This window comes from Streptosporangium nondiastaticum (assembly GCF_003011965.1).
Taxonomy (GTDB): domain Bacteria; phylum Actinomycetota; class Actinomycetes; order Streptomycetales; family Streptomycetaceae; genus Streptomyces; species Streptomyces nondiastaticus.
The window spans coordinates 1-57671 of record NZ_PXWG01000027.1; the positions used below are offsets into that span (position 1 = coordinate 1).

The following is a 57671-nucleotide window of genomic DNA, read 5'->3' on the forward strand; positions in this document are numbered from 1 at the left end:
GACCTGCGCCGCGTACGCGACCTGGCCGCGGCCATGCCGCCCGCCGCGCGCGCCGTGCCGCTCCCGGGCCCCGGCCCCCTGCTGCTCCCCGAGCCGGAGCAGCTCGTCCGCGCCTTCCTGGACGCGGTCGCCGACGGGCTGCCGCGCTCCCCCGCCGCGGCCCTCGCCGCAGGCGGTCCCGCCTTCGCCGCGGCCGAACCGCGCCGCCTGCCCGAGCAGCGCCCGTGGGCGGAGAGCGTCGCCGCCGGGCACGATGCGGGCGTACGGGTGTCCCTGCGCGTCGAGGCACTGGGCCCCCTCGGCGACGACGAGCACGCGGCCCCGCGCTTCCGGGCCGTCCTGCAGCTCCACAGCCTCTCCGACCCGGCCCTCGTGGCCGACGCCGCCGCGGTGTGGGCAGGCGAGTCGCCGGCAGGCGCGGCGCTCGGCCGGGACGCGCGCATGAAGGCGCTGCTCGCGCTGCGCCGGGCCGCCCACGCCTGGCCCGCGCTCACGCCCCTGCTGTCCGCCGCGGTCCCCGACGCCGTCGAACTCGCCGACGAGGAGGTGGGAGAGCTGCTGGGCGGCGCCTCCGCGGCGCTGGACGCCGCCGGGGTCGAGGTGCACTGGCCGAAGGAGCTCGTCCGCACGTTCACCGCACGCGCCGTCGTCGGCCCCCCGGACGGCGACGACGACGCCCCCGGGCCCGGCCACGAGCGGTCCGGCATGCCGTCCCTGCTGTCGGCCGACGCCCTGCTCACCTTCCGCTGGCGCTTCGCCGTCGGCGGCCTGGAGCTGACCCAGGACGAGCTGGACCGGCTCGCGGAGGCCGGCCGGCCCGCCGTACGGCTGCGCGACCAGTGGGTGCTCGTCGACCCCGAAGCGGTGCGCCGCGCCCACGGCCGCCAGGACCGCAAGCTCACTCCGGTCGAAGCGCTGGGCGCCGCCCTGACGGGCAGGGCTCCCACCGAGGAGGGCGACGAGGACGGCCCTCAGGTCGACGTCCGGCCGACCGGCTGGCTGGCGGCGCTGCGCGACCGCATCGCCGACCCCGAGCACGACCGCGAGCCCGTTCCCCCGCCCGCCGCGCTCGCCGCCACCCTGCGCGACTACCAGCTGCGCGGCCTGGACTGGCTGCACCGGATGACCTCGCTCGGGCTGGGCGGCTGCCTCGCCGACGACATGGGGCTCGGCAAGACCATCACCCTCATCGCCCTCCACCTGCACCGGCAGACGCTCCCCGACGCGGCCGGCCCCACGCTGGTCGTCTGTCCCGCGTCCCTGATGGGCAACTGGCAGCGGGAGGTCGAGCGGTTCGCCCCCGGCACGCCTGTACGCCGCTTCCACGGCGCGTCACGGTCTCTGGAGGGGCTGTCCGGCGGGGAGTTCGTGCTCACCACGTACGGCACGATGCGGCTCGACGCGCAGCAGCTGGCAGGCACGTCCTGGGGCCTGGTGGTCGCGGACGAGGCCCAGCACGTCAAGAACCCGTACTCCGACACCGCGAAACAGCTGCGCACGATCGGCGCGAAGGCGCGCGTGGCGCTCTCCGGCACGCCGGTGGAGAACAACCTCTCCGAGCTGTGGGCGATCCTCGACTGGACGACTCCCGGGCTGCTCGGCCCGCTGAGCCGGTTCCGCAAGCGCTACGCCCGGGCCGTCGAGGGCGGCGCGGACCCGGCCGCGGCCGAGCGCCTCGCGGCCCTGGTCCGCCCGTTCCTGCTGCGCCGCCGCAAGTCCGACCCCGGCATCGCGCCGGAGCTGCCGCCGAAGACCGAGACGGACCGCGCGGTGGCGCTCACCAAGGAGCAGGCCGGTCTGTACGAGGCCGTGGTGCGGGAGCTGCTCGCCGAGGTCGAGGCCGCGGACGGCTTCGAGCGGCGCGGCCTGATCGTCAAGCTGCTGACCGGCCTGAAGCAGATCTGCAACCACCCGGCGCAGTTCCTCAAGGAGAAGTCCCCGCGGATCGCCGGGCGCTCGGGCAAGGTCGAGCTCCTGGACGAGCTGCTGGACACGATCCTCGCCGAGCGGGCGAGCGTGCTGGTCTTCACGCAGTACGTGGCGACCGCCCGCCTCCTGGAGCAGCACCTGGGGGCGCGCGGCGTCCGCACGCAACTGCTGCACGGCGGCACGCCCGTCCCGCGCCGCGAGGAGATGGTGCGCCGCTTCCAGGACGGCGAGGTCCCCGTCTTCCTGCTGTCCTTGAAGGCCGCCGGCACGGGCCTCAACCTCACCCGGGCGGAGCACGTCGTGCACTTCGACCGGTGGTGGAACCCGGCGGTGGAGGCGCAGGCGACCGACCGCGCGTACCGGATCGGTCAGACGCAGCCGGTGCAGGTGCACCGGTTCGTCACCGAGGGCACGGTCGAGGACCGGATCGCCGAGATGCTCGTCCGCAAGCAGGCCCTGGCGGACGCCGTCCTGGGCAGCGCCGAGGCCGCCGTGACCGAACTGACCGATGCCGAGCTGGCGGATCTCGTCGCACTGAGGGGGAACGGACGTTGACCGGACAGGAAGTCACCGGCCGGGCGGAGCGCACCTTCGAGGCGCTGCCGCCCGAGAGCGTACGGAGCTCGGCACGGACCTGGTGGGGCCGGGCCTGGCTCAAGGCGCTGGAGGACACGGCGCTGGACGGCCGGCAGGTGAAGGCGGGGCGCAGGCACGCGCGCGCGGGCGCGGTGGGCGCTGTTTCGGTGCGGCCCGGCCGCATCACGGCCGTCGTACGGGACCTGGGCGGCACCCCGTACCGTGCCGACGTGGCGGTGCAGGAGTTCGGTGCCGCCGACTGGGAGCGCCTCCTGGAGCTGGTGGCGGGTCAGGCCGGGTACATCGCGGCGCTGCTCGACCGCGACATACCGCCGCACCTCGCCGAGGACGCGCTGGCGGCGGGAGTGGAACTGCTGCCGGGCATCGGAGACCTGGAGCCGGAGTGCTCGTGCGGGGCCTGGGACCACTGCGCGCACACGGCGGCGCTGTGCCATCTGATGGCGCTGCTGCTCGACCGGGACCCGTTCGTGCTGCTGCTGATGCGCGGGCGCGGTGAGCGCGAGCTGCTGGACGAGCTGCAGGAGCGCAACGCCGCGGCCAAGCCGGACCGGCCGCCGGGGCACGGCGCCGGGCCCCGTTCCGGGGTGCCTGCCGCGGAGGTGTTCGCCGCGGCCTCCTCCGTGCTCCCGCTGCCGGATCCGCCGCTCCCGGTGGAGGCTCCCGGCCGTTCTCCGGTCCTCGGCGGCGACGTGGCGCCCGCGCCCGGACTGGACGCGGAGGCGCTGGAGTTCCTGGTGGCGGCCGCGGCCGCGCAGGCCCGGCAGCTGCTGGCCGAGGCGCTGGCCCCGGGTCACGAGCGCGCTCCGGCCGCGCGGGAGCTCACGCTGTGGGAGGACGCCGTACGGCTCGCGGCGGCCGGCCCGGACGAGCGGATCGCCGGACGGCTCGCGGCGGGCTGCGGCCGGGAGCGGTCCGGACTCGACCGGGCGGTGCGTGCGTGGCGGCACGGCGGGCCCGCCTCGCTCGCCGTGCTGGACGAGGAGTGGACCCCGGAGCCGGAGGACCTCGCGCGCGCCCGCGCCGGGCTGGCGGCCGCGTGGCCGGAAGAACAGGCTCCGCCGCTGCGGGCCGCGCGCAACCGCTGGACCGTGGTCGGCGGGGACGCGCAGCTGCGCTACGGAAGGGACGGCCGCTGGTGGCCGTACCGGAAGGAGGGCGGCCGCTGGCAGCCCGCAGGGCCCTGTGAGAGCGATCCGGCGGCCGCGCTCTCCGCGCTCCTCACGGACACAGCCCCCGGTGGCCGATGATTCAAAGGCTCAGAGGAATAAAAAGGAACCTTTCATAGGCAACCCCGAGGATTCTGCCGATCAGCGACAGATTATGGTGATCTACAGTTCAATCACCTTCTGGTCACGGAAAGGCCCTTTGGGATGGTTTTCGCCCTGCTCCGCCGGTTCACGCGTTTCTCCGCTCCGGAGACCACGCCGATTCCGTTCGGAGCGGGGGCCCTCGACTGCACCGTGGCGGACACGGCGCAGTCGCCGCTGCACAGAGCCGAGGTCTCCGTGCGGGACGCCGCCGGGCAGGAAGTGGTGCACGGTCAGACCGACCCGCACGGCCGGTTCGCGACCACCCTCGCGCCCGGCGAGTACAGCCTCGCGCTGTCGGCCGACGGGTTCCGGCCCGTCCTGCGCACCGTCACCTGCGCGGAGGGCGCCGCCACCTCCCTCGGCACGGTCGCGATGGAGACGGCCCCGGCGCCCGCCATGCCCGCGCCGGGCGCCTGGCGCATCGACCCGGACCACACGGCGGTGCGCTTCATCGCCCGGCACATCGGACTCGCCGAGGTGCACGGGCGCTTCAACCGTTTCGAGGGCACCCTGTGGATCGCCGAGGACGTCGAGCGCTCCCGCCTGGACGTCGTGATCGACACGGCCAGCATCGACACGGGCGTCGCCCAGCGCGACGAGCACCTGCGCTCGGCGGAGTTCCTCGACGTCGCCCACTACCCGTACATGCAGTTCACCAGCGAGCGGTTCGTCCACCGGGGCGGGTCGCGGTGGACCGTGCAGGGCGTGCTCAACCTGCACGGCGTCAGCCGGAACATCGCGCTGGACACCCGCTATTTGGGGATCGGCACCGGCATCATGGGCGAGACCCGCACGGCCTGTTCGGCCTCGACCGAACTGCACCGCGAGGACTTCACCCTGGACTGGCGCTCCATGCTCCGGCGCGGAATCGCCATGATCGGCGCCACCATCAGGGTCGAGCTCGACATCCAGGCCGTCCCGCAGCAGGCTCCCGCCGTCTGACGGCCCGTGCGCGGCCGGCGGTCAGCGCCCGCCGGTGCCGCCGGAGACCGGGAGCAGGCCTGTGGGGAAGCCGCTCGGCAACGCGGTGGGCCAGGACGTGGGCAGGCCGCTCGGGAAGCCGCTGGGCAGTCCGGACGGCATCGCCGTGGGCCACTGGGACGGGAACCCGCTGGGGAGCGTCAGCGACGGCGACGCGGACCCGCCGGGCGACGAGCCGTCACCCGGCCCGCCCTGCTTGCCGTCCTTGCCGCCGACGACGAGGACGGCGCCCAGCCCGAGCCCCGCGACCGCCACCAGAGCGGTCGCGAGGAGGGCGGCCCGGCGCCCGCCGCCGCCCCGGCGAGGAGGCGGCGGAGGCGCGCCCCACGGCGGTTGGGCGGGCCCGAAGCCGCCCGGGGGCGGGCCCGGCGGCGGCCCGTACGGCGGTCCAGGTGGAGTGGCCATGCGGCCAGCCTCCCTCCGGGCACGCACACACCGGACGGCGGTGACGGTACCGCCACATAATCCGCCCCGGACCGGGACATTCCACCTTCAGGTCACCCGCGGACGCGCCGAAGGTCAGGCGAGCCGGCCGGGCGCGTGCTCAGCCTGCCGCGCGCAGGAACGCTTCGAGGCCCGCGAGGTCGTCCGTGTTGAGGTAGTCCACCCCGGCGGAGAACAACGCACGCCACACCGCCTCGCGCGCCGGACCCGGCTGGTCCGGCGTGGCCCAGAACCGTACGGTCCGGCCCTCGGCGTGCGCGGCGGAGACGATCTGCCGGAGGCGGGCCTTCTCCCGGGCCGGCATCGGGCCGTTGCCCTGCCAGCCGAAGATGCTGTTCCAGTTGTCGCTCACCAGGGGGATGAAGGACGCGGGGGCACCGGCGCCGAGGTCGGCGAGCCGGCCGTCGTAGAACGCGTGGCGCAGCCGCTCCTCCGCCATGGGCCCCCGGGCGCTCCGGTCCCCCGAGATCACGGCGGTGACGGCTCCCCGGCGTATCCGGCCGTCGGCGCAGGAGGTGAACAGCGTGCCGTACCGGCGCAGCCGCCGCGAGAGCTCCCGGTACGTCGCGGCGCCGTCGGTCTTGATGTCGACGAGCAGCTTCAGCGAGAGGTTGTACCCCTTGTAGACCCGGCCGTGACCGGCTCTGACGCGGCGCTGCAACGGGTCGAGGTACAGCGCTTCGAGGGTGCGGGACGGGTCGAGGCCGGACGCGTCGTGGGCGACGAGGAGCTCGCCGTCCACGAGCCAGATGTCCGCCTCGACGCTGCCGAACCCGTGGGCGAGCGCATCGGCCAGGGGGTGGGGGTGCTCGTAGTCGTTGTGCGCGTGCGCCCGGCGCAGCGGCGGCTTGCCCGGCGCGCCGGACGCGTCGCGCCCCACGGCGGCCGGGGCGGCGAGGGCCGGCGGGGCGAAGGATCCCGTGAGCGCGGCTCCGATGGCGGCTCCGAAGGCGGTGACGGCCGCGCGGCGCGAACGAGGGCTCATGGGGCTCATGGCAGCTCTCCCAGTTCTCCAGGAACTCCCGGGTCGGTGTGGGCCGGTGCGCGGCGGCGGTCCGTCCGCACGGGCCGTACGTGTGAGTATCCGGGCCCTCCGGGTCCCTGGGCAGGGATGTGCCGGGAGTTGCCCGCGCCGACGCCGACGCGTTCCCTGACGTTCTTTCGCACGGCCCGTCGCTTTCGCACGGCCCGTCGTTCTTTCGCGTGGCCTGTCGCTCTTTCGGGGCATGGTGAACCGTTCTGCTCCGTGCCAGAGTTGACGGGACCTCTGGGGTGACTGTGAAGAGACGCAGAAGACGTGTGCGCTCGGTACTGACGGTTCTGGTGGCGTGGACCTCGCTGGTCGGCGGGGGCACCGCCCTGGCGGATGCGGGTGACCGGCCCGCGCTGCGACTGGGGGCCCCGGCCCCCGTCGCACCCGGTGTGGACTACCGGGAATTCTCCCTGTCGGCCTCTCACGGCCCGGCGTACGGGCACGTGCTGAGGGTCGATCTGAGCGAGCCGGGCGTCTCGCTCGACCTCTTGCACCCGGGCTCGGTCGCCGCGCGGGCGACGGTGTCGCGGATGACGGCCGCCCGCGGCGCGGTGGCCGGGGTCAACGGCGACTTCTTCAACATCACGGAGACCCAGCACCCGGGCGTCGAGGCCACGGGCGCGCCGGTCGGCCCGTCCATCGCGGGCGGCCGCCGGCTCAGTGCCGCGGTGCCCGACGGCCAGCGCTTCGGGCCGGTGCTGCCCCCGGGCGCCACCACGCGGGACGTCATCGGCCTCGGCACCGACGACAGGGGCCGGCTGGACCGGCTCACGCTGAAGGGCACCGTGACCGCCAAGGGCAGGAAGCTGCCGCTGCGCGGCCTCAACCAGTACGCCCTCCCGGTCGGCGGGATCGGCGCGTACAACTCCTCCTGGGGCTCGGCGTCACGGCTCCGGGCGACCTGCGGCACGGACGCCGACAGGGCCGCCCCCTGCACGGACGACACCTACGAGCTGACGGTCCGGCACGGCAAGGTGGCGGGCGCGGCGCACAAGCCGGGCCACGGCGCGATCCCCTCGGGCACGCTGGTGCTCGTCGGGCGCGAGGCGGGAGCGCGCGAGCTGCGCCGGCTGAAGGACGGTGACGCGGTGCACGTCGAGGAGCGGCTGCAGCCCGCCGGGCAGGGAGCGTTGCGCTTCGCGGTCGGCGGCTTCCCCGTGCTGCGCGACGGCCGGCTGCTGTCCGGGCTGGACACCACGACCTCCGCGGTGCGGACCTCCGCCGGCGTGGGCGGGGACGGCCGGCTGTTCTACCTGCTGGCGCTCGACGGCGGCGCCGGCTACCGCACGGGGCTCACCGTCGCCGAGCTCGCCGACCTGATGCGCGATCTGGGCGCCGACGACGCCGTGAACCTGGACGGGGGCGGCTCCAGCACGCTGGCCACCCGCGATCCGGACAACGGGCGGACAACGGTCCGGAATCATCCGTCGGGCGGCGCGGAACGGCCGGTGGCCAACGGCATCGGCGTTTTCCTCCGAACGTAACATCATCGATCAATCCACCCTTTTGAGTGACTGCGCCCGCCGATATCCCGCTGCTAGCTTCGAAGGCGGTCAAGGGGAATTCTTCGGCACGCCCGCAGCCCGTCCGTCGGGGCCGCGGGCTGTCCATAACGGATGGGTGGGCATTCCGATATGACGACGTCAGTGGAGACCGGCACCGACGGCAATAACGGCCCCGGCCGGCTGAGCCTGGGCACCGAGGCCGCACGGAATCTGGCGACCACGACAAAGTCCGTACCGCAGATGCAGGGAATCACCTCGCGGTGGCTCCTGCGGATGCTGTCATGGGTGCACGTCCCGGGCGGCACGTACCGGGTCAACCGGCGCCTGACACACACGCTGGGCGACGGCCGGGTCGAGTTCGTCTCGACGGGCGCCGACGTCCGGGTCATCCCGGCCGAGCTGGGCGAGCTCCCGCTGCTGCGCGGCTTCGGCGACCCGGCGGTGCTCGAAGCGCTCGCGGGCCGCTTCACCCAGCAGGAGTTCCGGCCGGGCGACGTCCTGGTGGAGGCCGGGCAGCCGGCCGACCAGGTGGTGCTGGTCGCCCACGGAAAGCTCAGCAAGGTCCGCGAGGGCGAGTACGGGGATCCGGCCGTCCTCGGCGTCATCGCCGACGGCGGCTACTTCGGCGACAAGGCCCTGGCCGCCGCCTCCGAGAGCAACTGGGACTTCACCGTCAAGGCCGTCACCGCCTGCACCGTCCTGACCCTGCCGCGGCAGGCGTTCCAGGAGGTCCTGGAGGGGTCCCAGGAGCTGCGCTCCCACCTGGAGGCCTTCCGCGAGGCCTCCGCCCGCCCCCGGAACGAAGAGGGGGAGTCCGCCATCGACGTGGCCGCCGGCCACGCGGGCGAGCCGGTGCTGCCCGGCGTCTTCGCGGACTACGAGCTCTCCCCGCGCGAGTACGAACTGAGCGTCGCCCAGACCGTCCTGCGCGTCCACACCCGCGTCGCCGACCTCTACAACGAGCCCATGAACCAGCTCGAACAGCAGCTGCGGCTGACCATCGAGGCCCTGCGCGAGCGCCAGGAGCACGAGATGATCAACAACCGGCAGTTCGGCCTGCTGCACAATGCCGACCTCAAGCAGCGCATCCACACCCGCAGCGGCCCGCCCACCCCCGACGACCTCGACGAGCTGCTGGCCACGGTCTGGAAGGACCCCGGCTTCCTGCTGGCGCACCCGCGCACGATCGCGGCGATCGCCCGCGAATTCAACCGGCGCGGAGTGTATCCGGACAATGCCACCGTCGGCGGCCACTCGATTCCCGCCTGGCGGGGAATTCCCATCTTCCCGTGCAACAAGATCCCGATCAGCGAGAACGGCACCAGCTCCGTTCTCCTGATGCGCACCGGAGAGGAATCCCGGGGTGTCGTCGGGCTGCACCGCACGGGAATTCCCGATGAATACCAGCCGAGCCTCTCCGTGCGTTTCATGGGCATCAGCGACCAGGCCATCATGTCCTATCTGGTGAGCGCCTACTACTCCACCGCCGTTCTGGTGCCGGACGCCCTCGGAATTCTGGAGAACGTCGAGATCGGGCACTGATCCCGCCGCCGTACCACGCTCCGCGCACCACGTTCGCGCACCTGCGGACCCGCGAGCCCGCGGATCCGCGCCGAGTACCGCACACAGATGGGTGACAACCAGCTATGACCACGTCAGTCGAGTCCGGAGAGGCCGCACCGTCCGGGGAGGCCCAGCTCAGCCTCGGCACGTCAGCGGCACGCCAGCTCGCCACGACGACCAAGTCCGTACCGCAGATGCAGGGGATCTCGTCCCGCTGGCTGCTGCGCGTGCTGCCGTGGGTGCAGGTGTCGGCCGGCACCTACCGGGTGAACAGGCGGCTCACGTACACCGTCGGGGACGGCCGGGTCGAGTTCATCTCGACCGGCTCGGAGGTCCGGGTCATCCCGCCGGAGCTCGGGGAACTGCCCCTGCTGCGGGACTTCGGCGACAACGACACGCTGGAGGCGCTGGCGAACGGCTTCATCCAGCGCACGTACGCCGCCGGTGACACGCTCGTCGAGGCCGGCACGCCGGCCGACCAGATCTTCCTCATCGCCCACGGCAAGCTCAACAAGACGGGCACCGGCAAGTACGGCGACGAGACCGTGCTCGGCGTGCTGGCCGACGGTGACTACTTCGGCGAGCAGGTGCCCCTGGAGCCCGACGGCACCTGGGGATTCAGCGTCCGTGCCGTGACCCGCTGCACGGTGCTCGCCCTCCCGCTGCAGACCTTCCAGGAGCTGGCCGAGCGCTCCGAGGCGCTGCGCGCGCACGTCGCGGCGTTCACCTCCCGCCCCGCCAAGCCGACGAACAAGCGCGGCGAGGCCGACATCGCGGTGACGTCCGGCCACGTCGGCGAGCCGGCCATCGCCGGCACCTTCGTGGACTACGAGCTCTCCCCGCGCGAGTACGAACTGAGCGTCGCCCAGACCGTCCTGCGCGTCCACACCCGCGTCGCCGACCTCTACAACGACCCGATGAGCCAGCTCGAACAGCAGCTGCGGCTGACGGTCGAGGCGCTGCGCGAGCGCCAGGAGCACGAGATCGTCAACAACCGCGAGTTCGGCCTGCTGCACAACGCCGACATCAGCCAGCGCATTCACACCCGCAGCGGCCCGCCCACCCCCGACGACCTCGACGAGCTGCTCGCGCGCCGCCGCAAGACCAAGTACATCCTCGCCCACCCCCGGACCATCGCGGCGTTCGGCCGGGAGTGCACCGCCCGGGGCCTCTACCCGCAGTCCATCGACGTCCTGGGCTCCTCCGTGCGCTCCTGGCGCGGTGTGCCGCTGCTGCCCTGCAACAAGATCCCGATCAGCGAGTCGGGGACGAGCTCGATCCTCGCGATGCGGACGGGCGAGGAGAGCCAGGGTGTCGTGGGCCTGCACCAGACGGGCATCCCGGACGAGTTCCAGCCGAGCCTCAACGTCCGGTTCATGGGCATCAACGAGCAGGCGGTCTCCTCGTATCTGGTGAGCGCCTACTTCTCCGCGGCGATCCTCGTGCCGGACGCGCTGGGCGTCCTGGAGGACGTCGAGATCGGCCGCTAGGGCGCGCCGGAGGATGACGCCTCGGGCCGGGTCCCCCCGACGGCGGGGCCCGGCCCGGGCGGCGCGGACCCGGTCAGGGGCGTACGCCGCTCACGATGCGGGCCGTGGTGGACAGGCCGTCGGAGATCGTCGGCGCGATGCTCGTGCTCGCCAGGAGGAAGCCGAGCAGAACGCAGACCAGGGCGTTCGACACCTTCAGCGAGCCGCTCCGCATGAACACGACCACCAGGACGAGCAACAACAGGACCACGGAGAGCGAAATGGCCATGGCGAACCTCCTGGGTGGTGCGGTTGTCCGCCAGTCTGGCCCACCGAGCGCCCCGGCCCGGCGCGCCGCGTGTACTCCATTCAGGTACGAGCGTCGCCCTCCGGGCCGCCGCGCTCGGCAGGCAGGCCGCCCGCAGGGTGCCTAGGCTGGCGGAATGAGCCGCACAGCCGCCGACAGCAGGCCTTCCGCGGAGCGGCCCGCCCCGGCTCCCAAGGGCCGTGAGGGCGGGGAGCGCGAGTCCGCGTGGCGGCGGCTCCTGCACCGGGTCCCCAACGGCTTCGCGGTCTTCTTCGGCGCCCTCGGCCTGTTCTGCGCGATCACCTCGCTGATCGTGCCGCTGCGGCGGGCGGTGGGGCCGCTGACGGAGGCGCTCGACACGCTGACCGTCCCCACGGCGCCCAACCTCGCGTACGCGGTCTTCCTGCTGCTGCTCGCGACGGCGATGGCCGCCCGCAAGCGGGTCACCCTGTGGTTCGTCCTGGCCTATCTGACGCTGCTGCTGATCGCCGACGCCCTGCTGCTGGCGGTGGGCTACTGGGACACGATCCCCTCGCTGGTGCTGTGCGTGGCGGCGATGACGCTGCTGGTCCTGGCCCGCCGGGAGTTCTACGCGGCGTCGCGCCGGGGGGCGTTCCTGCGGGCGCTGCTGGTGCTGGCGGCGGGGCTCGCCGTGGCGATCCTGGTGGGCTGGGGCCTGGTGTCGCTGTTCCCGGGCTCGCTGGAGCGCGGGGCGGGGAACCGGCTGCTGTTCGTCGCCAACAAGGTGTGCGGCGGGCTGGTGAGCGGCCGGCACTTCACCGGCCATCCCCCGCACTGGCTGTACTTCCTGCTCGGGCTGTTCGGCGCGCTGGCACTGCTGAACGCCGCCATGGCGCTGTTCCGCTCGCAGCGCCTGGAGGCCGCGCTGCACGACGACGAGGAGCCGCGGATCCGCGCCCTCCTGGCCCGCTACGGCGGCCAGGACTCGCTCGGCTACTTCGCGACGCGCCGGGACAAGGCCGTGATCTTCTCCCCCAGCGGCAAGGCGGCGGTGACCTACCGGGTCGAGGCGGGCGTCTGCCTGGCGTCCGGCGACCCGCTGGGCGACCCGGAGGCGTGGACTCCGGCGATCGACGCCTGGCTGGAGGTCGCGGGCCGCTACGGCTGGCAGCCGGCCGTGATGGGCGCCAGTGAGGCGGGCGCGAAGGCGTACGCCCGCTCGGGGCTGGGCGCGCTCCAGCTGGGGGACGAGGCGATCCTGCAGGTCGCCTCGTTCGACCTGGACGGACGCGAGATGCGGGTGACGCGGCAGGCCGTGCACCGGGTGGAGCGCACCGGCGCCACCGTACGGATCCGGCGGCACTCGGCGCTCACCGACGAGGAGATGGGCGAGGTCATCCACCGGGCGGACGCCTGGCGGGACACCGAGACCGAGCGGGGCTTCTCGATGGCGCTGGGCCGGCTCGGCGACCCGGCCGACGGCGACTGCCTGCTGGTGGAGGCCTTCGACAGCGAGGGGACGATGATCGCCCTGCTGTCGTTCGTGCCCTGGGGCCGGGACGGGGTCTCGCTGGACGTGATGCGCCGCGACCGGGCGGCGCCCAACGGCGTCATGGAGTTCATGGTCGCGCAGCTGTGCGCGCAGGCCGGGCGGTTCGGCGTCAAGCACATCTCGCTCAACTTCGCCGTGTTCCGCTCCGCGTTCGAGGAGGGGGCGCGGATCGGGGCGGGGCCGGTGCTGCGGCTGTGGCGCAAGCTGCTGCTGTTCTTCTCGCGGTGGTGGCAGCTGGAGGCCCTCTACCGCTCGAACGTGAAGTACAACCCCGAGTGGCACCCGCGGTTCCTCTGCTACGCCGACGCGGGTGCGCTGGCGCGGATCGGGCTGGCGGCGGGCATCGCCGAGGGCTTCGTCGCGGTGCCGAGCCTCGGTCAGCTGTGGAGCCGGGGGCGGGCCAGGGGCGTCACCAGCCCGGCGTCCACGGCGGGCCTGCCGCCGCTCTCCGAGCTGGGCCTGGAGGCCGGCGCCGAGGAGGCGGGGGCGGACGGGCTCGCGGGGCTGCCGGAGCAGGTGCGGGTGCGGCGGCGGAAGCTGGAGCTGCTGCGGGCGGCGGGCGTGGACCCGTATCCGGTCGACGCCCGCCGCACGCACACGCTCGCCGCGATCCGTGCCGCCCACGCGGGGCTCCCGCCGTCGTCCCGCACGGGCGAGCGGGTGACCGTGGCCGGCCGCGTGCTGCTGGTCCGCAACCACGGCGGGGTCGCGTTCGCCGTGCTGCGCGACTGGTCGGGCGACCTGCAGCTGACGTTCGCCCGCGAGGACTGCGGCCGCGAGGGGCTGCGGCGCTTCGCCACGCACATCGACCTCGGCGACCACGTCGAGGCGGAGGGCGAGATCGGCACCACCGACCGCGGCGAGCTCACCGTCTTCGTGAGCAGCGCCCGGATGACCGCCAAGTGCCTGCGCCCGCTGCCCGACAAGCGGCACGGCCTGAGCGATCCCGAGGCGCGGGTGCGGATGCGCTACGTGGACCTGGCCGTCTCGCCGGAGGCCCGGCGGACGGTGCGGGCCCGCAGCACGGCCGTGCAGGCGCTGCGCCAGGGGCTGCTCGACCGCGGGTTCCTGGAGGTCGAGACGCCGATGCTGCAGCAGATCCACGGCGGCGCGAACGCCCGGCCCTTCACCACGCACATCAATGCGTACGACCTCGACCTGTATCTGCGGATCGCTCCGGAGCTGTATCTGAAGCGGCTGTGCGTGGGCGGGATGGAAAAAGTCTTCGAAATGGGCCGCACCTTTCGCAACGAAGGGGTTTCGTACAAGCACAATCCGGAATTCACGATGCTGGAGGCGTACCAGGCGTTCGCGGACTACGACGTGATGCTCGACCTGACGCGCGAGCTGATCCAGGCCGCGGCGGAAGCCGCCCACGGGTCGGTGGTGGCCCTGCGCCGGGACGCCGGCGGGAAGCTCGTCGAGCACGACATCTCCGGGCCGTGGCCGGTGAAGACCGTCTACGGCGCGGTCTCGGAGGTCCTCGGCGAGGAGGTCGACGCGGACACGCCGGTGGGGGTGCTGCGGCGGCACTGCGACGCGGCGGGGGTGCCGCACCGGCCGGAGGACGGGCGCGGGGACATCGTGCTGGAGATGTACGAGCGGCTGGTCGAGGAGCGCACGGAGCTGCCCGTTTTCTACAAGGACTTCCCCACCGACGTCTCACCGCTGACGCGGCCGCACCGGGTCGATCCGCGGCTCGCGGAGCGCTGGGACCTGGTCGCGTTCGGCACGGAACTGGGCACGGCGTACTCGGAGCTGATCGATCCGATCGAGCAGCGGCGCCGACTGACCGCGCAGTCGCTGCTGGCGGCGGGCGGCGATCCGGAGGCGATGGAGCTGGACGAGGACTTCCTGCGGGCGCTGGAGTACGCGATGCCGCCGACGGGCGGGCTGGGGATCGGGGTGGACCGGCTGGTGATGTTCCTGACGGGGCTGTCGATCCGGGAGACGCTGCCGTTCCCCCTGGTGCGGAGGCGGTGACAGCCCGGCATCACTAAAAGACTTCCTTTGGGAATGGGATAGAATTCTTTATTTGCCTTATAGATCGGCCGTTGTTAGCTTGCCGATATGACCTCGGCACAGCGCACCAGCATTCCGTGGGCTCCGATGGCGGCGACCGCGCTGCTGTGGGGTTCCGCCTTCACCGCCATCCAGGTGGCGCTGCCGGACTACTCCCCGGCCGCGATAGCCCTCCTGCGCATGGCCATCACCGTCGTCCTCCTCCTGCCGTGCCTGTTCCTCGGGCGGATCGGCCGGCTGCGGCGCGCCGACGCGCTGCGCATGGCGGCCTTCGGCCTCACCGGGATGACGGCCTACCAGGTGCTGCTGTGCGCCGGCGAGCAGAGCGTGGACGCGGGCACCGCGGCCATGCTGATCGCCGCCTCCCCGGTCTTCACCACCGTGCTCGGCATGGCCTTCCTCGGCGACAGGCCCGGCCGGCGGGGCCTCGCCGGCCTCGCCGTGGCGCTCACCGGTGCGCTCACCGTCGCCGTCACCTCGGGCGGCGGGAGCGGTTCGCTCATGGGCGCGCTCATGGTGCTGGGCGCCGCCGCCACACAGGCGACGTCGTTCGCGCTGCAGAAGCCGCTGCTGAAGAAGTACTCGGGCGCGGAATGCGTCTTCTACGGCAGCCTGTTCGGCATGCTGCCGCTGCTGGCGACGGCTCCCGGGGCGGTCGGGCAGATCGCGGCGGCCGACGGGCACCGCACGCTGGCCGTGCTGTGGCTGGGCGTCGGCTGCACGGCGATGGCCTTCTGGACCTGGTCGCGGACGCTGCGGGCCACGACGGCGTCGACGGCGTCGCTGGTGCTGTACGCGGTGCCGGTCGCCGCGCTGCTGCTGGACGCACTGTTCCTCGGGAACCTGCCGTCGCTCAACGCGGCCGGGGGCGGGCTGCTGGTGCTGGCCGGTGTTGCCGTGGCCACGGTGCGGAGGGCTTCTCCGCAGCCGGCGGAGCCGGTGGTCGAGCGGGAGCTCGTCGGCAGCGAGCGCTAGGTTCGGGGCTCCGCCCCGGACCCCGGTCCTCAGACGCCGGACGGGCTCTTCTCGGCCCTGAGTTCGTCCCAGTGCACCGTCTCGTCGCACCAGCGGTCGAGCAGCACCCTGTCGTGTCCCACGGCCAGCAGCCCCGCGCCGCTCCCGGCCCGGTAGTCCTCCACGACCGCCACGAGAGCGGCCGTCGTCGACGCGTCCAGCATCGCCGTCATCTCGTCGCAGATCAGCCAGCGCGGGCGCAGGACGAGGGCCCTGGCCAGGCAGGCGCGCTGCAGCTGGCCGTCGCTGACCTCGTGCGGCCGCCGCCTGAGGAGTTCCCCGGAGAGCCCGACGCGCTCGGCCAGTGCGGCCACCGCCGCTGCCGCCTCGGCCCGCCGGCCGGTCGCCCGCAGCGGTTCCGCGATCAGGTCGGTGAGCCGCATGCGCGGGTCCGCGGCGAGCCGGGGCTGCTGGAAGACCACGCCGAAGGCCGTGCGCTGCTCGCGCGTGGCGCGGTGACGCGCGCCCCGGACGGGGTCGCCGTCGACGACGACCGTGCCGGAGTCCGGCCGGTGCAGCAGGGCGGCCACCCGGGCCAGGGTGGACTTGCCGCAGCCGCTCGGGCCGAGCAGGCCGACGGACCGGCCCGGCGCGATCGTCAGGGAGACGCCGCGGACGACGGGCCTGCGCGGGTCGTACCCCGCGGTGATGCCGCTCAGCTCAAGCACGCGAGGTCTCCTCCGGGTGGTGGCAGGCGACGCCGTCGGCGGTCGCCGGGAGCGTCCCGCAGCGGTCGCTCGCCCGCGTGCAGCGGGCGGCGAAGGCGCAGCCGGGCGGCAGGTCGCCGAGTTCGGGGGGCACGCCGGGGATCGGGGTGAAGGCGCGCTCGGGGAGGGCGTCGAGCAGGGCGCGGGCGTAGGGGTGGCGGGGCCCCGGCTCGCCGAAGAAGGCGGGAGCGGCGGAGATTTCCACAATGCGGCCCGCGTACATGACGGCGACGCGGTCGGCGATGCGCCGGGCCGCCGCGAGGTCGTGGGTGATCATCAGCAGGGCGCGGCCGGCGTCGGCGTGCCGCCGTAGTTCGTCCACCGTGCGGTCGACGAGCTCGCGGTCGAGGCCGGTCGTGGGCTCGTCGGCGAGCAGGAGGGGGGCGTCGCCGACGAGGGCGAGGGCGGTGGCCGCGCGCTGTGCGAGGCCGCCGGAGAGCTGGTGGGGATGGCGGTCCAGGTGGGTGGCGGGGAAGGCCGCCCGCTCGGCGGCGGCTTCGGCCGCCGCCCGCAGTCCGGCCTTGCGGACGCCCGTCAGCTCCCGGACGGTCTCCTCCAGCTGGGAGCGCACGGTGCGGACGGGGGTCAGGTGCGCGGAGGGGCTCTGCGGCACGAGGCCGATGCGGCGGCCGCGTACGGTGCGGGCGAGGGTGCGCTCGCCGGCGGTGAGCAGGTCCAGGTCGCCGAGGAGGGCCCGGCCGTCGGTGCGGGCGTTTCCGGGCAGGAGGCCGAGGAGCGCCGAGGCCAGGACGGACTTGCCGCAGCCGCTCTCGCCGATGAGGGCCAGGCATTCGCCCGGGCCCAGCTCGAACGAGGCGTCGGTGACGGCGGCGATCCGCCGCCCGCCGCGCATCCGGAACCGTACGGAGAGGTTCTGTACGGACAGGACGGGGCCGGGCGGCACAGGGCCGGACGGTACGGGAGCGGACCGTGCGGGGCCGGAGGTTGCGGGGCCGGACCGGGCGGGGCCGGAAGTCGCGGGGCTCACAGCGTCAGCTCCGATCGGCGCCTGGGGTTGAGCCGTTCGCGCCACGCGCCCGCCAGCCCGGCCACGGCCAGGGTGGGGACGATGATGAACAGCCCGGGGAAGAGCGTCGGCCACCAGTCGCCGGCCAGCAGGGAGCCACGGGCGCTCTGGACCATGTTGCCGAGGCTCGCCTGGTGCGTGGGCAGGCCCAGGCCCAGGAAGGACAGGGCGGACTCGTGCCAGATGGCGTGCGGGATCATCAGCACCGCCGCGAGCCCTGCCTGCGGCAGGACGGCCGGGAGCAGATGGCGGACGGTCACCCGCCACCGTGACGCGCCGCCGGACACCGCGGCGTCGACGTACGAGCGCGAGCGCAGGGACAGCACCTCGGCCCGTACGATCCGGGCCGTCGACAGCCAGTGCGTGACGACGACGGAGGCGACCACGGGCCAGACGCCCGGGCGGAACATCGTGACGACGAAGATGCCGAGCAGCAGGTGCGGCACGGACGAGAAGAGGTCGACGATCCGCATCAGGACGCGGTCCGCCCAGCCGCCGAGCGCACCCGCCGCCGCGCCGACGGCCGTGCCGATGACGGTGGCGGCGAGAGCCGCGGCGACGCCGACGAAGAGGGAGACGCGAAGCCCGTAGACGCTGCGCAGCAGCAGGTCGCGGCCCACTTCGTCGGTGCCGAAGGGGTGCGCCCAGGAGGGCGCCTGAAGCTTGGCGGCCAGGTCGACGGCCTGTTCGTCGAGGGGGACGGCGAACGGCACGGCCAGCACGGCGAGGACGACGGCTGCCGTGACGGCGGCGGAGACACCGGTGCGCACGCGGTCAGCCATCGAAGCCCACCCTCGGGTCCGCCAGGCCGTACAACAGGTCGGACAGCAGGTTGCCCACGAGCACGGCGGCCGTCGCGAGCACGGTCAGGGCGGCGAGCAGCGGGAAGTCGACCTTGGTCGCGGCCTCCACGGTCGCGGAGGCGATGCCGGGCCAGCTGAAGACGGTCTCCACCAGCAGGGCGCCCGTGATGAGTTCGGGGACGCGGGAGCCGGTGAGGGTGAGTACGGGCAGCAGGCCGGAGCGCAGGGCGTGGCCGAGCAGGACGGTGCGTTCGCGCAGGCCGCGGGCGCGGGCGCCGCGCACGGGGTCCTCCGCGAGGGCGTCACCGACGCCCTGGCGCACGTACAGCACGAACCACGGCAGCTGGGAGACGGCGAGGACCGCCGCGGGCAGGACGACGTGGGAGGCGATCTGGCCGGGCGTGGCGGTGTCGCTGCCGGTGTCGGTGAGGCCGCCGGCGGGCAGGGCGTCGAGCTTGAGGGCGAAGAGCCAGATGGCGAGGAGGCCGAGCCAGAACGGCGGGGCCGCTTCGAGCGCGTACGCGAGCGAGGTCACGGCCCGGTCGAACAAGCCGCCGCGGCGGCGCGCCGCGAGGACGCCGAGCGCCGTTCCGGCGGTGACGGCCAGGGCGAAGGCGATGCCGCACAGCAGGACGGACCAGCCGATGCGTTCGCCGATGACCTGGGCGACGGGCTGGCGGAGCGAGGCGGAGACGCCGAGGTCGCCGGTGAGGGCCGAGGTCAGCCAGTCCCACCAGCGGGCGGTGAAGGGCCGGTCGGCGCCGAGGTTGTCGCGCAGCTGGTCGAGGACGTCCTGGCGGGCGCCGAGCCCGGCGCTGCCCGCGTACGCCTTCGCCGGGTCGAAGGGCGAGGCGGCGGCGAGGGCGAAGACCCCGAAGGTGACGGCGGCGAGGACGGGGACGGCGGCGAGCAGCCGCCGTCCCGCCATGCGCGCCATGGGCCCCCACGGGAGCCCGGTGGTGCTGCGGGTCACTGCTCGGGCTGCCAGTCCTCGACGTTCCACCAGGGGCCGGCGCCGAGGCCGTGGTCGTGCGGCTCGACCTGGGTGGAGAGGTCCTTCCACTCGTCGTTCATGACGTAGAGGTGGTCGACGTGGGTGAGGAAGGTGTAGCCGGGGTTGTCGGCGAGGCCCTGCTGGACCTTGTCGTAGGCGGCCTTGCGGGCGGCCTTGTCACCGCTGCGCCGGCCCTCCTCCAGGGCCTTGTCGACGTCGGGGTTGCTGTAGGCGGCCATGTTGTTGAAGCCGTTGAGGGCCAAGGAGGAGTGCAGCAGGTTGTAGAGGTCGAAGTCGGGGTCGGCGGGGTTGCCGCCGCCGGCGAGGACCGCGTCGTCCTTCATGCGCGGCTCGATGACCTCCCAGGTGCCGCTCTGCACCTTGACCTCGATGCCGGCCTTCTTGGCGTCCGAGGCGAAGGCGAGGGCGTGCTCCTCGCGGAGCTTGTCACCGGCGGGGAACCAGAGGGTGAAGGAGGCGCGCTGCCCGTCCTTCTCCCGGATGCCGTCGCCGCCGGGCCGCCAGCCGGCGTCGTCGAGGAGCCTCTTCGCCTTGTCCGGGTCGTACGGGCGCTCGGTGCCCTTGGCGAACCAGTCGCTGTCGGTGGGCACGGGCCCGTACCCGGCGCGGCCGGCGCCTTCGAGGAGCTTGTCGACCATGGCCTTGCGGTCGACGGCGAGGTCGAGGGCGCGGCGCACAGCGAGGTCGCCGGTGACCTTGTCGGCGGCGGGGAGGGTCACGCCGCGGAAGTCGGTGGTGCGGGCGGTCATGGTCACCTTGGACTTGTCGCCCTTGAAGCCCTTGGCGAGGTTGGGCGGCAGGATGGCGCCGTCGAGGTCGCCGGAGCGCAGCCGGGTGGCGCGCACGTCGTCGTCCTTGATGATCGCCATCGTGAGCTTCTTGACCTTCGGCTCGCCGCCCCAGTAGCCGGGGTTGGCCTTGAAGGTCAGCTTCTCGCCCTTGCTCCAGCCGGTCAGGACGTACGGTCCCGTGCCGATGGGGGCGGTGTTGAAGGAGCCGGAGTTGACGTCCTGCCCCTTGGCCGCGTGCTCGGGGACGATGGGCAGCACGGTGCGCTCGGCGAAGGGCGCGTACGGGTACTTGAGCGCGAAGACGACGGTGTCGTCACCGGCGGCGGTGACCTTGTCGATGGCGTCGAGCTCCCCCTTGGCGGCGTTGTTGGTCTTCTCGTCCAGGATGGTGCGGTAGGTGAAGACCACGTCCCGGGCGGTGAACGGCTTGCCGTCGCTGAACTTCACGCCTTTGCGGAGGGCGAAGGTGTACGTACGGCCGTCGTCGGTGACCTTCGGCAGCTCGGCGGCGAGGGCCGGCCGGAGCTTCATCGAGGCGTCGCGGCGGAGCAGCCCGTCGAAGATCTTGGAGTTGCCGTCCTTGCCGTAGCCGAGGAGCGGGCTGAGCGTCTCGGGTTCGTTGGCCAGGCCGACGACCAGGGAGTCCTTGTCACCCTTGGCGCCGCCGCCCCCGCCCGGTGTCGAACAGGCCGCCGCGCCTGCCGCGAGAACGCCTGCCATGGCCGTGGCGGCCACTCCCCGTACGGACCGGGCCGTCATGCCCCACACCTCTGCTCGATTGCTTGTGCTTAGTCACTTGCTTTTGCGAACCAGTCGCAATTAAACAGTATGCAAAGTTACGGTCATGAGGTGGGGTCGGAGGAGCCCAGGTCAGGGGCGTGGGGCGGGGCGGATAGGGGAGGGCAGGGAGCCAATCCGGGAGCCACCGGCTGTTGACCGCCCTGCCCGAGGGACATCCGGATCAGGCTGAACCGTCGCCGAAGATCTCGTCCATGGCCTCCGCGCCGGACGTAATCACGGGACGCAATTGCTTCCGGTACACCTTCTCCGTCGTGGCGGTGCCGTCATGGCCGAGGACGCGGGCGATCTCCTCGATCGGCATGCCGTGGTCCGACAGCAGGGACACGAAGCTCGTCCGCAGTTCTCGCGTCGTCCATGCCTTGGGGTTCTCGAACCCCGCTTCTCCCAACAAGGTCCTGAAGTGACGGAGCACGTCCACCGCGTCGCGCTGCTCTCCCGCGTCTCCGGGGAAGACAAGCCTGTCGTCACTCCACGTCGAGTCGTCCCCATGGGCCTGCATCTGCTGTTGCTTGTAGGCCTGCATCACCGCCTCGACCTGGCGGGGCATGCGGAGGGATCGGCGGCTCTTCCTCGTCTTCGTCTCCCCGTGCCGGCGAACCGATCGCCAGACTTCGACATAGGGCCAGGACCCGTCAGCGCCGGCGAAGTGCACGTGCCGCCAGGTGAGCGGCCGTTCTTCTTCTGTACGCACGCCGACGAGCAGTGCCAGGACGACGTAGGCGTGAATCCAGCTGCCCTTGCAGGCTCTGAGAACCATCTCTGCTTGTTCGAGGCTGAGCGACTTGCTCGGGCGACCCGGGCGCCCGTCGGGCAGTTCGACGAGTTCCGCCACGTTCCGCCGCACGCGCTTCCTGCGTTGTGCATGGCTGATGGAGCGGCGAAGGATCGAGAGCACGATCTTCAGTGACTGGTCCGCGAGGATCTCCGCCTTCACGTCGAGCCACTCGTCCAAGTCGTCGGCCTCCAGGTCGCGCAGCTTGGCGCTACCCAGGTCCGCAATGACGTGGTTGTTCGCGAGGCTGCGGTACGTCGTGAGGGTTCCTTCTGCGCGCCCCTTCAGGCCTGACGTGAACCATGCCTCCACCGCCTGACCGACGGTGTACCGCGCGGACGACTTGACGCCGGCGTCAAGCTCCTTCTTGAGTTCCTTGAGTTTGTCCCGGACTTCCGTCTTGGTCTTGCCTGTGATCTTGGGGCGGTGGCGCTTACCGGTCGCCGTGTACCCGAGGGAAATCGCGCCTATGCAGCGGCCCTTGGACTTGTCCCAGTAGATCGAGTTTTCTCCGTTGCCTGCCTTGCGGGCTTTTCCGAGCCGATCGGTCATGCGCGGCTCTCAGCGACGGACGTCTCGGCCTTGAGCAGTTCGACGTAATCGTCGATGTACTCCGCGGGTACCAGGCGCCGGCGGCCACGGCGGACGGTGCGGAGTCTGCCGAGACGTATCTCTTCGTAGGTGGTGCTGCGGCCGATGCCGAGGATCTCCGCCGCTGCTTCAACGCTGTGCAGGCGGCGGCGCGGTGCGCGAGTGGCGATCACGCTGGGGTGGTTGGGCACGGGTCAGCTCCTGGCGGTGAGGGTGGGGGCGCAGCCGGGGTGGGTGGTCTCGCCGGTGGCGACGAGGAAGTCAGCGAGTGGGGTGTCGCACTCGGTGCACCGCGGGGTGGGGGTGGGGTCACCAGAGAGAAGGTACGAAATAGCGTTCCCAGCGGTCCCAGCGTCCCCCCTCTCACGTTTATGCAGGTCAGAGGGGGTGGCGTGGGGGGACGCTGTGCGGGGGTCAGCGTCCCCCTCGGCGGGGTGGGGGGATGCTGAGGCCCCTTCGCTAGCGTCCCCCCTGTTTCCGCAGGTCACGGACGGTTTGGAGGCTTGGGGGGACGCTGGGAACGCTGTTTCGCACCTTCTCTCTGGTGATGCGGTGAGGCAGTAGAGGCGCTGCTTCTTCGGCTTGGGTCCGCGCTGGGAGTCGTCGACCTCGATGCCGATCGTCCGTAGCGCGGGGGCGAGGCGTTTGAGCTGGCCGCCGGCGCGGGTGGAGTCCTTGGGCCACTTCTTGGGGAGCTTGTCGGGGGTCTCGACCGCTTCGAGCAGTTGGCTCGCCGTGAGGGTCACGCCGTCGGGGCCGGCTTTGTCGACGAGGTCGACGACGGCCTGGGCGAAGGGTTCGCCGTCGAGGACGTCGGCGACTGCGCCGGCGGCTGTGGCGCGGTAGGAGTCGAGGGTGTGCCAGCCGGTGACGTTGTCGACGGCGGCCAGGACGCGGGCGAAGTCGGCCATGCGGGGCCGTTCGGTGAGAGTGACCTTCGGCAGGGCTTTGAGGACCTGGGCGAGGAGGTCGAAGAGGCTGGCCAGGATCGCGGAGTGCGCGTCGGCGTACGCGCGGTTGAGTTCGGCTTCCTCGCGGCGTTTGTGGTCGGGGATGAGCTGCAGCTCGATGGTCAGCAACCGCTCGGCCAGGTCGCCCGCGAGGGCGCCGGCGTCGATCGTGGTCATCGCCAGGACGCGGCGGAATTCGAGCACGACGACGTCGTCGTCGGTGTACAGGGCGCGGTCGACGATGCCGTCGCCGGTAACAGCGCGGCACAGTGCGTCGGAGAGCCAGTCCGGGACGATCGAGACGTTGTCGAGGCAGATGGCCCAGGAGTTGAAGGCCTGCACGGCCCAGGACTTCAGGTCACGCGGTGCGGTGCGTTTGGGGGCGCCGGAGGGATCGACGATGCCGATGACCATGGCGGCGCTCCAGGACTTGCCGGTGCCCTGTTCGCCGCGGAAGGTCAGGATCGGGTGGGGCAGGTCCGGGATGAAGGCGGCGACGAGCCAGGCGACCAGGAGGCGGAAGCCGTCGTCGGTGATGTTGAGCAGCTCGCGGAGCTGGGCCAGGCCGTCGCCGTCGCGGACGGGTTCGGGCAGGGGCTTCATGGCGCCGGATCGGCGGAAGACGACGGGGGATGCGCCCAGGCGCTGCCAGCCGTCGGGGCCGATAGCGACGCAACGGCCGTCGGTGGTGCCGAGGTCGACGATGATGCGGTCGTCGTGGCGGGCGACGCGTAATTGGGGCGTGCGGGGGTTGGCCATAGCGGCGACTCCTTCCAGAACGGTCATGGCGTCGGCGAGCGCCGACTGTGAGGGAACAGTGCCGTGATGGGTGTCGGCGAAGATGCGAGCGAGCTGCGAGCGCAGGCCCGCTTTGCCGCGGAGCGGTAGCGCGATGTTGGGGCCGCCGACGGGGATGCCATAGGGGCGGCCATCGTCGGACATGAACAGCTCGTAGCGTTCGCGGGCGAGGGCGGCCAGCAGTGAGGCTTGTGAGGGACCTTTCTTGTCGGGGTCGACGCCGTTGTTTTCCAGGAGTTTCCGGGCCAGGTCGGCGCTGCTGGTCCGGGTGGTGCCGTTGACGTGCGTGGTCACCGGCTGCTCCGGCCGCCGCGGCGTGCGGCAGAGGCGACGGTGGCGCGGGCTTCAGCCTCGGTCAGGCCGACGTGGCAGGCAGCCTCGATGAGGGCGGCGGCCAGTTGCGGGCCGTCGACCGACTCGCGGGCCCGGCAGGCGGCCCAGTACAGACGGCTGTTGCGCTCCCCCGGCGGCGCGTCGAGTACGAACTCCACCAGGGCGACGGCTCGCCTCCCGGACATGGGCACCGCGGCCGGCGATGCGCTGTGGTGGCCTCCGGCCGGGCGGAGGAGTTGCAGTAACGGCGGTGGAACCGAAGCGACGGGCAATTGGGCCGTGGTGGGGTCAAAGACGTAAGTGCCGCGCAGCGTGCGGGAGCCGGGGCCGACGAGGTAGCCGCCGGTGCCGCGGATGTCAATTCCGGGGGCCAGGCGGCCCACCGAGTTCGGGATGACCGCGCCGTCGGGGGCGGAGAGCCACAGGTGGCGGCCGCCACTCGGGGTGAGCACGGTCGGCGTGGGCGGAACTTCGAAGCCGTGAGCGTTGGCGAGCTGCTGGAGTGCGGCCGGTCCGTCGTCGCCGTTCTTCACGTCCAGGTCCAGCCCGATGAGGTGGTGTGGAGGCCGACCGCAGGCAATGCCGTAGCCGGTGGCCCAGGGGGCTGCGTCGAACAGGACTCGGATCGCCTCAGGGTCGGTGGTGGCGTCGTGGACGCCGTGTCCGATGCGGCCGCATTCGCCGCGGCAGCGGCGCGTGGTCCGCGGTTCGTCACGGTGCGGGGAACGAACGGCTGGGATCTTCGTGCGGGACAGGGGTATCACTGCCAGCCCTCGGGCGGCGGCAGCCACGGCGAGTTTCGCGGAGGCGGCCGGAGGGTGGTCGGGGCCTGTCGGGTGCATGTGGTCGTTCTCCTGGAGTGCGGGGGCCAGGGGTGTCAGGGGTGTCAGGCCGGAGGTGTCAGACGCGTCTGACGCGTCAGGGTCGTCAGGCGGCCTGGTCGTCGCGGACGATGCGGTACTCGCCGGGCTCCCCGGTCTCGGCGAGGCGGCCGGCCAGGATGAAGTCGGCGACCTGGCCGGAGACCCACGAGCGGCCGCGGCCGTGGCGGTCGCAGTGCTCCATGAAGTCCTTGGGACCGACGGTCGTGCGGCCTTCCGCCTCGAACTCGTCGAGGATCTCTTCCATCACCTGGCGGGCCCGGGCGGGCGAGATGCGCTCGCGGCGCCGACCCTGCGCGGGCTCGGCGAACTGCACGACGTGCGTGGCCGCGGGGAGCTCCCGTTCCGGGTCGATGTCGGCTTCGTCGGCCTGGCCGTCCTCGTCGTCCTCGTCGTGCAAGGCAGCGCCGATCGCGTGCTGCTCGTACTCGTCCGTGTAGCCGTCTTCCTCGTCCTGGTCGTAGGGCTCGTGGTCGTGGTCGGTCACGGTGGTCTCCCTGGGCTGGGCGTCAGTGGTGCCGGGCAGGGGGTAGCGAGTGCGCTGGGTGAAGTGGCGGCCGGCGGCGCGGGCCGCGGCTTCGGCGGTGACGGGGTCGAGTGCGGGGCGGGTCTCGGCGAAGGTCAGGACGACCCAGTCGAGGTGTTCGCGTGGGGTGAGGTAGGAGCGGGCAGGGGTGGCCCAGAAGGTCTCGGGGATGCCGTTGGCGACGAGGTAGCAGTAGCCGGGCTTCTTGTCCTTCCACAGGTGCGGGGCAGCGCCGGCGTCGAGAACGTCGTCGTCGAGTGCGAAGCCCGCGTCTCGGTCGTTGCGAACGCCGTAGCACCAGGAGGAGCCGAGGGAGGCCCGGGTGTCGGTGGAGACCTGGTTGGCCGAGGCGCGTTGCAGGGAGACGACCAAGGTCACGCCGGCGGAGCGGGCTTCCTGGGCGATGCCGGTGAAGACGTCCTCGTCGGTTTCGCGGATGGTCTTGGCGGCTTCCTCGAACCAGCCGATGAGGTAGGGCATGCCTGGTGAGCCGTCGGCCTGGGTCTCGGCGCACTCAGGGACCCACTGCTTGTAGCCGTACTTGGCCAGCCATGCCGTACGGGCGGGGATGACGGCCTTGATGGCTTCGATCATGGCTTTGGTGGACTTCATGTCCAGCGCGGCCCAGTCGATGGCGGGCAGGAGCGGTCCGAGGGTCTGTTCGGCTTTGGCCGGGTCGGAGGCCCAGACGATGGCGTCGCGGCGCGAGAGGACTTCGGCCAGGGCCGTCATGCCTCCCTCGGACTTGCCCGAGCCGGTCATCCCCATGATCAGCAGGTGCATGGCGTTGCGGGCGGTGGCCGGGTCGCCAGGGAAATAGAGGACGGCGACGGTGCCGTCCTCGTAGATGCCGACGGCGACCGGGTCGGCGATGCTGCCGCCGGGGTGCGAGGGGCCGGGGTAGGGGACGGTGTTCTTCAACAGGTCGAGGGGAACGACCGTGAGCTGGGCGCGGGAGGCGCTGTCGGGGTCGGGGGTGACGCGGATGGCGGTCTTGGGCACGTCCAGGGCGCTGGCGAGCAGCGGCGCGGCCTTGGTGACGTCGTCGGTGGTCAGTTCGCCGCGCGGGAGCTGCAGGTCGAAGGTGGCTTTGTTCGGGGCCACGTCGGTGCGGGTGATATGGGTCTTGGCCAGGCCGACCTTCTCCAGCAGCCCGCCGTCGCCACCCGCTCCGGGTGCGTCGGGGTTGCGGCGCAGGATCTGGCGGATGTTCCAGGAGAGGGCGACGGCCGGGGCGCCCATGAAGTACAGGCCACCCAGGGGCCCGGCGCCGGGTCCGGCGATGGCGGCCGCGGTGAACCAGCCGGTTCCCGCGGCCACGGTGATGGCGGAGTGGAGGCGACGCTGTGCGGTGGTACTCCTGCCTGCCCACCAGGTGACGCCGGTCAGGGCGACGGAGGTGAGAGTCAGTCCGGCGGTGGCGGCGGCGTTGTCGGCCCAGTAGTAGTGCGCGGGCAGGGAGACCAGGCCGGTCCCGGCCCCCACCAGCCACGGGGGCAGGTGCGGCTTGACCCGGTGCAACAGGTACTCGACCACTCCGCCGCCACCGTGCGCGGAGCGCAGGTGTTCTTCGTGGAGTTGCTCGGGTGCGGGCTGGGACACGGCTCATACCTCCTTCACGTGCAGGTCAGCCGTTGAAGTCGAAGCGCTGGCCGGGACGCTGACGGCTGCGGTAGGGGGCGAGTTCAGGGTCGAACTCGCGCTGGAAGGCGGCGTAGGTGGCGGCCAGGTTCTTGGCGGTGTCGCGGGTGTCCTCCGCGGCCTTCTTCATCCGCTTCGCCACCCGCCGGGCCCGGGCCCGGGATCCGAACGCGCGTCCCTCGGGATCGGGCACCTCCTTCAGGACGGCTTCGAGGACCTCCGAGGCGGAGGCGAGTTCGAAGGAGAGCTGGAGGAACAGTCCGCGGCCGTTCTCGCAGTAGTTGCGGATGTCGACGTTGGAGAAGAACTCGGGGTCAGCGAGCGGGCTGTGGACGCCTCCGCGTCCGCGGCCCTGGTCTCGGAAGAATCCGGTGCCAGCGTCCCCGACTCCCCCGTGACGACCGCCGTTGCGGCTGCCGGAGCCGTTGCCGCCGACGTGGAAGTGGTACGAGCGGTTGGTGGTGCGCTGCTGCCGGGAGCCCCTGCCGTTCGTCCCGGGGCCGGTGCCGGAGGCGCGGCTTCCCGTGGAACGGCTGCCGGTTGAGCGGTTGCCTGCGCCGGAGGCGGGGCCGGGTCCGTAGGGCGGGGTCGTCATGAGTCGTACTCCTTCTCAACGGGCTGGGTGATGTCGCTCGGCTCGTGCACAGGGGCGGTGGCCGTGGAGCGGCGCAGGGAACGCCGGACGAGGGGAATGGCGATGGCGAGGGCCAGCCACAGCAGCGGGAGCGGGCCGGTGGTCGGCCCGGCAGCCACAGCGGCCGCGGCCCATGCCCCGGCCGTGAGGACCACAGCCGCCAGGCCGTAGCGCCAGGTGCGCACACGGGGGTCGGGGCTGGGCCGCCGCCGCTGGACCCAGGCCAGCCAGATGGGCAGGGCAGCAGCACCCACGGCGAGCGGTAGCCAGGTCCACGGCGCGGCCGCGTGCACGACCGCGGCGGCGACGAAGCCGGCCACGGCGGCGAGGAGGGGCAGTGCGGCGCGGCGGCGCTTCCAGGCGGCGCGGCCGAGGGCGGCGGCCAGGCGCTGCCCGAGGGTCGGCTGCTCGGGAACCACGAGGACGATCGGGGTCTGCCGTCGGCCCCAGGTGTGGCGCTGCCGCGGGATGCGGACGGTGGTCGTGTCGCGCTTGTACCGCGGGCCGGTCACGGGATCACCTTCCGGGAGTTCCGGGGCGGGACGGCGGTGCCAGGGCGGCCGATGCGGCGGCCGTTGACGGTGCGGTAGACGTCGTGCCGGCAGGCCGGCTGCCAGCGGTGGCCGAGGCGCTTGGCCCGGTACATCGCCTCATCCGCGCCGCGCAGCAGTCCGGAGAGGTCGGTGCCGGGACGGTCGGTCACCCGGCAAATGCCGATCGCGGCGCTGGGGTGGACGACAGCGCTGCCGGTGTCGACCGGTGCGGACAGGTGCCTCCACAGTCCGTAGAGCTGTTCGTCGTGGAGGTCGGTGTCCGGGGCGAGGCGGACGACGGCAGCGAACTCGTCGCCGCCGAGGCGGGCGGCGAATCCGCGTCGGTCGGCGCACCAGGCGGCGAGGCGGTGTCCGACGGCGGCGAGGGCCTGGTCGCCCGCGTGGTGGCCGTAGGTGTCATTGACGCCTTTGAAGTCGTCGAGGTCGAGGAGGAGAACGGCGACGTGCGGGTGGCTGATGGCGCGCAGCGCGCGGGTGGTGAAGGCGCTCCTGCTCATCAGGCCGGTCAGGGGGTCGGTGCGGGCAGTGCGTAATCGGCGGGCGAGGTAGAGGGCGTGGGCGGCCCAGCCGGCCACCGGGGCGGCCAACGGCAGGGCTTGAAGGAGGGGCGTCACGATGCTTTCTCCTCTTCGCGGTCATCGGCGGCCTGCTCGGGTGCAGCGCCGAGGACGTGGGGGTCGCCGAGTTCGGGCACGGCGGGCGGGGGTGCCTCGTCGGTGGCGGGCGGGGGCGGTAGTTCACGTACGGGAGCGAGCCGCGGTAGGCATTGGGCGGTGTCGCGGATGCGGGCGGCGCGGCCGGTGCCGATGCCGTAGGTCTTCATCAGCCAGGTCGCCGAGGCCTCTCCGCCGTCCGCCATGCGCTCGCGGGCAGCGGCGATGAGTTCCTCGTCGCTCTTGCCGGACGGCAGGGCCCGTCGTGGCCTGCGCGCGGCCACTGTCCGGCGGTCCCTCCGCGGCTTCGGCGGGCGGGCGTCGGCCGCGGACCGGTCATGAACAGGGGCCGGGGGTGCCGGTACCCCTTCCGCCGCAGGCTGCTCCTCCGCCTCGGCAGGGGGTGTACCGAGCGGGGGACTACCGTCGGCGGCGGGGTGCTGGGTCGTACCGTCAGGGGTGCTGTCGGCAGGGGTCTGGTGGCGGAGGTGGGCCATGTGCACGAGCAGCCCCAGGACGACGGGCGGAATCGCCGACGCCGCGACAATCAGCGGCCAGGACACCGGGATCACCCCGGCCGCGGCGGCATGGTCAACCGCATTGCCGGCGACCGACAGGGCAATGCCACCGATCGCGTTGGCCTTCGCCCAGGTGCGAGCCGTACGGCTGCGGGTGGAGCGGCCCAGCCACACGCGGACCGCGGTCAGCGCGTACGCGTCCACGGTCACCGGCAGCAGCCAGGACAGCCACGGCCACCAGCTGGTGCGCAAGGCGAGGTCCTGCAGGGCGGCGTAGGAGGACGCGGCAGCGGCCAGGCCGACCGCGCCCATGCCCACCGCGAGCGGCCAGTCATGGCGCACAGCTGTGGCGTTGTCGCGGGGGTCGGTCGGGGCGGTCACCGGACGGCCTCCGACAGGGCGCTGAGCGTGGTGGTGGCGACGGTGGTGACGGCCTTCTTGGTGCCTTCGGCGAAGCCGGTGCCGGTGAGGAACAGGCCGATCAGCAGCCCGACGATCAGGGTCGACCAGCGGTGACCGACCCACACGCACAAGGCGATGCCGATGGCGGCCAGCAGTACGGTGATCGACACCGTTACCGCGGGTGCCGCCGCGACGGGCGCGGTGGCCAGGGTGGGCATCACGGCAGGGGCCTCCGATCCAGGAGAGAAGGAAGAAGGGGGCGGGGTCCCGCCCGGCGCGGGCTCGATGGCCAGCGCGCCGGGCGGGGAGCAGCGGGTGCTACGGGGTGTGGCCGTTCTCGTGGCGGGCGATGACCAGGGAGATCAGGCCGGGGTCGGTGGCGTAGCCGATGTAGGTGCCGTCGGTGGTCCACACGTGCCAGCAGCCGCGCAGGTGCAGGTGGCTGGTGGTGCCCACGGCCAGGTAGCGGCCGCTGCGGATCACGGGGTCCATCACCGTGCTTCCGGTGGGCGGGGGCAGGATGGCCACGGTGATCAGCCTTCCTCGCGCTCGCCGGATGGGGTGCAGTCGCTCACGCACGCGGTGACGATCTCAGCGTCGGCGAGGACCAGGGCGAGGCTGTAGTCGCTGTCAATGACGCTCTCGATGTACTTGCCGCACGAGCACGGGCGCAGCAGGACCACGACGTCGTACGAGCTCGCCCAGGGGTCGTCCAGGGCGGTCGTGCGCCGCTCGTACGTCACGAACATGCCCTCGCCCAGGTGCGCGACGGCCATGGGCCGTGCGTCCTCCTGGCCGCCGGGGTAGCCCTGCCAGGCCTCCGGGGACAGGCCGAGGCCGAGAGTCTGCGGGAAGAGGCGTTCCATGCAGACGGGCGCGCGGGTTGCGATGTCCTGCCGCTCGTGTTCCTCCCGTTCACGGCGGGCCTGTGCCCGGGCCTGGTCTGTGCGGGTGCGGAAGTCGACGGCCAGTTCCCGCAGGTGTGCGACCGGGCCGGTGGTGTCGGGCATGGCTGTGTCCTTCCGGGGGCGAGTGATGGCCTCGTGCCAGTCGTCCAGCGCGGGTGTGGGGCTGGTGCGGAGGCGGCAGGGCATGTGGAAGCCGAGGAAGTCATCGGCAGTGACGACGACGGCCCGGTGGGCGCCTCGGTGGCTGAAGGTCGCCTGCTCCCCCACGGCGGCCCAGCGCTGGAACATGTGCAGCGTGAAGCACACCGGTTCATCGGCCGCGGGCTGTTCGAGAGCCTTGGCGGCGATCTCGCGCCAGTCGGGGAAGTCATCTTTGCCGGTGAGCGAAACCGTGTGGCTCGCGTGGCGGCCGCGCAGGCGTACCTCGGGCACGCCCTCGTCCCCGTATTCGGCGTAGGTCAGGAAGACGGTGTCGCGCGGGTCGGTGTCGTTCAGGAAGCGGCCCAGCGAGAGGGCGTCGGCCGCCGCGATGTGCGCGCGCCACGTCGGTGCGGGACGGCTGGCTTCGGCGCGGCCGATGGCGAGGGTGTGGCGTTCGGTGGCTACGGCGTAGAGGTGGGTGCCGTCGAGGTCGAGGAGCAACCCGCCCCAGGGCCAGTCGGTGGTCATGTGCGGCAGGGCCCTGGCCACGGCCGTGCGCAGCCCCGTGACCCCGACGTCGGACAGTTCGATCGTCATCCCTGGTGTCCTTCCGTGTCGTTGGTGGTGTGGGGGATGCACGGCCAGGCGGGCTCGACGTACGCCGTGGAGTCAGTGCGGCGCAGGTACCGCTGCAGGCTGACCGCCTGCTTCGCGGCCTGCTCGGTCTGCAGCGCGTGGAGGGCGCGGAGGTCCATGGCGCCGAGACGGGGGAAGACGTGGCCGATGCGCCAGGCCAGGCGTGCGGCAGCGAGGGCGTCGGCGACCGGGGTGTGCGGGCCGTCGTGGCGGACCTGCCAGTGCCGGCACAGGTCGGGCAGCTTGCGGGAGCCGGACCGGAAGCCGTCGAGCTGTCGGTCGATGACCAGCGGGTCTATGACCGGCGCCAGCTGACCGTTGGAGAGGCGGTCGGCCAGGGGCACCAGGTCGTGGCGGCGGCATTCGCGGTCGAGGAGGGTCAGATCGAAGCGGGCGTTGAAGACCACCAGCGGGTGCCCGGCGCCCATCAGCGACGCGAGCATCGCGGTGATCTCCTCGACCGCCGCCGCGGCCGGTGCTCCTTCGGCGCGGGCGCGTTCGGTGGTGATGCCGTGCACTGCCGTGGCCGCTTCCGGGATCTCCATGCCCGGGTCGATCAGCCACTCGCTGACCTTCGTCTCCAGCCCGCCGCCGGTCTCGACGACGGCAGCGGCCACGATGCGGTCGGCGTCGTGGGCGATGCCGGTGGTCTCGGTGTCGAAGGCCACTAAGCGGCCATCGGGCCAGGTCGGGGCGGTCATCGCGGTAATCCCTTCGCCGGGAGGGGCGGGCAGGTGTGGGAGCGGGTGGCGCGGCGGCCGGCGTACTGGTTGCGGTAGGTGCGGCTCCAGCCGCAGACGCGGCAGCGGGTACGGGCGCTCACGCGAGCCGCCTCCCCACCACGCGGCCGCCGCCGGCGGTCAACAGGTCGAGGGCCTGGTCGGTCAGCTGCGGCGCGTACTCCGGCAGCACGCCGAGGGCGTCCAGGGTGTCGATGAGCGCGGCCATGGGCTGCTCGTCGCCGTCCCAGTACGCCGCGACAGCCGTGCGTGCGGCGGCCACGAGCTCGTCGTGAGCGCGCTGCAGCGCGGTGAACCGGCGGGTGAGGTCGTCGAGTTTGGACATGAAGGCACAGCCTCCGGAAGGAATCGGGGGTGCTGCCGGGCCCGTGCGGACAGCACGAACCAAGCCCTCCGGGCGGAACCCGGCAGCACAGGGATGGAAGAGGAAGAGGGCTTCAGCGGCGGCGCGTGTGCCGCGGGTCCTGCGTGCTGTTCAGGAGCGAGCGCAGGACGACGGCCACGACCGCCAGCGACAGTGCGGCCACCGCGACGGACGCGGCCACGACCGCGACCGACAGCAGGAGCGCGACCAGGACGACGCCGGTCACCAGTACACCGCCGGCGCCCAGGGCCACGGCCGCACCCGGCGTCAGGCGCGAGACCTCACGCGAGTGGCGGCCCGTGCTGTGGTCGCAGCGGCAGACGGCGCAGTGATGCGCGGGCGCGGCCTGCGGCGCCGGGGGCGGGAAGATCTGGTTGCCGAACGCGTCGAAGACGGCCGGGACCTGTGCGCGGTCGCCGGGCAACGGCTCCCGGGGCAGGAAGGGCGTACTCATGCCGCTGCCCTCCTGCCCTTGAGGTCCTGGCGCTCGTCGGCGGTCAGGCCGCCGAACACACCGAACCTCTCGCCGTTGGCGAGCGCACGGGCCAAGCAAGCCTCCCGGACCAGACACCGGCCGCAGATGCGCTTCGCCAGCGCAACGGCACCGGGATCCACGGCAAAGAACAGCTCGGGCTCTTCTCCGGCGCATGCCGCGTGGTCGACGACCATGAGGTCCGCGCCGAGGACCTGCCGTCCGCCCGGGGGCAGGCGGTGCGGCGACACCCACGGCCCCTTGGCCAGACGCAGATGCGGCCGCGACGAACCGCGAACGGTCGTGCTGACGCGCCTCACCGCAGCACCCCCGCCCGCTCGACACGCGAACGCGGGGAGAACTCGCACCCACAGGCCCCGCACAGCTCCCGCGCCGCCGTCCGGCACCGCGAGACCTGCACCGACCGGGCACAACGGGGGCAAAGCGTCGTCCGGCACACCGGACGACGGTCGTATCCGGGCGCGGCGGGCATCACGCGGCCGCCTCGCCGAGACGGTCCTCGTCGGTGGCCAGGGACACTGACGCGAAAACGGCCACGTCCAGCCCCTGCCAGCAGCCGCGGGCCGTGAAGTGCCAGTGCCCGTCGGACATCTGCCTCAGGTGAGGTTCGGTCCCGAACGCCCTGGCCACGCGGGCCACGGACGGGAACAGCACGTCGGACGGCAGGAACGAGAACTGCACGTGGAAGCTGTCCGAGTCCACCGTCAACGACGGTGCCGGCAGCCCCGGGAACATCTCCAGGAAACTGGCCACCTTGCCTAAGACCACCGAGAGATCGGCAGCCACCGGCACCGGGACGAACCCGCGCCTGGGCAGGGGCGTACGCTGGTCAAGCACTGTGAGCTCCTCTTCACAGGAAGCGGGGGCGGCGATCTACTTGGCGGTGGGCGCCGCTCCCGGCATCGCATCCGATCCCCTGACGGCATGGCCGTACAGGGGCTTTCGCGCCCCATCTGGTGCGCACCAGTAGCGTGCTCCTGGTGCGCACCAGATGCAAGGGGTTCGGCGAAACATCCGCTGAACTCATCGCATCGACGCAGTTCCAGGAAATCTCATGACTCAACTCCCTACCAGCCAACAAGGCTTAACAAGTTGATAGTTAAGACCTCCCCACCAGCAGCAACGTAAGGCATGCTGCTCCTCAGCACCCAACAGGACTCTGCGGTAGGGGTGTTGAGCGTGAACGAGGGACTCCGACAGGCCAGGCTGGCGCAGGGTTGGTCGCAGGAACGGCTGGTCCGCGAGATCGAACGGTACGCGAAGCAGCACCTCTCGGACGTGGCATCGACAGCCAGCCTGCGGGTCTACGTCTCCGAGTGGGAGAACGGCCGCCGCAACATCTCACCGAGGTACGCAGCCGTACTGCGGGGCCTGCTCGGGATCACTAACGACGAGCTGATGAGCCGTCCGACTGGCGGCACGGAGACTCCGTCTGTCGTCGGCGGTTACGACGACCTGGTGAACCGGATCGAGTCTGCTCGCAGCGTGAGCTTGACCATGGTCGATACGTTCATGAACCAGACGGAGTTGCTGCGCACAGTCGACAGGCAGATGGGAGCCGGTGGCCTCGTCGACCAGATGACCGGGCACCTCTCGACCCTGGAAGACGCGCTCACGTTCGCCGTCCTCCCAGAGACTCGGCGGCCGGTTGCACGAGCCTTGGCCAGCGCTGCGACTCTTGCCGCGTGGCAGGCGCTCGACGTTGGTTCGGTAGAGCGCGCCTGGCGACACTACGAGTTAGGCAAACGGGCAGCTCAAGAGGCGAACGAGCCGATGTACCTTGCCCATGCCATGGTGGAGCAGGCTTACGTGCTGTGCGACGCGGGGCGCCCTGAACTGGCCGTCGACCTGGTCCGGGACGCTTGGCGCGCCGGAGCTGGCCGACTGTCGCCACGCCTTCAGGCCTGGCTGCATGCAGCAGAGGCCGAAATCTGTGCGCGCGCCGGCCTGGCCGACGACTGCCGCCGGTCGCTGGACCTGGCCTTCGACGCCCTACCCGGCGGGGTTGAGGACCGCGACCCAGACATGCTGAGCATCTTCCTCAACGGCGCGCACTTGACGCGCTGGCGCGGCAATGCACTCGCGATTCTCGGCGACGATCGAGCAGTGAGCAGCCTCTACACGGCCTTGGAGAGGCGTGACCCGTCGTTCATTCGTGCCACGGCTGGCCTGCGGTGCGACCTCGCTCAGGCGCATCTCGCCCGTGAGGAGTACGACCAGGCGCAAGAGCACCTGCGGCAGGCCCGATTGCTGGCGAGCCGCACCGGTTCGGTGCGGCATCGCCGGCGAATCGAGCAACTCACGAAGCGGCTGTAACAGAACCCGTCCGGCGATTGGCCAGCAGGTGGAGCAGCGCGACCAGGGTTCCGGACCCCATCAGCTCGTCACGCGCCATGAGTCCTGGGACGTCCGACAAGGGCACCCAGGCCACATGGCCAGCCTCTTCCACGTCCGTGGGGTCCCCAACGTGTTCGGCCCCGTGCCCCACGAAGATCTCGTGGGGCGAATCAACCATGCCGACCATGGGCTGATAGGTGACCACGTGCTCCAGCAGAGCCGGACGCCAGCCCGTCTCTTCTTCCGTCTCACGCATGGCTGTCGCAAGAGCTTCTTCCCCCGCGTCCACAATGCCGCCGGGAAGCTCCCACCCCCACTTGTCCGGCACGAACCGGTACCGCCAGAGCATCAAGACGCGGTCCTGATCGTCTACTACCGCTGCGATGGCGACGTGTTGCAGCCGGACGACGTGGTGCTCGAAACGCTCCACTCCCGGCGGCTCAACATCGACAAGCGCGAGCTGAACCCAGCGGTTGTCGTAGACGGTTCGCTCCCCATGGATCTGCCACGGCTCAAGCGGACCTGGCGAGCTCGTACTGACTCTTTCGGCTGCAGCAGGGCGAGGCGACACGAGGTATGAGCTGCGGTTTCGCACCTCCACAACGCCTTCAGCGACAAGCCGTGCAAGCACTTGGCGGAGGGCCGTGCGCCCGATGTCGAGCTGCTCCGACAGCGTGCGTTCCGACGGCAACTTGTCCCCGGGCGAGAGTCTCCCTGACATAATCCACTCCCGGATCGTCTTGTCGACCCGTTCGGTCTTCGGCCCCATCCTCTGAGCACACCCCCGACTCGTCTACGGCGCAGCCGCTGCTGCAGCCTAGGAACGTTCCTAGGCGATCCTGGCACGCGAGGGGAAACCAGACGAGGTCGCCGGACTAGCCGACCGAGCCGCCGGCCTCGCTCGGTCGTCGACCAATGTGCCCACAACCAGCTTGGGTCTCCGGCTCGGCCCGTCGAATGAACCGCCTGACGATGCTGCCTGGGCCATAGCGGGCGACGATCTCGGCAATGTGCTCGCCAGGCGTTAGGTGCCGTCGATGGACGTAGTCATGTCACAGAGCACAAGAGCATCGGCCAGGCTTGCCTCTGTGACCTCAAGCTCTGACGTGAGCTCGTCACGCAAACCGTGCTCCTCCGGCCTCCAGCAGTGCGCAGGAAGGTGAGCGACAGAGCTCACGACCGCTCGTCAGGCATGCATCACGCCGCGCAGGTACCGAGCGCTGTTCACGGGGTTCCTCGGAGAGCGAGCCTGTGCATGTGGGTCGCGCTCACTTCCTCGAGAGCAGTGCTCATGTCGCAGCTATTCATCCCGGATGGGAGAATAGATTCCGAGCGCCACGACTCCCTCACCATGGAGGGAACTTCTATGAGAGCAGCGATATATTACCCGCAAATGACGCCTCCCCTATCTTGGCTCAAGCAGTCCCTTCTCTTTTGGGACCACGTGTGCGCCATCGAGCATGCTGACTATTGGGAATCACCTGACCCGACACTCCAATGGCTCGGAGAGCAAGGCGTATTCGAACCCCTAGTTATCGACAGCCTGGAACGTGAGGCGCAGGATCGATTTCAAGCAGAGGTGGAGTCCGTTGCGGAACTGGCAAGCCGACAACGTCTCTATGTGCCACCTGCCGAAATCGAGCAAGATTTCATCTACCTAGGCAAGCTGCCACTTGAAATAGAAGAGACCCTTAGGTCGCGATCACTAGCCCAAGAGACAGGCAAGGGCGAACTCCTCACGCACAGAGATCTAACGCTCTGCATTCTGGGGCTGGCAGCAAAACACCTATCCAATCAGTTCACTTTCGGCGATCGACACTACTCCACTCACACAAACTCATCCCTCTCTGCCGATTTCGCCTTTTCCCCTCTACCTGACATGAATTCCGAGACGGTCCTTCAGATAGTACTTCGGGACCTCCTACCTGTACCAAACGATCAGGTCTCGTTTCAGGATATTCTGGAATTTAAAGCATCACATGCCCGTGAACTACTGGCCTTCAGGCGAGCCCTCGACGGCCTGCAGGTAGCACTCCCCCAGGAACTCCTACAAAACCCTGGTGCAGCCGCAGGCGTTAGGGACGAATTCGAGTTGGCGCTACATGACCTACATGCAGCCTTCAGGCGCAGGCGCATCGCGTTCTTGACTGTCGGGGTTTCCATCTTTGCCGGATGGGCGCTCGGACAAATGGCTCCTGACCTCACAGCTACCGTCGCCTGGGAGCTAAGCGGCTTCGGGACTGGAAATATCATTGCAGGCCTCGCACAGGTGCGCGACACTCCTCGCGTGAGGGATTTCAGCTACCTATACAAGGCAAGGCAAGACTTCCCTGGACGAGGTGAACGATATTGATCATCATTGGCACAGAAGTCGAGTATCTTATCTACGAGGTAAACCCTCAGAGGCTTTGGGTACCCGATCCGTTCGCCTACTGGCGCCCGGCCCGCCGCGACACCCTCTCAGTCATCATGGAGCAAATCGCCAATAGCTACCCTGCAATTTCTAGCCGAGGGAGGCTCTGGCTAGCCAATGGGGCCTGCGTTTACATTGATGGAAATTTACTCGAATACGCTTCACCCGAGTGCTTTACCTCGGTTACTGCGTCCGCTTGCGAGCATGCTGGCGCTGAAATTGTGGGAGAAGCCTGCAAACAAGCATGTTCAATAACTCGAAAGGACATCAAAGCCTTCGCGCGCTGCGCCGGGCCAGATGGCATGGAGGCCGGATATCACGAAAACTACGGCCTGCCTCCCGAACAGTACTTTCAGCTGTTCCATAAGACATTCTGGCCAACGCCCAGAATCCTGGGATCAGTCGTCACGCATTTGATTTCCCGCATCATTTGGTCCGGAAAAGGCGAGCACTCCTTCAGTGGAGACTGGCTCTTCTCTCCTCGAGGGGCCAGAGTGGATCGAGTATGGGACTTGAATACAGAGACCCATCGCCCGATTATTCACGTAAAGCGACCGAACATGGAAGATGATTTGCTTCGCATAGAGATAACCTGCGGAGACTTCAACTCTCCCACAATGACCACGCTGAAGCTTGGCTCTACTGCTGCCGTACTCCTCGCAGCAAGTCAGGGAGTCTTCGACGATATGCGCATTACCGTATCAGACCCCGTGAAATCAATGCGCAGCGTCGCCAAGTCTCTTACCGCCCCGATCACACTCAAAGATGGAAGCACACAATCTTGCCTCTCATTGCAATGGAATCTCCTGTCCAGGCTTCAGGAGTGCGGCAAGGAAATCGACAAAGGAGGACCGCATTTCAATTGGAGTGATTCACTCGACCTATGGGAACAGATTCTTGCCGCATTGGAAAACCACGGAGGCATGGACGCAGCGGGGTCTTAAATACCAGGTTCAGGTGTGGGACAAATTCACCCTCGTGAAGAAGCCGACGCAACGTGCGGCGATGCCGTTGGGACAGTACTGCGAAAGCAACAAGGTCCTCGCTGCCGCAGAAGGCAGTCACCCGCCTCTGTTGATCTGCCTGCAAGGGGCCACTGTTCACCACTGCCAGGGACTCCGAGGCCAACAACGACCCAGAACTCCTGCGAGTCACCGCCGCGCCATACGCGGGCTGTACACCTGCACTAAGCGATCTCCAGCTACTGCGTCGCAGGTCCACGTGCGGGGGGCATCACCCCCGGGCCGCTGGTGTCCTTCGAGTGCTGCCGGTCCGCCGACCATGCGCCTTCCCTCTCGCTCGTATGCCGGTGCACAGTCATCCCGTTCCGAACACGGTAGCGGGGTTCGACATCAGGTGGGAGGCGGATGACGTTGGCCAGGGTTTCGCAGAAGTGTGGTGCCCGCACCAAAGCCGGCAAGCTGCGCAAGCGGGCGGTATCACCCGGAACATCGCGCTGTTGGGAGCATCCGGGGGCATGGACCGAACCCGGTCGGCTCCTCCAGCAAGCGAAGGAGCTCAAGGCTGCCAAGGCGAAGTTGGCCGCCAAGACCAGGGCACGCAGGAAGTGAGTTGAGCGGCTCCCGGGGAGCTATTCAGGGAGCCACTGAGCACGGCGCCAGGGGGCCGTTCGCGAACCGTTGCGGACGGCCTCACTCGTCGGGGCCGACAGCGATGCCGCTCCGCCCTGGAGACCACCGGCCGCCACCAGCATAATCCGGGCCACCCTCAGACCAGCGTTCCGTCACTGATGCTCAGTACCCTACGTCTTCGCTGGTCAACGCCCCAGCTGCGGCCGCTCCACCAGCAGACCAAGAATCTGCTGGCCGTCAAACCCAGCAACGTCTACCGCGGCGCCCCCTCGTCGCGCCACGACCCGCTCGGATGCCCCCGGTGCCCCCGCTTCGCCCTATGTGCGCCCTGCCCATCGCCCGACCCGCGATGAAGAGTCAGCGCTGCGCCCGGACAGGAGGGCGGTGGCCGAACACACAGGGGAGGCGGATGACAGTGGCGAAGGTTTCACAGAAGTGTGGGGCCCGCACCAAGGCCGGCAAGCGGTATCAGCGGGCGGTATCGCCCGGGACGTCCCGCTGTTGGGAGCATCCTGGCGAGTGGACCGACCGCGGTCAGATCAACCGGAAGTTGAAGGAGCTGAAGGAGACCCAGGCGCAGCTGAACAAGTCGCGCAAGAGGTGATCTGACCTGCCTTCCCGGGAGCCAGAAAGGGAGCCACCCGGGGTGGTGTCAGTGGGCCGTCCGCGGACTTCCGTGGACGGTTCCGCCTGGAGGTTCCGGCAGCGACGCCAGCCCCGCCAGCAGCGCAAACAAGCGCTTCTTACACAGCATGCAAAGTTACGGTCATGGGCGGGGGTGTGCCGTCGAGGCGCGGTGGAGGAGGGCCGGGGTCGGGTCCTGGGTTCGGCGGGGTGGGGCGCCGTCGAGGAGGGACAGCAGGTGTTCCGCGGCGCGGCGGCCGAAGGCGGCCGTGTCCCGGGTGAGGGCCGTGAGCGCGGGGTGGGTGTTGCGGCAGAGGGCCGAGTCGTCCCACGCCACCACGGACAGGTCTTCCGGGACCGCGAGGCCGCGTTCCGCGGCCACCGCCAGGCCCGCCACGGCCATCACGTCGTTGTCGTAGACGATCGCGGTGGGCGGGCGGGGGCCGGTCAGGGCGCGGCGGGTGGCTTCGGCGCCCTGCGCGTCGGAGTAGTCGGTGGTCACCGAGCGCGCGTCCGGCAGTCCCCGGCGGGCGGCCTCGGCGCGGAGGCAGGCCATCCGGCGCCGGGTGTGGGCCAGTTCCGGGAGGCCCGCGATGTGGGTGATGCGCCGGTGGCCCAGGGCGTGCAAGTGGCTGACGATGGAGGACATTGCGCCGGTGTCGTCGGCCCACACCGTGGAGATCGCCGCGCCGGGCGGGGCCGTGACGGCCGGGGCGCCGATGACCACCGCGGGCAGGCCCAGGCCGTCCAGCAGGGCCGGGCGCGGGTCCTCGGCCCGCGGGTCGACGACCAGCAGGCCGTCCACGCGGCGCTCGGCCCACCAGCGGCGGTAGACCGCGCACTCGGCGTCGAGGTCCTCCACGACCTGGAACAGCAGACCGAAGCGGCGGGCGGCGAGTGCTTCCTGCACGCCGGAGACCAGTTGCAGGAAGAACGACTCGACGCCCAGGGTGCGGGCGGGCCGGGCCAGGACGAGACCCACGGTCGCCGCGCCCTCGCCGGACAGGGCGCGGGCCGCGGTGCTCGGTTGCCAGCCGAGCTGCTCGGCGACCCGGCGCACGCGCTCGCGCGTGGCCTCGGAGACCCCCGGGCGGCCGTTGAGCGCGAACGACACCGCGCTCACCGAGACGCCGGCCCGGCGCGCGATGTCCTTGATCGTCGGACGGCGGGGCGGCGTGCGGCGCATCCCATCCCCCTCCAGCAGCACTCTCGGTCCGCAGGCGACGACAACACACTAAAGCGCATTAGTCGTTGACGGCAGTATTGACTAACTCCCCTTCCCGGTGCACCTTTTGGACCGCACCTCCCGGCCCCGACCGAAGGAGACCGCCGGCCATGCCGATACCCCGCAGAGCCGTCGCCGCGACCGTTCCGCTGCTCGTGTCCGCCCTCACGCTGACCGCCTGCGGCTCGGGCGGAACGGACTCCGGGGGCGGTGACGCGGGCGGGAAGCCGGAGGGTGACATCACCTTCCAGACGTGGAATCTGCGCAGCAACTTCAAGGACTATTTCACCGGCCTGGTCGCAGAATTCGAGAAGGCCAACCCGGGCGCCCGCGTCAAATGGCTGGACCAGCCCGCCGACAACTACGCGGACAAGCTGAGCGCGGACGCAGCCGCGGGCACCCTCCCCGACGTCGTCAACGTCTCCCCGGATCTGTCCTACCCCCTGGCCAAGGCCGGTCTGCTGATGAACCTCGACAAGGAGCCGGCCGCGGCGAAGTTCAAGGGCGAATACACCCCGGAGGCGTGGCAGGGAAACGTGCTGCCGGGCCTGGACGGCTCGTACTCCTTCCCCTGGTACCTCAATACAGGCCCGCTGTTCTACAACAAAGCCCTGTTCCGGCAGGCCGGCCTCGACCCGGAGAAGCCGCCGAAGAGCTACGGCGAGCTGTTCGCGGCGGCCCGCACCATCGCGGAGCGCTCCGGCGGCAGGATCGCGACGCTCGGCGGCACTCCCGCCGTCGAGGACTTCGGCCGCTACGGCGTGCGGCTGATGAACGACGACGCCACCCGGTTCACGTACAACGAACCGAAGGGCGTGGAACTGCTCACCGAGTACAAGAAGCTCTACGACGCCGGCGGCCTCGACCCGCAGTCCCTGACCAACACCCCGGACAAGACCGGCCAGAAGTTCCTGGAACAGAAGGTCGCCATGAATCCCGGCAGCGCCCACGACCTGGAGACGTTCAAGAAGAACGCCCCCGGCCTCTACCGGGAGCTCGGCATCACCGACGCCCCCAACAACACGGGAAAGCCCAATATGTACGTGATGGGTCTCGGTGTCAGCAGCCGCAGCAAACACAAGGCCGCGGCCATCGCCTTCGCCCGTTTCGTGACGGACCGGAAGAACCAGGAGGCGTTCACCCACAAAGTCGCCGTCTTCCCCAGCACCAAGGGCTCCCTCGACGATCCGTACTGGACGAGGGACGACGGCACCGACGAGGGCCGCGTACGAGTGGCCTCCGCGAAGATGCTCAAAGGGGCGGTCAATTACACGCCGGTCGTGCTGAGCGAGGAGATGAAGACCGCCCTCAAGAACGAGGTCGCCAAGGCCCTCCAGGGAAAGAAGACACCGAAGCAGGCCCTGGACGACGCGGTCGCGCAGAGCAACAAGCTGCTCAAGCAGGGCTGACGGGCGTGAGGCATGTGGAACACGTGCGTACGCACCGGGCCGTGAGCCCCTGGCTCTTCCTCCTCCCCGGCCTCGCCACCGTCACCGCCTTCAGCCTCTACCCCTTCCTCACCACGCTCCACAAGGCCTTCACCGACGCCCGCACCCTCACGCCCGGCGGCTGGGTGGGGCTGCGCAACTTCCGCGACATGGCGCAGGACGAGCAGTTCTGGATCGCGCTGCGCAACAGCAGCCTCTACGTGGTCCTCGTCGTCCCCTTCACCGTGCTGCTGCCGCTGTTGCTCGCGCTCCTGGTGCAGAAGCGGATCCCTGGCGTCGCGTTCTTCCGGTCCGCGTTCTACACGCCGGTCGTGGCCTCCAGCGTCGTGGTCGCCCTGATCTGGGGGTGGATGCTCGACGACCGGGGCCTGGTCAACGGGATCCTGCGGGCCCTCGGGGCCGGGCCGTTCGCCTTCCTCGGCGACGAGTGGCTGCTGCTGTTCAGCGCGATGGCCCTGACGGTCTGGAAGGGCCTCGGCTACTACATGATCATCTATCTGGCGGCGCTGGCGCACGTGCCCCGCGAGCTGTACGAGGCGGCGGCCGTCGACGGCGCGGGCGCGCTGCGCCGCTTCACCGCCGTCACCGTGCCCGGCGTGCGCTCGACGATGGTCCTGGTCGGCGCCCTGTCGTCGGTGGCCGCCTTCAAGGTCTTCTCCGAGGTCTTCCTGCTGGCGGGCCCCACCGGCGGCCCGGCCGGGCAGGACACGACGCTCGTCATGCTCGTCCAGCGCACGGGCACGGGCCTCAACGGCCGGGTCGGCTACTCCTCCGCGCTCTCGCTCGTCGTCTTCGCCGTCGCCCTGCTGCTGATGCTGCTCGTGCTGCGCGCCGACCGGACGAGGAGGCGGACATGAGCCGCACCACCCCGTGGGAGAAGGCCGTCCGCTACGTCCTCCTCCTCGCGGTGCTGGCGCTGACGGTCGGCCCGTTCCTCTGGCAGCTGTCGACGTCCTTCAAGAGCACCACCGAGGACGTCTACACCTCCCCGCCCCGCTTCCTGCCGGCCCGCCCGACCGCGCACAACTACGCCGCGGTCGCGGACATCATCCCCGTCTGGGACTACGCCCTGAACTCCCTCAAGGTCGCCGTCGCGAGCGTCCTCACCAACCTCGCCGGCGCCTCGGCGGCCGGTTACGCGCTCGCCCGGCTGCGGTTCCGCGGGCGCCGGGCGGCGGGGCTGGCGTTCGTGGCGGCGGTGCTCGTGCCGCTGGAGTCCATCGTCGTCGCCCAGTTCACGATGATGCGCGACCTGGAGCTCAACAACACGCTCGTGGCCGTCGTCCTGCCGGGCGCGGTGGGCGCGCTCAACGTCCTGCTGATGCGCAACGCCTTCGCGAACCTGCCCTACGAGATCGAGGAGGCGGCCGTCATCGACGGGGCGAACGTGTGGCAGCGGTTCGTGCGGATCGCGCTGCCGTCCGTACGGGGCACCCTCGCCGTCGTCGCCGTCTTCTCCTTCATGGGGGCGTGGGACGACTTCCTGTGGCCGCTGATCGTCCTGTCCGACCCCGATCGCTTCACCCTCACGGTCGGCCTGAACCACCTGCACGGCACCTTCCAGCAGGACCCGCGGCTGGTCGCCGCCGGCACGGTCGTCGCCGTCGCCCCGCTCGTCGTGATGTTCGCGTGCCTGCAGCGGTACTTCTTCCGCGGCGTCGGAGAGGGCGCCGTCAAGGGCTGACCCCCGCTCCCTCCGCCCAGTAGAAGGGACACCCCGCCCCATGCGCTTCGGCGTCAACTACACCCCCGCCCGCGGCTGGTTCCACCACTGGCTCGACTTCGACCTGGACGACGTCCGCGCCGACCTGGACTCCGTGGCGGCGCTCGGCCTCGACCACATCCGCGTCTTCCCCCTCTGGCCGCTCTTCCAGCCCAACCGCACCATGATCCGGCCGCGCGCCGTCGAACAGCTCGTGAGCCTCGTCGACGCGGCCGGCGAGCGCGGGCTCGACGTCAACGTGGACGGGCTGCAGGGGCACCTGTCCAGCTTCGACTTCGTCCCCTCCTGGACCACCACCTGGCACCGCCGCAACCTCTTCACCGACCCGGACGTCGTCGACGCGCAGGCCCGCCTCCTCACCGGACTCGCCGCCGCGCTCGCCGAACGGCCCAACTTCCTCGGCATGACCGTCGGCAACGAGTTCAACCAGTTCTCCGGCCCGCCCCACCCCGACCCCGACCGCATCCGCCCCGCCCAGGCCGGCCGCTGGCTGCGCCGCATGCTCGCGGCCTGCGAGGAGGGCGCGCCCGGCAGGACCCATCTGCACGCCTCGTACGACGCCGCCTTCCACGACGGCGAACACCCCTTCACCCCCGCCCACTCGGCCCGGCTCGGGGCCATGACCGCCGTGCACTCCTGGGTCTTCAACGGCACCGCGCAGCGGCACGGCCCCGACGGCGCCGCCGAACACCTCGCCGCCTACCTCGTCGAGCTGTCCAAGGCCTGGGCCGACGACCCCGCCCGCCCCGTATGGCTGCAGGAGACCGGCGCGCCCGCCCCTCACGTCCCGCCCGGCCGCGCCGCCGCGTTCACGGAGGCGACCGTCCGCAACGCCCTGGACTGCCCCGGCCTCTGGGGCATCACCTGGTGGTGCTCCCACGACGTCGACCGCGCCCTCGCGGACTTCCCGGAGCTGGAGTACGGGCTGGGGCTGCTCACCAACGACCGCGAGCTCAAGCCCGCCGGGGAGGTGTTCGCGCGCCTCGCCCGGGAGCACCGGAGCGACGGGCCGACTTCGCCGCCTCCACCGCCCGCGCCGCGGCGGACCGCCCTGGTCCTGGACGCGGGCGACGTCGAGGAGGCGCCGGGCCGGGCCGTGAGCGCGCCGGGCGGGGCGTTCTTCGAGGCCTGGATGCGGGTCGCCTCCGGCGGGGGGCGGCCGGCTGTGGTGCTGGCCCAGCGGGCGGGGGATGCGGCGCATCTTGCTGCGCGGGGCATCGCCGAGGTCGTCGCCGTCGGCGAGGCGGGCTGAGCGGTGCGGCCCCGCCACCCGTTTCGGGGCTCCGCCCCGGACCCCGGTCCTCAATCGCCGGACGGCTCAAAAGGAGAACGGGACAGCTCCAGAGGAAGACCGGACGGCTCAAAAGGAAAACGGGACAGCCTGAAGCAAGGCAGGACGGCTTCAGGAGAAGACCGGACGGCCTGACAGGAATGAGGAACCACCATGCGCATCACCCGCCGGGAAGCCCTCGCCGCCGGTGCCGCCGGTCTCGCGGCCGCCGCACTGCCCGGGGAGCACAGTGCGGCCGCCGCGCCGGCCGGCCGCGCTCTGTCCCCGGAACCGGGCGGCGCGGCGCCTCCCCCCTCCCTCCAGCCCTGCGCCTCCTACTGGTTCCCCGGCAGCCTGCCGGCCGGCTCGCCCGCGCCCGGGGTCGTCTGGCGCAGCCTCGCCGCGTGGGACCCGGCGAAGGATCCCGACCTGCCGTTCAACCGGTCGGTCGTGCCGCTCGCCGCGCGCTTCGCTCCCCCGCCGCCCAACGCCACCGCCCGCGCCGGCCAGGCCCGCGTCTGCGCGCTCGCCGCGTTCGCCCACACCTCCGGGAACCCCTCGCAGGGCGCGCAGACCGCCGACTTCTACGCGCTGACCCACTGGGCCTACCTCGACGAGCTGGTCTTCTGGGGCGGTTCTTCGGGCGAGGGGCTGATCCTGGCGCCCAACGCGCCCGTCGTGGACGCGGCCCACCGCAACGGCGTGCCCGTGCTCGGCACGGTGTTCCTGCCGCCGGCGGCGTACGGCGGGCAGCTGCAGTGGACGCGGGACCTGGTGCGGCGCGGCCCGGACGGCGGCTTCCCGCTGGCCGACCGGCTGATCCGGGTGGCGCGGGAGTACGGCTTCGACGGCTGGTTCGTCAACGCCGAGACCGGCGGCGGCGACGCACGGCTCGGCGCGGACATGCGCGACTTCGTCGCGTACCTCGGCACGCGGAGCAAGGGGCGGGGCACAGCGCGGGGCGAGGGCCTGCGCGTCACCTGGTACGACGCCATGACCGTCTCCGGCGGCATCGACTGGCGGAACCGGCTCGACGAGCACAACGCGCCGTTCTTCCGCGCCGCGCGCTCGATGTTCCTGAACTTCAACTGGGACCGGGCCGGTCTCGGCTCCTCCGCCGGGCTCGCGCGGCGGCTGGGGCGCAGCCCGTACGACCTGTGGGCCGGGATCGACGTCGAGGCGCGCGGCTGGGGCACGCCCGTGGACTGGGACGCCGTCGTCCCGGCGGCGGGCCCGCACGTCGTCTCGTACGGCTTCTACCGGCCCGAGTGGACGTGGACGAGCCTGCCCGCGGAGGCCCGCGGTCCGGCCGCGTTCCACGCGCGCGACGACCGCTTCTGGTCCGGGCAGGCGCTCGACCCGTCCGCGCCGGAGGCGGGCCCGTGGCGGCCGCCCGCCGCGTCCGTCGCGGACCGGTCCACGCTCACCGCGCTTCCCTTCGCCACCACCTTCAACACCGGTCACGGCCTGGGCTGGTACGAGAAGGGCCGGCGCACGGGCGAGTCCGCCTGGAACCACCTGGGGCTGCAGGACCGGCTGCCGGGGCGGCGCTGGGTGATCCGTACGGCGGGCCCGCGGCCGGCCGTCGGCTTCGCCTTCGACGACGCCTGGAGGGGCGGCAGCAGCCTCCTGATCGAAGGCCGGCTCCCCGCGCCGGCGGAGCTGGAGCTCTACGCGTGCCGGCTGCCGTTCCCGGACACCACGGTCGTGGAGCTGGCCCACCGTACGGATCCCGGTTCGGCGGCGGTGCGCGTCGAGCTGGTGGTCGCCGTGGACGACGGCGTCGCGTACCTCCCGGCGGGCGTCCTCCGCACGGGCGGCCGCGGCTGGACCACCGCGAGGGTGCGGGCCGGAGCGAAGCTGCGCGGCCGCAGGGGGCGGACGGTCCGGGCGCTCGGCGTCCGGCTCACCGCGCCGGACGGCGGTGCGGTGCGCTGGCGGCTGGGCTGTCTGGCGGTGCGTGACGCGACGCCCGCGACGCCCGCCCCACCGGTCGCTCCGGCGGTCACCGCATCGCGCGTGGGGCCCGGCGGCACGGCCGAGCTGCGCCTGTCCTGGAGCGCCCCGGCGGGCGCGGCGGTACGCCAGTACGAGGTGCGTCAGGCGCTGCCCGGCGGGCGCTTCCGCTTCCTAGGCGGCACCTGCGGGCATGCCTACTACGTCCCGGCGCTGCGTCGTACGGACGGCGAGGCGGCCACCCGGATCGAGGTGCGCGCCGTGGACGAGCTGTACACCGTCTCGGCGCCCGCTTCCCTCACCTTCCGCTGGTAAGGCAACCGGCCGGAAGGCAACCGACGTGAGGAAACCGACCTGATGCACAACGACCGCACCATCACCGAGGCCCGGCTGAAGCGCGTGCTGGACGAGCGCATCCGGCCGGCCGTGTACCCCGAGTCGGTACCGCTGACCGTCACCATGTGGCACGCGCCCGGCGAGCCCGTCCCGGTGGCCGAGGGGATCGCCGCCGGGGGCGTGCCGATCGAGGCGGGCGCGGCGTGGGGGCCGCCGTGGGGCACGAGCTGGTTCACCGTCGCGGGGAGCGTGCCGCGGGAGTGGGCGGGCCGGACGGTGGAGGCCCTGCTCGACCTGGGGTTCGACGAGAACATGCCGGGCTTCCAGTGCGAGGGGCTGGTCTACCGGCCGGACGGTTCGCCGGTGAAGGGCCTGAACCCGCGCAACCAGTGGGTGCGGGTCGCCGACCGGGCGGCCGGCGGCGAGGAGGTGCTGCTGCACGTCGAGGCGTCGTCCAACCCCGTGATCCTCGACTACCGCCCGTTCGTGCCGACGGAGCTGGGCGACCGGGAGACCGCGGACGGCGAGCCGCGCTACCGGCTGGCCCGCATGGACCTGGCCGTCTTCGACCGGACGGTGTGGGAGCTCGTCCAGGACCTGGAGGTGCTGGAGGGGCTGATGAGCGAGCTGTCCCCGGACGCGCCCCGCCGCTGGGAGGTCCTGCGGGCGGTCGAGCGCGCGCTGGACGCGGTCGACCTGCAGGACGTCGGCGGTACGGCCGCCGCGGCCCGCGAGCGGCTCGCGGCGGTGCTGTCCGCGCCCGCGCACGCCTCCGCGCACCGGATCAGCGCGGTCGGGCACGCGCACATCGACTCGGCGTGGCTGTGGCCGCTGCGCGAGACGGTGCGCAAGGTCGCCCGCACGACCGCGAACATGACCGCGCTGCTGGAGGACGAGCCGGAGTTCGTCTACGCCATGTCGCAGGCGCAGCAGTTCGCGTGGATCAAGGAGCACCGGCCGGAAGTGTACGCGCGGGTGAAGAAGGCGGTCGCGGACGGCCGCTTCGTGCCGGTGGGCGGCATGTGGGTGGAGTCGGACACGAACATGCCGGGGTCGGAGGCGCTGGCCCGGCAGTTCGTGCACGGCAAGCGCTTCTTCCTGGAGGAGTTCGGGATCGAGACGGAGGAGGTGTGGCTGCCGGACTCCTTCGGCTACTCGGCCGCGCTGCCGCAGCTGGTGCGGCTGGCGGGGGCCCGGTGGTTCCTGACGCAGAAGATCTCGTGGAGCCGGACGAACAAGTTCCCGCACCACACGTTCTGGTGGGAGGGCCTGGACGGCACCCGGGTCTTCACCCACTTCCCGCCGATCGACACCTACAACGCGCAGCTCTCGGGCCGGGAGGTCGCGCACGCGGTCCGCAACTTCCAGGAGAAGGGCGGGGCCACGCGCTCCCTCGCGCCGACGGGCTGGGGCGACGGGGGCGGCGGCACGACGCGCGAGATGCTGGCGCGGGCGAAGCGGCTGGCGGACCTGGAGGGCTCGGCGCGGGTGGCGTTCGAGAAGCCGTCGGCGTTCTTCGAGAAGGCGCACGCCGAGTACGCGCAGGCGCCGGTGTGGGTGGGCGAGCTGTACCTGGAGCTGCACCGGGCGACGCTGACCAGCCAGGCCGGGACCAAGCAGGGCAACAGGCGCAGCGAGCACCTGCTGCACGAGGCGGAGCTGTGGGCGGCGACGGCGGCCGTGCGGGCGGGCTTCCCGTATCCGTACGAGGCGCTGGACCGGATCTGGAAGACGGTGCTGCTGCACCAGTTCCACGACATCCTGCCGGGCACGTCGATCGCGTGGGTGCACCGGGAGGCGGCGGCGACGTACGCGGCGGTGGCGGCGGAGCTGGAGGACATCGTCGCGGGGGCGCTCACGGCGCTGGCGGGCGAGGCCTCGGGCGGCGGCGGGACGGTGGTGTTCAACGCGGCGCCGCACGGGCGCGGGGAGGTGCCGGCCCTCGGTGCGGCGGTCGGCGGCGGGCCCGTGCCGGCGGTGCGGCCCGAGCCGCGCGACGGCGGCGGGTTCGTCCTCGACAACGGCCTGCTGCGCGTCGTGATCGACGGCCGGGGCCTGGTGGTGTCGGTGTACGACCCGGCGGCGGAGCGGGAGGCTATCGCTCCGGGCGCGGCGGCCAACCTGCTCCAGCTGCACCAGGACTTCCCGAACATGTGGGACGCGTGGGACGTGGACCACTTCTACCGGAACTCGGTGACCGATCTGACGGACGCCGAGACGGTCGAGGCGGCGGACGACGGGGCGGTGCGGGTGGTGCGGGTCTTCGGGGCGTCCCGCGTCGAGCAGAGGATCTCCCTGCCGGCGGGCGAGCGGCGGCTGGACATCGCCACGGAGGTCGACTGGCACGAGACGGAGAAGTTCCTCAAGGCCGCGTTCCCGCTGGACGTGCACGCGGACCGGACGGCGGCCGAGACCCAGTTCGGCCACCTGTACCGGGCCGCGCACACCAACACCAGCTGGGACGCCGCCAAGTTCGAGGCGTGCGCGCACCGCTTCGTCCACCTGGAGGAGCCCGGCTGGGGCGTGGCGCTCGTCAACGACTCGACGTACGGCTACGACGTGACGCGCACGGTCCGCCCGGACGACACGGGCACGACCACGACGGTGCGGCTGTCCCTGCTGCGGGCGCCGCGCTTCCCCGACCCGCGCACCGACCAGGGAACGCACCGGTTCCGGTACGCGCTGGTGCCGGGCGCGTCGATCGGCGACGCCGTCCGCGAGGGCTACCGCATCAACCTGCCCGAGCGGCGGGTGCCGGGCGGCACCGCCGTACCGCCGCTGGTCCGCGTCGGGAACGACGCGGTCGTCGTCTCCGCGGTCAAGCTCGCGGACGACGGCAGCGGCGATGTGGTCGTGCGGCTGTACGAGTCGCTGGGCGGCCGGGCCCGCACCCGCCTGGAGGCCGGCTTCCCGCTCGCCTCGGCGGCGGTGTGCGACCTGCTGGAACGGCCGCTGGCCGGGGCGGAGACGGAGGGCGACGCGGTGCGGTTGGCCTTGCGGCCGTTCCAGATCCTGACGCTCCGGCTGGAGCGGCGCGGCTGAGCGGGCCGGCGGAGCGTGGCCGGGCTGCGGCTCGGCCCGGCACCGCCGGTCAGCCGCGTCGTCGGTCACTCGCCGTCGCGGCGGAGGGACACTGCCCGCCGCAGCGGCGGCAAGCCGCAGCGGCGAGGGTCCGGCGGCGTGCGCGACCACGAGATCGGCGTGCGCCGTGATCCGCCCGACGGGCATTCAGCCTCCGATCGCGCCCATCAGCATCGGGAAGGAGGCGACGAGCTCCCGCTCCCAGTACGGCCACGTGTGCGTGCCTTCCGAGGCGCACACCGTGGCCGGGACGCCCAGCCGGGCGAGACGGGCGCGGAACTCCTGGTTCATGCCGAAGATCGCGCGTTCGACCGCTTCGCCGCCGTGGGCCGCGGGGTCGGTGCAGCGGGCCGGGGAGGGCGGCGGGCCGCCCCACTGCCAGCCCGTACCGCTGTTGGTGCCGTTTCCGTAGGAAACGTAGAGGGGCGTGCCGGCCAGAGAGGCGGCCTGGTGGAGCGGGCTGTTGCGCTCCCAGACATGCCGCTGGCGCACGTCGGCCGGGTCGCCGGTGTCGAAGGGATAGCCGGGCTCGCCCCACAGGCGCTTCCAGTCCGTCAGGCAGGTGAGGCCGCCCAGCTTGACGGCGTCGGGGCCGTTGAAGCCGCCGTCGGGCGACTTGTAGAGCGGGTCTACGGCGCCGCTGTAGGAGGCGGCCGCCTTGAACATGCCCGGGTGCGCGGCGGCGAACTTCAGCGCTCCCTGGCCGCCCATGGACAGGCCCGCGACGGCCGCCCGGTCCGTGCCCGCGCGGTACTCCCGCTCCAGGAGCGGCCTGAGCTCGCCGAGCAGGTAGGTCTCCCAGGCGGGGGCGCCGCCCGCGCCGTGGTTCCACCAGTCGCTGTAGCCGCTGCAGCCGCTGGTCTCCGGCATGACGACGATCGCGTCCCGCCCGGCGGCGAGCTCCTCCACGTGCGTGTTGCCGGTCCAGTCCTTGTGGTTCCCGCCGCCGCCGTGCAGCAGCCACAGGGTGGGCCACGTGCGCCGGGCGTTCCTGTCCCAGCCCGCGGGGAGCAGCAGCCGCACCCACTTGGTGTGCGTCAGCCCGTCGATCTCGGGTGACCGGACGGCCACGTCGAGCATGCGATCGCCGATCCGCACTTCCCGGACGACCCGGGCGGGATTCTCCGCGGCCCCGGCCGTGCCCGCGGGCACCTGCACCCCCAGCAGGGCCAGGAGCAGCGCGAGCACCGTCAGTCCCACTCGCCGGTGAGTCCTGTGCACCATGTGACGCCCCCTCACGTCCGGTGATGTGCGTCATATTACGGTGAGGGTGTGACAACGTATGTGGCGCTGCTGCGCGGTATCAATGTGGGCGGCAAGAAGCGCGTTCCCATGCAGACCCTCCGGGAGCTGCTCTCCGGGATGGGTTGCGGCTCGGTCCGTACGCATCTCAACAGCGGCAACGCCGTGTTCACCCATCCCGGGACGGATCCGGACGAACTGGCCCGGGAGCTGGAACGGGCGATCGAGCGCGAGCTGGGCTTCGCGGTGACGTGCATGGTGCGGAACGCGGATGACATACGCCGTGTCGTTGACGCCGATCCGTTCGCCGGACGGGAGGTCGACCCCGCGCGGTACGTGGTGACCTTCCTCGCCGGGCCCGCCGACGCCGAAGCCGTGGCGGGCGTCGACGCGGCGGCGTACGCGCCGGAGGAGTTCGTCCTGGCCGGGCGCGAGCTCTACGCGTACTACGCGGACGGCATCCGTGACGCGAAGCTCACGAAGGTGCTGACGGAGCGCCGCCTGGGCACGGCCGGCACCGGGCGCAACTGGAACACGGTCACCAAGCTGGCCGCCATGGCGCAGGAGACGCAGCAGACGGAGGAGCCGGCGGCAGCCGGGGAGTGACTCCGGCGCAACCGCCCGCCCGCGGCTCAGCCGGATGAGGTCTCCGCTTAGCATGCGGGCATGAAGCTGCGTTTTCCCCGCCTGCGCGGGCGACGGCTCGCCGCCACCGCCGCCGCGGCCGTCGTGCTCGCCGGCGGCGGCACCTGGGCCGTGGCCTCCGGCGCGGGCGGCGATCCGCCCGTGCACCGCGAGGACCGCTTCATGACGATGCCGGAGGCGCCCGGCAGCAGCGGTTCCGTACGCGTCGACACGTCGTTCTTCACGGCGGGCGGTACGGGCCGCAGACCCGCCGTCCTCCTCGCGCACGGCTTCGGCGGCAGCAAGGACGACCTGCGCGGGCAGGCCGAGGAGCTGGCGCGCTCCGGCTACGCGGTGCTCACGTGGTCCGCGCGCGGCTTTGGCCGCTCCACGGGGCGGATCGGGCTCAACGACCCCGACCACGAGGTCGCCGACGTGAGCCGGCTGCTCGACTGGCTGGCCACGCGCCCCGAGGTGGAGCTGGACGGGGACAAGGACCCCCGGGTGGGCATCGCGGGCGGCTCGTACGGCGGCGCGATCGCGCTCCTCGCGGCCGGTCACGACAAGCGCGTCGACGCGATCGCCCCGCAGGTCACGTACTGGAACCTCGCCGACGCGCTCTTCCCCGGCGACGTGTTCAAGAAGCTCTGGTCGGGGATCTTCTTCACCTCCGGCTCGGCGGCGCCGGGGCCCGTCACGGGTGGCGGCAAGGCCGGCGCGGTGCCGCCCGCCGCACAGGCCTCCCCCGGGACGGCGCTCGGCTGCGGGCGGTTCGAGAAGCAGCTGTGCGACATGTACGAGCGGGTGGCGGTGGCCGGCAAGCCGGACGCGGAGGCCCGTGAGCTGCTGGAGCGGCGCAGCCCCTCCGCGGTCGCCGGCCGCATCAAGGTGCCGACGCTGTTCTTCCAGGGCCAGACCGACTCGCTCTTCCCCCTGGACCACGCGGACGCCGCGGCCGGGGCGATCGGCCGCAACGGCGCGCCGGTCGCCGTCGACTGGATCGCCGGGGGCCACGACTCCGGCTTCGGCGAGACCGACCGGACCGCCCTGCGCACGCGCGCCTGGTTCGACCGCTACCTCAAGGGCGACGAGAGCGCGGGCACCGGGCCCGCCTTCCGGGTCAGCAGGACCGGCGGCATCGACACCACCGACGGCAAGGCGCAGCTGCGCGGCGCGAGCGGGGAGCGCTACCCGGGCCTGCGGAACGAGCCGCGGACGATCGGTCTGACCGGCCGCCGGCAGTCCTTCGCCAACCCGCCGGGGGCGGCGCCGCCGGCGATCTCCGCCGTGCCCGGCGTCGGGGGCGCGGCGTCGCAGCTGTCCGGGCTCGGCCTGGGGCTGTCCCTCGACTTCCCCGGCCAGCACGCCCGCTTCGACTCGGCGCGCCTGGACGAGGGCGTCCGCGTGACCGGCTCGCCGGCGGTGAAGGTGAACGTCACGTCCGACACGGGCGAGGCGGTGCTGTTCGCCAAGGTCTACGACGTCGGCCCCGACGGGCGGCAGGTGCTGCCCGCGCAGCTCGTCGCCCCGGTACGGGTGACGGACGCGAAGGGCGGCCGGACGGTGGAGCTGCGGCTGCCGGCGATCGACCACACCTTCGAGGCCGGGCACCGGATGCGGCTCGTCCTCGCCTCGACCGACCTGGGCTACGCCTCGCCGGCGGCGCCCGCCGCGTACGGCGTCTCCCTGGAGGGCGGGCTGAGCGTGCCGACCGCCCCGGACGTGCGGACGGCCTCATCCGCGCTGCCGTGGTGGACGTGGGGGCTGCCGCTGGGCGGCGCGGTCGTCGCGGCCGCCCTGTTGCTGACCGGGCGCCGGCGGGTGACCGCACCGGCCCCGGACCCGGCCCTCGCCGGGGTGCCGCTGCAGATCACCGGGCTGAGCAAGCGGTACGCCAAGTCCGCCGACCGCTACGCGGTGCGCGACCTGTCGTTCCGGGTCGAGCGCGGCCAGGTCCTGGGGCTGCTCGGGCCGAACGGCGCGGGCAAGACCACGACGCTGCGCATGCTCATGGGGCTCATCCGCCCGGACGACGGCGAGGTCCGCGTCTTCGGGCAGGCGGTGCGGCCGGGCGCGCCGGTGCTGTCGCGGGTCGGGGCGTTCGTGGAGGGCGCCGGCTTCCTGCCGCACCTGTCCGGGCGCGCCAACCTCGACCTGTACTGGCAGGCCACGGGCCGGCCGGCCGAGGACGCGCACCTCGACGAGGCGCTGGAGATCGCAGGGCTCGGCCCGGCCCTGGACCGCGCCGTGCGGACGTACTCGCAGGGCATGCGGCAGCGGCTCGCGATCGCCCAGGCCATGCTGGGGCTGCCGGACCTGCTGATCCTCGACGAGCCGACGAACGGGCTCGACCCGCCCCAGATCCGGGAGATGCGCGAGGTGATGATCCGTTACGCGGCTGCCGGCCGGACCGTCATCGTCTCCAGCCACCTCCTCTCCGAGGTCGAGCAGACCTGCTCCCACCTGGTCGTCATGGACCGGGGCCGGCTGGTGACCGCCGGTCCCGTCGGGGACATCGTCGGCTCGGGCGACACGCTGCTCGTCGGCGTCGAGGGCGAGGTCTCCGAGGTGACGGCGGACAAAGTGGCCGCGCTGCCGGGGGTGGCCTCGGCGGTACGGGCCGAGGACGGCCTGCTGGTGCGGCTCGACGGCGCGACCGCGCCGAAGCTGCTGGCCGAGCTGGTCCGGCTGGAGGTCCCGGTGGCGCGCGTGGGTCCGCACCGCCGCCTGGAGGACGCGTTCCTGACCCTGATCGGAGGCCCGTCGTGAGTGCTGCGGTGGACGAGGCGGAGAAGGCCGGCGGGACCGCTCCCGGCTACCGGGCGCGGCACACGCTGCCGCTGCGCGTGGAGGCGGTGCGGCAGTTGCGGCGGCGCCGGACGATGGTGGTGGGGGCGGTGCTCGCCGCCCTGCCGTTCGTGCTCATCGCGGCGTTCGCCATCGGCGGGCAGCCGAGCGGGCGCGACGGGCGGGTCACCCTCATCGACACCGCCACGGCGTCCGGGGCGAACTTCACGGCGACGTGCCTGTTCGTCTCGGCAGGCTTCCTGCTGGTGGTGCCGGTCGCGCTGTTCTGCGGCGACACGGTGGCGTCCGAGGCCGGCTGGTCGTCCCTGCGCTACCTGCTCGCGGCACCGGTGCCGCGGACGCGGCTCCTCGTCAGCAAGCTGACGGTCGCGCTGGCGTTCAGCGCGGCGGCGATGGTGCTGCTGCCGGTGGTGGCCCTGGCCGCGGGCACGGCCGCGTACGGCTGGGGGCCGCTGCAGATCCCCACGGGCGGTTCCCTGCCGGGCACCACCGCCGTGGGGCGGCTCGCGATCGTCGTCGCCTTCGTCTTCGTGGGGCAGCTGGTGACGGCCGGGCTGGCGTTCTGGCTGTCGACGGTCACGGACGCGCCGCTGGGCGCGGTGGGCGGCGCGGTCGGCCTGACCATCGTCGGGAACGTCCTGGACGCGGTGACGGCGCTGGGGCACTGGCGGGACTTCCTGCCGGCGCACTGGCAGTTCGCGTGGGCGGACGCGTTGCAGCCGCGGATGGAGTGGGGCGGGATGGTGAAGGGGACGGCGGTGTCGGTGGCGTACGCGCTGGTGCTGTTCGCTCTGGCGTTCCGGCACTTCCGGGGGAAGGACGTGGTGTCCTGACGGACGGTCCGTCGGTCCGGCACGGCGGGGGTCCCCGTGGGGGCTCTGTCATTGCCGGACGGCCGGCCGGGCACCGCCGGGTTCCCCGGTGGGGGCCGAGCGCCGTCGCGGCGGGGGAAGAGGCCCCGGTCCCGCCCTTTCACCGTTTCCCGGGCTGCGCCCGGACCCGTGGGCCGAGCCCCGAGCGCCCCGCAGGGGTTTCGGGAAGGCGCAGGAACAAGGCCCCTTCTCCCGCCGCAGCGGCCGGCAACCACCGTCTGCGCACCCGGCGGTGCCGAGCTGCCTCAGCCCGGTCACCCCGCCCCGTACACCCTCCCCGGCTTCCGCGCTCCCGCCAGTAAGTCCCGTACGGCCTCCCCCGCCTCCCCCGGCGTCCAGCGGTCGCCCTTGTCCGTGGTCGGGCCCGGGTGCCAGCCCTCCATGACGGTGATGCGGCCCGCCTCGGCCGCGAAGACCTGGCCGGTGACCCCGGCCGAGTGGGCCGAGCCGAGCCAGACGACGAGCGGGGAGACGTTGCCGGGGGCCATGGCGTCGAAGCCGGTGGGGGGCGCGGCCATGGTCGCCGCGAAGATCCGCTCGGTCATCCGGGTGCGGGCGGCGGGGGCGACGGCGTTGACCTGGACGCCGTAGCGGCCCAGTTCGGCGGCGGCGACGAGCGTCAGGGCGACGACGCCGGCCTTCGCGGCGGCGTAGTTGGCCTGGCCGACGCTGCCGAGCAGCCCGGCCCCGGACGTGGTGTTGACGACGCGCGCCCGCGGCGTCCGCCCGGCCTTGTGTTCCGCGCGCCAGTGCG

General features: G+C 71.9%; 50 protein-coding genes (1 of these 50 running past the window's edge). 20 read left to right on the plus strand and 30 right to left on the minus strand.

Annotated features, from left to right (window positions below; translation table 11 throughout):
• From B7P34_RS13305 to B7P34_RS13315, 3 genes are all read left to right on the plus strand, one after another.
• On the plus strand, nt 1-2484 hold a 2484-nt coding region (locus B7P34_RS13305; protein ID WP_106676143.1), incomplete at its 5' end, for a DEAD/DEAH box helicase.
• Nucleotides 2481-3773: an SWF or SNF family helicase gene (locus tag B7P34_RS13310; protein WP_106676144.1), complete on the plus strand. Its 1293-nt coding sequence runs from the start codon at nt 2481-2483 to the stop codon at nt 3771-3773. The genes B7P34_RS13305 and B7P34_RS13310, both read left to right, overlap by 4 nt.
• 123 nt (nt 3774-3896) lie before the next feature.
• A complete protein-coding gene (locus B7P34_RS13315; RefSeq protein ID WP_106676146.1) occupies nt 3897-4778 on the plus strand; it encodes a YceI family protein in 882 nt (293 codons plus the stop codon).
• A 21-nt stretch (nt 4779-4799) separates the two neighbouring features.
• Here the strand turns inward: B7P34_RS13315 and B7P34_RS36740 are convergent, their stop codons facing one another.
• Both B7P34_RS36740 and B7P34_RS13325 read right to left on the minus strand, forming a co-directional pair.
• Complete coding sequence (locus B7P34_RS36740; RefSeq protein WP_146166811.1) at nt 4800-5222, minus strand: hypothetical protein; 423 nt, start codon at nt 5220-5222, stop codon at nt 4800-4802.
• A 139-nt stretch (nt 5223-5361) separates the two neighbouring features.
• Nucleotides 5362-6246 (minus strand): phosphatidylinositol-specific phospholipase C/glycerophosphodiester phosphodiesterase family protein, encoded by an 885-nt coding sequence (locus tag B7P34_RS13325; protein WP_106676150.1) that lies wholly within the window; start codon nt 6244-6246, stop codon nt 5362-5364.
• Between the two features lie 314 nt (nt 6247-6560).
• Here B7P34_RS13325 and B7P34_RS13330 point away from each other — a divergent pair, with 314 nt between their 5' ends.
• From B7P34_RS13330 to B7P34_RS13340, 3 genes are all read left to right on the plus strand, one after another.
• Nucleotides 6561-7778: a phosphodiester glycosidase family protein gene (locus B7P34_RS13330; protein WP_106676152.1), complete on the plus strand. Its 1218-nt coding sequence runs from the start codon at nt 6561-6563 to the stop codon at nt 7776-7778.
• Between the two features lie 150 nt (nt 7779-7928).
• Nucleotides 7929-9341, plus strand: coding sequence for a family 2B encapsulin nanocompartment shell protein (locus B7P34_RS13335; RefSeq protein ID WP_106676153.1), 1413 nt, complete (start codon nt 7929-7931; stop codon nt 9339-9341).
• 104 nt (nt 9342-9445) lie between these two features.
• Nucleotides 9446-10852 carry a family 2B encapsulin nanocompartment shell protein gene (locus B7P34_RS13340; RefSeq protein WP_106676155.1) on the plus strand — a complete coding sequence of 469 codons (1407 nt, stop codon included), beginning with the start codon at nt 9446-9448 and terminating at the stop codon, nt 10850-10852.
• 73 nt (nt 10853-10925) lie between these two features.
• Here B7P34_RS13340 and B7P34_RS13345 read toward each other — a convergent pair whose 3' ends face one another.
• A complete protein-coding gene (locus B7P34_RS13345) occupies nt 10926-11120 on the minus strand; it encodes a hypothetical protein (RefSeq protein ID WP_106676157.1) in 195 nt (64 codons plus the stop codon).
• A 154-nt stretch (nt 11121-11274) separates the two neighbouring features.
• Between B7P34_RS13345 and lysX the strand changes: the two genes are divergently transcribed.
• Both lysX and B7P34_RS13355 read left to right on the plus strand, forming a co-directional pair.
• Complete coding sequence (gene lysX, locus B7P34_RS13350; protein ID WP_106676159.1) at nt 11275-14634, plus strand: bifunctional lysylphosphatidylglycerol synthetase/lysine--tRNA ligase LysX; 3360 nt, start codon at nt 11275-11277, stop codon at nt 14632-14634.
• Between the two features lie 87 nt (nt 14635-14721).
• Nucleotides 14722-15648: a DMT family transporter gene (locus tag B7P34_RS13355; protein ID WP_106676160.1), complete on the plus strand. Its 927-nt coding sequence runs from the start codon at nt 14722-14724 to the stop codon at nt 15646-15648.
• A gap of 29 nt (nt 15649-15677) precedes the next feature.
• Here B7P34_RS13355 and B7P34_RS13360 read toward each other — a convergent pair whose 3' ends face one another.
• The 23 genes from B7P34_RS13360 to B7P34_RS13465 form a co-directional block, all read right to left on the minus strand.
• On the minus strand, nt 15678-16355 hold the full coding sequence (locus tag B7P34_RS13360; RefSeq protein ID WP_106676162.1) for an ABC transporter ATP-binding protein: 678 nt from the start codon (nt 16353-16355) through the stop codon (nt 15678-15680).
• Nucleotides 16348-17298 carry an ABC transporter ATP-binding protein gene (locus B7P34_RS13365; protein ID WP_223267814.1) on the minus strand — a complete coding sequence of 317 codons (951 nt, stop codon included), beginning with the start codon at nt 17296-17298 and terminating at the stop codon, nt 16348-16350. Before B7P34_RS13365 ends, B7P34_RS13360 begins: the two co-directional genes overlap by 8 nt.
• Nucleotides 17299-17378: 80 nt before the next feature.
• On the minus strand, nt 17379-18203 hold the full coding sequence (locus tag B7P34_RS13370; protein ID WP_106676164.1) for an ABC transporter permease: 825 nt from the start codon (nt 18201-18203) through the stop codon (nt 17379-17381).
• The gene (locus B7P34_RS13375) at nt 18196-19197 is read right to left on the minus strand and encodes an ABC transporter permease (RefSeq protein ID WP_223267815.1); all 1002 of its coding nucleotides are present in this window, start codon (nt 19195-19197) and stop codon (nt 18196-18198) included. Before B7P34_RS13375 ends, B7P34_RS13370 begins: the two co-directional genes overlap by 8 nt.
• Nucleotides 19194-20789 carry an ABC transporter substrate-binding protein gene (locus B7P34_RS13380; RefSeq protein ID WP_106676166.1) on the minus strand — a complete coding sequence of 532 codons (1596 nt, stop codon included), beginning with the start codon at nt 20787-20789 and terminating at the stop codon, nt 19194-19196. The genes B7P34_RS13375 and B7P34_RS13380 overlap by 4 nt, the downstream gene beginning before the upstream one ends.
• A 202-nt stretch (nt 20790-20991) precedes the next feature.
• Entirely contained in the window at nt 20992-22155 is a 1164-nt protein-coding gene (locus B7P34_RS13385) for a site-specific integrase (protein WP_106676168.1), read from the minus strand.
• Entirely contained in the window at nt 22152-22385 is a 234-nt protein-coding gene (locus B7P34_RS13390) for a helix-turn-helix domain-containing protein (RefSeq protein ID WP_223267816.1), read from the minus strand. The genes B7P34_RS13385 and B7P34_RS13390 overlap by 4 nt, the downstream gene beginning before the upstream one ends.
• A gap of 3 nt (nt 22386-22388) precedes the next feature.
• The gene (locus B7P34_RS13395) at nt 22389-24236 is read right to left on the minus strand and encodes an ATP-binding protein (protein WP_223267817.1); all 1848 of its coding nucleotides are present in this window, start codon (nt 24234-24236) and stop codon (nt 22389-22391) included.
• On the minus strand, nt 24233-25117 hold the full coding sequence (locus B7P34_RS13400) for a bifunctional DNA primase/polymerase (protein WP_106676170.1): 885 nt from the start codon (nt 25115-25117) through the stop codon (nt 24233-24235). The genes B7P34_RS13395 and B7P34_RS13400 overlap by 4 nt, the downstream gene beginning before the upstream one ends.
• Nucleotides 25118-25202: 85 nt before the next feature.
• Nucleotides 25203-27284 carry a plasmid transfer protein TraB gene (gene traB, locus B7P34_RS13405; protein WP_106676172.1) on the minus strand — a complete coding sequence of 694 codons (2082 nt, stop codon included), beginning with the start codon at nt 27282-27284 and terminating at the stop codon, nt 25203-25205.
• A gap of 25 nt (nt 27285-27309) precedes the next feature.
• Complete coding sequence (gene traA / locus B7P34_RS13410; RefSeq protein ID WP_106676174.1) at nt 27310-27918, minus strand: plasmid transfer protein TraA; 609 nt, start codon at nt 27916-27918, stop codon at nt 27310-27312.
• Nucleotides 27915-28469, minus strand: a complete 555-nt coding sequence (locus B7P34_RS13415; RefSeq protein ID WP_106676176.1) for a hypothetical protein — start codon at nt 28467-28469, stop codon at nt 27915-27917. Before B7P34_RS13415 ends, traA begins: the two co-directional genes overlap by 4 nt.
• Nucleotides 28466-29125 (minus strand): GGDEF domain-containing protein, encoded by a 660-nt coding sequence (locus B7P34_RS13420; protein ID WP_106676178.1) that lies wholly within the window; start codon nt 29123-29125, stop codon nt 28466-28468. The genes B7P34_RS13415 and B7P34_RS13420 overlap by 4 nt, the downstream gene beginning before the upstream one ends.
• Nucleotides 29122-30063: a DUF2637 domain-containing protein gene (locus B7P34_RS13425; RefSeq protein WP_106676180.1), complete on the minus strand. Its 942-nt coding sequence runs from the start codon at nt 30061-30063 to the stop codon at nt 29122-29124. Before B7P34_RS13425 ends, B7P34_RS13420 begins: the two co-directional genes overlap by 4 nt.
• On the minus strand, nt 30060-30302 hold the full coding sequence (locus B7P34_RS13430; protein ID WP_106676182.1) for a hypothetical protein: 243 nt from the start codon (nt 30300-30302) through the stop codon (nt 30060-30062). Before B7P34_RS13430 ends, B7P34_RS13425 begins: the two co-directional genes overlap by 4 nt.
• A 100-nt stretch (nt 30303-30402) precedes the next feature.
• Nucleotides 30403-30612: a hypothetical protein gene (locus tag B7P34_RS13435; protein WP_106676183.1), complete on the minus strand. Its 210-nt coding sequence runs from the start codon at nt 30610-30612 to the stop codon at nt 30403-30405.
• Between the two features lie 5 nt (nt 30613-30617).
• Nucleotides 30618-31730 (minus strand): hypothetical protein, encoded by a 1113-nt coding sequence (locus B7P34_RS13440; RefSeq protein ID WP_106676185.1) that lies wholly within the window; start codon nt 31728-31730, stop codon nt 30618-30620.
• Nucleotides 31727-32470 (minus strand): exonuclease domain-containing protein, encoded by a 744-nt coding sequence (locus B7P34_RS13445; RefSeq protein WP_106676187.1) that lies wholly within the window; start codon nt 32468-32470, stop codon nt 31727-31729. The genes B7P34_RS13440 and B7P34_RS13445 overlap by 4 nt, the downstream gene beginning before the upstream one ends.
• On the minus strand, nt 32467-32592 hold the full coding sequence (locus tag B7P34_RS39385; RefSeq protein ID WP_286157475.1) for a hypothetical protein: 126 nt from the start codon (nt 32590-32592) through the stop codon (nt 32467-32469). The genes B7P34_RS13445 and B7P34_RS39385 overlap by 4 nt, the downstream gene beginning before the upstream one ends.
• On the minus strand, nt 32589-32834 hold the full coding sequence (locus B7P34_RS13450) for a hypothetical protein (protein WP_106676189.1): 246 nt from the start codon (nt 32832-32834) through the stop codon (nt 32589-32591). The genes B7P34_RS39385 and B7P34_RS13450 overlap by 4 nt, the downstream gene beginning before the upstream one ends.
• 112 nt (nt 32835-32946) lie before the next feature.
• Nucleotides 32947-33327: a SpdD protein gene (locus B7P34_RS13455; protein WP_106676191.1), complete on the minus strand. Its 381-nt coding sequence runs from the start codon at nt 33325-33327 to the stop codon at nt 32947-32949.
• Nucleotides 33324-33596 carry a WhiB family transcriptional regulator gene (locus B7P34_RS13460; protein WP_223267818.1) on the minus strand — a complete coding sequence of 91 codons (273 nt, stop codon included), beginning with the start codon at nt 33594-33596 and terminating at the stop codon, nt 33324-33326. The genes B7P34_RS13455 and B7P34_RS13460 overlap by 4 nt, the downstream gene beginning before the upstream one ends.
• Nucleotides 33597-33837: 241 nt before the next feature.
• Nucleotides 33838-34203: a hypothetical protein gene (locus tag B7P34_RS13465; protein WP_106676193.1), complete on the minus strand. Its 366-nt coding sequence runs from the start codon at nt 34201-34203 to the stop codon at nt 33838-33840.
• A gap of 342 nt (nt 34204-34545) precedes the next feature.
• Between B7P34_RS13465 and B7P34_RS13470 the strand changes: the two genes are divergently transcribed.
• The gene (locus tag B7P34_RS13470) at nt 34546-35682 is read left to right on the plus strand and encodes a helix-turn-helix domain-containing protein (protein ID WP_106676244.1); all 1137 of its coding nucleotides are present in this window, start codon (nt 34546-34548) and stop codon (nt 35680-35682) included.
• Here B7P34_RS13470 and B7P34_RS13475 read toward each other — a convergent pair.
• Nucleotides 35666-36472: a GntR family transcriptional regulator gene (locus B7P34_RS13475; protein ID WP_106676195.1), complete on the minus strand. Its 807-nt coding sequence runs from the start codon at nt 36470-36472 to the stop codon at nt 35666-35668. The genes B7P34_RS13470 and B7P34_RS13475 overlap by 17 nt on opposite strands.
• A gap of 522 nt (nt 36473-36994) precedes the next feature.
• On the opposite strand from B7P34_RS13475, the gene B7P34_RS36745 reads away from it, so the two are divergent.
• Both B7P34_RS36745 and B7P34_RS13480 read left to right on the plus strand, forming a co-directional pair.
• Complete coding sequence (locus tag B7P34_RS36745) at nt 36995-38056, plus strand: DUF6236 family protein (protein ID WP_146166812.1); 1062 nt, start codon at nt 36995-36997, stop codon at nt 38054-38056.
• Nucleotides 38053-39060: a proteasome accessory factor PafA2 family protein gene (locus tag B7P34_RS13480; protein ID WP_106676197.1), complete on the plus strand. Its 1008-nt coding sequence runs from the start codon at nt 38053-38055 to the stop codon at nt 39058-39060. Before B7P34_RS36745 ends, B7P34_RS13480 begins: the two co-directional genes overlap by 4 nt.
• Nucleotides 39061-40474: 1414 nt before the next feature.
• Here B7P34_RS13480 and B7P34_RS13490 read toward each other — a convergent pair.
• Complete coding sequence (locus B7P34_RS13490) at nt 40475-41518, minus strand: LacI family DNA-binding transcriptional regulator (protein ID WP_106676200.1); 1044 nt, start codon at nt 41516-41518, stop codon at nt 40475-40477.
• 149 nt (nt 41519-41667) lie between these two features.
• On the opposite strand from B7P34_RS13490, the gene B7P34_RS13495 reads away from it, so the two are divergent.
• The 6 genes from B7P34_RS13495 (at nt 41668) to B7P34_RS13520 (ending at nt 51332) form a co-directional block, all read left to right on the plus strand.
• On the plus strand, nt 41668-42966 hold the full coding sequence (locus tag B7P34_RS13495; RefSeq protein WP_106676201.1) for an ABC transporter substrate-binding protein: 1299 nt from the start codon (nt 41668-41670) through the stop codon (nt 42964-42966).
• 41 nt (nt 42967-43007) lie between these two features.
• On the plus strand, nt 43008-43862 hold the full coding sequence (locus B7P34_RS13500) for a carbohydrate ABC transporter permease (RefSeq protein ID WP_223267819.1): 855 nt from the start codon (nt 43008-43010) through the stop codon (nt 43860-43862).
• On the plus strand, nt 43859-44689 hold the full coding sequence (locus tag B7P34_RS13505) for a carbohydrate ABC transporter permease (protein ID WP_106676203.1): 831 nt from the start codon (nt 43859-43861) through the stop codon (nt 44687-44689). Before B7P34_RS13500 ends, B7P34_RS13505 begins: the two co-directional genes overlap by 4 nt.
• Before the next feature lie 40 nt (nt 44690-44729).
• Nucleotides 44730-45980: a glycoside hydrolase 5 family protein gene (locus B7P34_RS13510; protein WP_106676205.1), complete on the plus strand. Its 1251-nt coding sequence runs from the start codon at nt 44730-44732 to the stop codon at nt 45978-45980.
• A gap of 192 nt (nt 45981-46172) precedes the next feature.
• The gene (locus tag B7P34_RS13515; RefSeq protein ID WP_106676206.1) at nt 46173-48269 is read left to right on the plus strand and encodes an endo-beta-N-acetylglucosaminidase; all 2097 of its coding nucleotides are present in this window, start codon (nt 46173-46175) and stop codon (nt 48267-48269) included.
• Nucleotides 48270-48311: 42 nt separating this feature from the next.
• On the plus strand, nt 48312-51332 hold the full coding sequence (locus B7P34_RS13520; RefSeq protein ID WP_106676208.1) for an alpha-mannosidase: 3021 nt from the start codon (nt 48312-48314) through the stop codon (nt 51330-51332).
• A 186-nt stretch (nt 51333-51518) separates the two neighbouring features.
• Here the strand turns inward: B7P34_RS13520 and B7P34_RS13525 are convergent, their stop codons facing one another.
• The gene (locus tag B7P34_RS13525; protein WP_106676210.1) at nt 51519-52595 is read right to left on the minus strand and encodes an alpha/beta hydrolase; all 1077 of its coding nucleotides are present in this window, start codon (nt 52593-52595) and stop codon (nt 51519-51521) included.
• Nucleotides 52596-52643: 48 nt separating this feature from the next.
• On the opposite strand from B7P34_RS13525, the gene B7P34_RS13530 reads away from it, so the two are divergent.
• Genes B7P34_RS13530 through B7P34_RS13540 form a run of 3 tightly spaced genes read left to right on the plus strand, consistent with a single transcriptional unit; the run spans nt 52644 to nt 56878 of the window.
• Nucleotides 52644-53219: a DUF1697 domain-containing protein gene (locus B7P34_RS13530; protein ID WP_106676212.1), complete on the plus strand. Its 576-nt coding sequence runs from the start codon at nt 52644-52646 to the stop codon at nt 53217-53219.
• A gap of 60 nt (nt 53220-53279) precedes the next feature.
• Nucleotides 53280-56006 (plus strand): alpha/beta fold hydrolase, encoded by a 2727-nt coding sequence (locus B7P34_RS13535; RefSeq protein ID WP_106676213.1) that lies wholly within the window; start codon nt 53280-53282, stop codon nt 56004-56006.
• Nucleotides 56003-56878: an ABC transporter permease gene (locus B7P34_RS13540; protein ID WP_223267820.1), complete on the plus strand. Its 876-nt coding sequence runs from the start codon at nt 56003-56005 to the stop codon at nt 56876-56878. The genes B7P34_RS13535 and B7P34_RS13540 overlap by 4 nt, the downstream gene beginning before the upstream one ends.
• A gap of 293 nt (nt 56879-57171) precedes the next feature.
• Here the strand turns inward: B7P34_RS13540 and B7P34_RS13545 are convergent, their stop codons facing one another.
• Nucleotides 57172-57671 carry the 3' portion of an SDR family oxidoreductase gene (locus B7P34_RS13545; RefSeq protein ID WP_106676217.1) on the minus strand. The gene runs 388 nt beyond the window's last position, so the window shows 500 of its 888 coding nt (coding positions 389-888); the start codon falls outside the window, past its right edge; it ends in the stop codon at nt 57172-57174.

Excerpts from the sequence above, each read along its gene's own strand:
- B7P34_RS13335 (WP_106676153.1), top strand. The coding sequence starts at position 7,929 with ATGACGACGTCAGTGGAGACCGGCACCGACGGCAATAACGGCCCCGGC.
- B7P34_RS13495 (WP_106676201.1), top strand. The coding sequence starts at position 41,668 with ATGCCGATACCCCGCAGAGCCGTCGCCGCGACCGTTCCGCTGCTCGTG.
- B7P34_RS13455 (WP_106676191.1), bottom strand. The coding sequence starts at position 33,327 with ATGAGTACGCCCTTCCTGCCCCGGGAGCCGTTGCCCGGCGACCGCGCA.
- B7P34_RS13380 (WP_106676166.1), bottom strand. The coding sequence starts at position 20,789 with ATGACGGCCCGGTCCGTACGGGGAGTGGCCGCCACGGCCATGGCAGGC.
- B7P34_RS13515 (WP_106676206.1), top strand. The coding sequence starts at position 46,173 with ATGCGCATCACCCGCCGGGAAGCCCTCGCCGCCGGTGCCGCCGGTCTC.
- B7P34_RS13355 (WP_106676160.1), top strand. The coding sequence starts at position 14,722 with ATGACCTCGGCACAGCGCACCAGCATTCCGTGGGCTCCGATGGCGGCG.
- B7P34_RS13525 (WP_106676210.1), bottom strand. The coding sequence starts at position 52,595 with ATGGTGCACAGGACTCACCGGCGAGTGGGACTGACGGTGCTCGCGCTG.
- B7P34_RS13345 (WP_106676157.1), bottom strand. The coding sequence starts at position 11,120 with ATGGCCATTTCGCTCTCCGTGGTCCTGTTGTTGCTCGTCCTGGTGGTC.
- B7P34_RS13535 (WP_106676213.1), top strand. The coding sequence starts at position 53,280 with ATGAAGCTGCGTTTTCCCCGCCTGCGCGGGCGACGGCTCGCCGCCACC.
- B7P34_RS13475 (WP_106676195.1), bottom strand. The coding sequence starts at position 36,472 with ATGGGGCCGAAGACCGAACGGGTCGACAAGACGATCCGGGAGTGGATT.
- B7P34_RS13520 (WP_106676208.1), top strand. The coding sequence starts at position 48,312 with ATGCACAACGACCGCACCATCACCGAGGCCCGGCTGAAGCGCGTGCTG.
- B7P34_RS13430 (WP_106676182.1), bottom strand. The coding sequence starts at position 30,302 with ATGCCCACCCTGGCCACCGCGCCCGTCGCGGCGGCACCCGCGGTAACG.
- lysX (WP_106676159.1), top strand. The coding sequence starts at position 11,275 with ATGAGCCGCACAGCCGCCGACAGCAGGCCTTCCGCGGAGCGGCCCGCC.
- B7P34_RS13505 (WP_106676203.1), top strand. The coding sequence starts at position 43,859 with ATGAGCCGCACCACCCCGTGGGAGAAGGCCGTCCGCTACGTCCTCCTC.
- B7P34_RS36745 (WP_146166812.1), top strand. The coding sequence starts at position 36,995 with ATGTCGCAGCTATTCATCCCGGATGGGAGAATAGATTCCGAGCGCCAC.
- B7P34_RS13490 (WP_106676200.1), bottom strand. The coding sequence starts at position 41,518 with ATGCGCCGCACGCCGCCCCGCCGTCCGACGATCAAGGACATCGCGCGC.
- B7P34_RS13370 (WP_106676164.1), bottom strand. The coding sequence starts at position 18,203 with ATGGCTGACCGCGTGCGCACCGGTGTCTCCGCCGCCGTCACGGCAGCC.
- B7P34_RS13325 (WP_106676150.1), bottom strand. The coding sequence starts at position 6,246 with ATGAGCCCTCGTTCGCGCCGCGCGGCCGTCACCGCCTTCGGAGCCGCC.
- B7P34_RS13385 (WP_106676168.1), bottom strand. The coding sequence starts at position 22,155 with ATGACCGATCGGCTCGGAAAAGCCCGCAAGGCAGGCAACGGAGAAAAC.
- B7P34_RS13510 (WP_106676205.1), top strand. The coding sequence starts at position 44,730 with ATGCGCTTCGGCGTCAACTACACCCCCGCCCGCGGCTGGTTCCACCAC.
- B7P34_RS13450 (WP_106676189.1), bottom strand. The coding sequence starts at position 32,834 with ATGTCCAAACTCGACGACCTCACCCGCCGGTTCACCGCGCTGCAGCGC.
- traA (WP_106676174.1), bottom strand. The coding sequence starts at position 27,918 with ATGACGACCCCGCCCTACGGACCCGGCCCCGCCTCCGGCGCAGGCAAC.
- B7P34_RS13445 (WP_106676187.1), bottom strand. The coding sequence starts at position 32,470 with ATGACCGCCCCGACCTGGCCCGATGGCCGCTTAGTGGCCTTCGACACC.
- B7P34_RS13400 (WP_106676170.1), bottom strand. The coding sequence starts at position 25,117 with ATGCACCCGACAGGCCCCGACCACCCTCCGGCCGCCTCCGCGAAACTC.
- B7P34_RS13340 (WP_106676155.1), top strand. The coding sequence starts at position 9,446 with ATGACCACGTCAGTCGAGTCCGGAGAGGCCGCACCGTCCGGGGAGGCC.
- B7P34_RS36740 (WP_146166811.1), bottom strand. The coding sequence starts at position 5,222 with ATGGCCACTCCACCTGGACCGCCGTACGGGCCGCCGCCGGGCCCGCCC.
- B7P34_RS13315 (WP_106676146.1), top strand. The coding sequence starts at position 3,897 with ATGGTTTTCGCCCTGCTCCGCCGGTTCACGCGTTTCTCCGCTCCGGAG.
- B7P34_RS13440 (WP_106676185.1), bottom strand. The coding sequence starts at position 31,730 with ATGACGATCGAACTGTCCGACGTCGGGGTCACGGGGCTGCGCACGGCC.